Raw genomic sequence first — 57,671 nt, 5'->3', positions numbered from 1 at the left:
CCCGCCGCCTCCATCAATGCGCCCGCAAGAACAAAGGCTGGCAGTGCCATGAGCGGGAAGTTACCTACAGAGGTAAATGCGATTTGTACTAAAGCGATGGGATTTTTGTCGAGCAACATATAGGCCGCCATTGAAGCGCCGGCCAGTGATACTGTGATTGGTGCACCCAGAATTAACAGGGTTAAGAAGCCACCAAATAAAATTAGAGTTAAATAGGATTCCATTATTACATCTCTCTATTACGACTATTCTCTGTGATGACTATTGCGCTGACTTTTGTGCCGTCATTTTTCGCAGCTCTTTGACTTCTGGATCTTCGTTGGTTGCGCCTTTGCATAAACGCTCATAGTTGTTCCAGATAATTCGAATCATCATTAGGGAAAACGCGATAGGTAAAATCATGTAGAAGTACTTCATCGGGATACCTGTAGTCTGAGACTTCCAAAACAGGTTCATTTTGTTAAACACGAAGTCATAACTGAGATAGACAAAGTAACCGTTAAAGCAAAGCCATAAGAAATCAGCGATAGTTTCACTGACGGTTTGCACAATGGGCGGAAAGAATTTGAAGTGAAAGCTCACTCGGTTGTGTGCTGACATCTTGGCCGCCACAACTGCCCCTAGATAAGCGAACCAAACGAACATATAAGTAGCGACTTCATCTCCCCACGGGATAGAGTAGTCGAATAGCTGACGCGTCAGGATTTGTGTAAACAGCAATAGGACAAAGCTTGCAAGCAACAAACAACATGTATATTCCTCAATGTTGTTCAGGTGTTTTTTTATTGTTTTAGCGACTGACATATAACCTCCAATGTTGATTTTCACATGACAACCAGTCGCTCACGGTCCTAAAAGATCAGGTACAGAACAGCTCAACGAGTACAGCCATGTAAATGCCCTATCTCACTGTTCTATCGCTAGGTGATTAAGTCGCGGAGAACAGCAGATAGGGCGAATCTAATCGTTACTTTCTACCTAGTAACTCAAGAACGTCGTCTAGCTTGTCTTTGCCTCCGATGCTTGAGTAGAACTTAGGCCAAACTGATTTAGTCACCTTGCTGATCCACTCTTGCTCGTTGTCTGCTGGGTCTGTGAATACCATGCCTTTCGCTTGTAGCTCTTCGCGAATTTGATTTTCCGTGTTTTCTAAATAAGCGAAGCTGTGCTCTGTCGCTTCCTGACCAGCTTCAAGAATGATCTTCTGCATTTCAGGTGTCTGTTGTTGGAAGACCGTTTCACTCACGATGAGAGGTTCTAAAGAGAAAATGTAGCGAATGTTGGTCACGTACTTTTGTACTTCGTTAAACTTCATCGCATGCACTGTGATGTAAGGGTTATCTTGACCATCTACCACGCCCTGTTGCAGGCCAGTAAAGGTTTCAGACCAAGCCATTGGCGTTGGGTTTACGCCCCATGCTTGGTAAGAAGCAATCATGATTTCGTTACGAGGAACACGAATCACGAGCCCTTTAAGATCTTCTGGGGAAGCGACAGGCTTTTTCGAGTTAGTCAAAACCCTAAAGCCAGAATAAGCCCAACCGACAATACGAACACCAGCATCACGAATCGTGTTATCGACTAAGTCTTGGCCTACTTGACCTTGAGTCAGTAGCACAGCTTCTTCTGCGCTTTGAATCACGTAAGGCATGGTCAATAGACCAACGGTTGGAGAGAAAGGCGTCACGTTGTTGATCGCCAGTACAGAGAAGTCGAGAAGACCGATTGCCGCATCATTTACGGTGTCTTGCTCATTACCTAATTGGCCGTTCGGGAACAGATCGATTTTCACTTTACCGTCTGTTTTTTGCTCCATGAGTTCATAGAACGATGTCGCTAATTCCCACTGCGTACCACCAGCAGCATCGCCGATGGCCATTTTAAAATTCGCTGCTGCCGCGGTATGAGATAGCACCGCTGTTGCTACAATGGTGACACCAGCAATAATTTTATTTTTAATAAATTTCATAGTCTTAACCTTTCCTTTCATACAGACTTCCTGCCTGTACTTTGCTCACAAGGTGACCTGGTACAACTTTCCTGGTCGTAGTTCTATTTCCCTATTTTGGAAACAATGTTCGGGTAGTTACAGCCTTTCATCCTTTAACGAATACCACTGATAAAGGAACCGCTGCCCCATTCTTCGAAACGGCGCAAACATCTCTGATTCCACCACTTCCCTCACGTTGGGGAACGGAAGTTTTGATTCAAATATTGGTAGTTCGAGCGTGTGACCTTCGCCTGCAATCCACTGAGCAAGACGCTTACCCGCTTGAGCGGAATACATCACGCCATTACCGCCATAGCCAAGGGCGTAGAAGATGGATTGTTTTGGATTCGGTTGATAGATCCTCGGCATCATGTCGTGGCTGACGTCCACCCAACCCCACCATGAATAATCGATTTTGATCTGATCGAGAGACGGGAATTTCCGAGTCAGGTCCGCTCTCAACATGTCTTCATATTTCTTTTCAGGTGCGTTCTTGCCACTGATAGCACTGCGTGTACCTATCTGTACCCGGTTATCCGGTAACAAACGGTAGTAGTGGCGCAGAATTCGAGTATCAGTAATCACCTGATTAGTTTTGAAGTTACACGCGACGATTTCGTCTTGAGTTAGCGGACGTGTGACCATTGAGTTAGACAGTACTGGCAACAGGCGATTCTTAAGTTCTGAATGCAAGCCTTGGCTGGTATACCCACCCGTACAAACACCGACAGAACGCGCCTTCACAACACCACCTGGCGTCTTCAGGTAATGCACACCGCCACGAGTCTCCCAGCCCATAACGGGACTCGATGGGTGAACTTTAACACCGAGTGCTCGCGCCTTTCTTAAGTAACCAAACGCCAGCTTCCCAGCATGAATGCCAATCCCTTCTGGCTCATGCATCGCACCTGCCGCTTCTTGATCACCAACGTAATCACGCTTTACGGTTTCTGCATCTAAGATCTGCGCATCGTAGTCAAACGTGTCGCGCAACAATTTGGCTTCTTTCTCGAGTGTTGCCATCACTTTTGGACGGTGAGCAACATATAAATGACCGCCAGGTTGTGGGTCACAATCGATGTCTTTGATCAGTGACTTGAAGGTTTCCATGCCATCGACACATTCGCGGTGCATCTTTAGCGCCGTTTCGAGGCCCCAGCGTTCAATCCATTGTGAACGCTTCAAACGCCCTGAGGCACACTGCGCTTGACCACCGTTTCGAGTGCTGCATCCCCAGCTTGAACGGTTCGCTTCAATCACTGTCGCTTTAATGCCATACATCTCAGCAAGGTGTATCGCAGTGCTTAGGCCGGTAAAGCCTGAACCGATAATCGCCACATCGACATCCATGTCCGATGTGATTGGGCCATCGTCTTCAGGTGGGGAACCTGCAGTATCTACCCAATACGTTGGGGCGTATTCTTTACCATGACCTGGCGTTTTATCCTTCAATGGATCGTACTTTGGATCGTATCTATCTTTTGCTTGTGTACTTTCTTTTGCTTGGGTGTTTTTCACCTTTGGCTGCACATCGGCAGCCGGTTGTTCCATTACTAAACTCATAATTCGACTCTCCTAGTCATAACACGTGAACGGGTTGCGATTTCGTGTCTAGCTTTTGGGAGTCAAAAGAGGTCGTGTTTTACGGAAGGCATTTTTTACGCTGATTTTTCCACCTTTCAGAGTAAACACATCGACCATGCGAGCTTCGATAATGCTGCCATCTGGGTTCGTAGCAGAAAACGTTGATTCACTCACAGCGCGATCACCGCACACAAAGTGGACAGGGTCACTCCAAGCAGCGTCTGGAAAATTCTGCCAAACCAATTCAAAGCTATTTCGAACCGCTTCGTACCCTTCGATAGTGTTTCCAACTAAGCCTTCACCAGCCACAGTATGGAACACACAATCTTCAGTCATGAACGACATTAACGCTTCGATATCATGGTTATTCCAAGCATCACTGAATGACTGTAAAAAGGCGGTGTCGACTTGGTTTTCCAGCACGAACGTCTTTGCATTGGTTTGCATATTCATATTCCAGAATCCTTTATGTTTACGTTATTGGTTTAAATTTCAGTAGCTTTGCGCCACTTTTTTATTAGAGTTTTTAAACTAGAAACCTGATTAATTTAACAACTTGATAACAAGTCGCACAACTCTAACTTCGAGTAGTGTTATATACAATCTCTAAGCTCACAGATTTCGTATTTTTATAAATTTAATTAGTGTTCTAAGTTTATTTAAACAAGACTTCACTCTATTTAAATAATTAAAATCAGACTTGAGCGAAGCCTTAATTCTCAATAAAGATATTAGTCGTTAGTCGAAGTCAAAATCTTGATGGTACTTTCGACCATATTGTTCCAAAGTTCTATTATGAGTATTAACTTGTAATTCGATATTACTTCCATCTTTACCCATAACCTTATTTCCATCGACGTGTGATTCACTTTTCAAATCAACCAGTGTCTCTTCGTTATACTCTGTAGGTTCATTTAACACATTCATGGATATTAACTCCTTTATCAGATTTACTTTGGCTGACGGAAGAACATGAACGGATACTAGACCGTTTGAATATCCTTGCTCGTCGTACAAAGGTTGAATGGCATCATTGCAACCTTCCTTAAACGGATGAATGGAATACCATTTGTCCTTACGTTGTTCTTGCTTATCACAATCAACAACATGAAATATCTGAGTTTTCTCAACACCACATGGTGTGAAGAAATCACTAACTCTTTCAAAATCAATTGCTTTAGTAATATTAATGCAGCCTTTACTCTGGCTATGACACAAAGCCCACAGCGCACTAACCAGGTTATCGCTCCATTCAAGTAAACGAGTGGGAAATCCCTGCTTCTTTGCTAAGCACATCAGCAACCAATCATTTATGTCGTGAGAGTGCAATGAATGCCCACCATAGATACGAACCGTTAAAAGCAAATCTTGTTCGACTCGGCGTAAGTTCTTACGATTAGAACGACCCAAGCTAGGCATTAAGTTATTGTTTTCGTAATCACAAACGTTATAAATCAACCCACAAGGCTCATTGCACTCGCTAATAAAAGAATCGATTATTTGATAAAGTTCTTTGAGTGAGCTTATATAACGTTTATTGTTCATGTTTATTTTCTACCACTCACCCATATAAATAATCATTCTTAGCTAAAAAATAAAGGTTAATGACTCTTCGAATACTCATACTAAAGTCGAATAAATCCAGTGACTCATCAATAATTACTATCTTAACATTCGGTTAATAATAATTATTGATAAAACCTCAGTTTAGATAAAATATTGTGTGGAGTAATCGCTATTTGGTTAGTGCTCTAATATTAAGAGCAATGAACGTGAAAAATATCACTTAATGCAAAAGAGTTTTCTTTCACGTTCAATTTAATATCAAAAACCACCACTTAATTTGCTTGCCCGGCCCCGACCTCGATGGCATTCTCCTTAACACTTTCGATAATACGGTGCCGGACAAACTTCCTATTGGTTATACGTAATCTTTGTATTTATCTAGGAAACGAACCGGTTTAGACAATGCGTCTCGACGGAACGGGTCACCCAGTTCTTGAGTACACATGATCTCTATGATGGTTGTTTTACCTTCATTCATTTGCATGTCGATGGCTTTTTGTAGAGTTGGGCCAACATCTTCTAGCTTATCAACCGTGATACCTTCAGCGCCCATTGCTCGAGCGATCTCTGCAAAGCTTTGGTTATCCAGTTCACCTGCCACAAAGCGTCGGTTGTAAAAGTCGACTTGGTTCTTCTTCTCTGCGCCCCATTGACGGTTGTGGAATACCACCGCAGTCACAGGAATGTTATGACGAACACACGTCATGGTCTCCATCAGGCTCATGCCCCAGGCACCGTCGCCAGCATAAGAGATAGCAGGGCGATGAGGTGCAGCCGCTTTCGCACCAATAATGGTCGGGAACGCGTAGCCACAGTTACCGAAACTCATTGCCGCAAAGAAACTACGCGGTTTTTCAAAACGTAGGTAGCTGTTTGCAACCGAGTTGATGTTACCGATATCCGTTGAGACCATTACATCTTCTGGCATCGCCTTTTCGAGTTCACGAAGTACTTGGCGTGGGTGAAGGTATTCACCACCAGAGAAAGGAGTCTCATGCGAGTTTTCTTCAATCATGTCCAAGCTGAACGAGTCACGTTCGTGCGTCCACTCATCAAGCTCTTTTTCCCACAGCGCTTTTTCTGTTGCGACTGTGTCTTGGCGAGCGCCTTTGTTGTCATCACATAAGAGAGCACGACCTTCCAATCTCTCGGTTAGTGCCACTGCAGCCGCTTTCGCATCACCACAAATACCGACAGAGATTTTCTTAACCAAGCCAAGCATCTTGTTGTCTGCATCAATCTGAATGATTTTCGCGTTCTTCGGCCAGTAATCCATACCGTGTTGAGGCAATGTGCCAAATGGACCAAGACGTGTACCGAGAGCAATAACCACATCCGCTTGAGCCATCAACTTCATTGCTGCTTTCGAACCTTGATAGCCTAGAGGGCCACACCATAATGGGTGACTAGCAGGGAACGAGTCATTGTGTAGGTAGCTGTTTACTACGGGGGCGCCTAGTCGTTCTGCCAGTGCCGCACACTCTTGAACGGCATCAGCCATTACCACGCCGCCACCAGAAATGATGACTGGGAATTTCGCTTCAGCAATCAAGTCTGCCGCTTCGTTCAGAGATTTTTCACCACCTGGGCCACGGTCTAAGCGTGCTGGTTGAGGGATCTCGGTTTGAGTCTCACCGTAAAAGTAGTCACGTGGAATATTAAGTTGAGTAGGTCCCATCTCGCTCATTGCACGCTCAAAGCATCGACCCGTGTATTCCGCCATACGGTCAGGGTGCGTCACATGCCCTTGATACTTAGTAAACTCTTGGAACATTGGAAGTTGGTTACACTCCTGGAAACCACCTAAGCCCATTGTTTTAGTGCCGGTCTCTGGCGTCACAATAACAACAGGGCTGTGTGCCCAATACGCTGCTGCAATTGCTGTTACACAGTTACTGATACCCGGGCCATTCTGGCCGATAACGACACCGTGGCGACCGGAGACTCGAGAGTAACCATCTGCCATGTGAGCAGCACCTTGCTCGTGTACCACTGGGACCAATCGAATGCCAGCCGGAGCAAAGATATCCATTGCATCCATAAATGCCGAACCCATGATGCCGAACATATCGGTGACATCATTGGCGACCATAGTTTCAACGAACGCTTCTGATGGTGTCATTGTTACTGTGCCGGAAACAACCGTACGTTTTTCTTGCTCACTCATTCTTCCATTCTCCTTGAGTTAACCTAAATTTCATTTTTCGGAATGAATTGTCTCTTTTTCGAATTCAAATTCACCTTAGTAGTAGATTTTTTGCGCGTCAACTTTTTACGTTAAAATGGAACAATTCATTCTAATTAATAAAACTGGATCACATTGTTGGTAGTTTTTCGTACAAAAAGTGCCGTTAACTCCAAGAGAGAGGTTAATAATCGATAGCAGTTCAAAAATCACAGCAGTCATGGAAGCGATAATGGGGAATAAAGAATGAACAATGAGGAATTGCGATCAACGCAACAGGTAAGTGTAAGAGAGCATTTCGGCATCGATAGCGACTTAACGGTATTGGCCTTTGAGAAAGCGGGAGAGTACGTACCGAAGATCGATCCCAACTACTGTTTTGATCCTGAAGTCACGCTCGCAATATTAGCGGGCTTCACATCTAACCGTCGCACGTTGATACAAGGCACACACGGAACCGGCAAGTCTTCTCATATAGAGCAAGTGGCAGCACGATTAAATTGGCCATGTTTGAGGATCAACCTAGATGGGCACTTAAGCCGATTGGATTTCATTGGCAAAGATAGCATCGTCATTAAAGATGGAATGCAGGTAACGGAATTTAAGGAAGGCATTCTTCCACAAAGCATCCAGCAGCCTATCGCATTGGTATTGGACGAATACGACGCGGGCCGACCTGATGTGATGTTTGTGATTCAGCAACTCTTAGAGCAAGACGGCAAATACACTTCTCTCGAGCAAAACCGAGTGATCACTCCCCACCCTTCTTTCCGCCTGTTTGCTACTTGCAATACACTCGGTTTAGGTAACTTTTCCGGTTTGTACTCCGGTACTCAAGTGCTTAACCATAGCCAACTTGACCGATGGAACATCATCGCGACACTTAACTATTTAGACCCACAACATGAAACTAAGATCGTGTTGTCAAAGCGCCCTGAGCTAAACGATGAAAGCGGTCAACAGTTAGTAGAGAAAATGATCGCCACCGCTGGTTTAACGCGAAATGGATTTAGAGCGGGCGACTTATCGACGGTTATGTCGCCAAGAACAGTAATTACATGGGCTGAGAATATTCGAATATTCAACAATGTAGCCACAGCCTTTAGGCTGTCGTTCCTCAACCGTTGTGAAGATGAAGAGAAGGAGCTGGTTCGCGAATATTACTTCCGCTGCTTTGGTGAAGCTCTAGAGGATCATGCTCAGAGCTATGCTCAGTCGGAGTCTTAATCGATGGCTAATATTTCCTCCCAACAGAAAAAGATCCTCGATATTGGCGTGTCAGTTGCCAGAGCGATCAGCGGTGAGTTGAACCTGAATTACCGAGGAGCGCGCCTCTACAACGGTAGTCGTCCTTGTTATCACTTATCGGCACACACCAACGATCTCACCTTTGTGTCACGCCATGAGCTCATCAACAGTAAATTATCGATGAACGGTAAAATTGACTCCTCCGCATTGAGGTTGCTGCTTTCTGATGCTGAACTTCACTATTCATTGCGCCCCAAAAATGAAGTTGAGCGTTTACTGTTCGATTTTTGCGAACAGGTACGAATCGAGTCACAAGTCCCAGCTTACCTAAAAGGCGTCTCTAAAAGCATTCAGTTCAACTTTGCGTATTGGAGCGATCAATATCATCAAAATGGCTTTACTGAATCCCGCATTGGTATTTTGTTATTCACATTAATGCAGGTCATCCACACGCGTTTAACGGGTGTCCCAGTCTCGGAGCCCATCGCTGAAACCATTGAATCTACTCGAGCAGGCATCGTGCCTATATTCGGCAGCAGTCTAAAGCAATTAAAAGTGCATCGAGCCGATCAACATCGGTTTGCGCACTATGTCAACGAGCTCGCGTCTCTGGCACATGACCTTATCAGCGAAGAACAAGAGAGTGAAAGCTCAAGCACACCGACGATCGAAGAAGACATTAAAATCCTCGCGCAACTTGCTTTAATCGTTGATGGTGACATAGAAGATGAAGAGATTGATGCGGACATCACTGGCAGTAGTAAGGTCTTCGAATTGTCAGGCGCTAATTATCAAATATTCAATTCAGAATTTGACCAAGTGATCGCCGCAGATAAGCTCGTCCGGCGTGCCCTATTATTCGAACTGAGGCAAAAACTCACTGATGACTTGATGACGAGACAAGTGAATACCCGACGCTTAGCCGCCATGCTGTCTGGTTTTGTCGCCACACCACAACGAGTTCGACACCAAGAACACCTAGAAGAAGGTATCGTCAACGCCACCTCCATCACTAAGCTCATCACATCTCCTTCAGACCGTACGGTTTTTTATCAACCTGAAATTGGCCCGTCTCATCAATGTGCCATCACGTTTTTGATGGATTGTTCGGGATCGATGCAGAAACACAGCCACAAGCTAAGCCTACTAATGGATACGATTCTCAAATCCGTTGGACTCGCCAATATCCCCTTTGAAATTATCGGCTTCACCACCAACAACTGGAACGGTGGCAAGGTCTATCGTCAATGGCTGAAACAAAACCAACCGAAACATCCCGGGCGTTTAAACGAGGTTCGACATATCGTGTTTAAGGATTTTGATACGCATTGGAGACGCTCTCGCCTTGGCATTGCTAGCCTTCGAAAAGCGGACATCTTCAAAGAAGGAGTTGATGGAGAAGCGGTTCAGTTTGCTAGCCAGCGATTGCAGCAGCACAGTGCACAACGAAAGATCTTGTTTGTGTTTTCGGACGGATGCCCAATGGATACCGCCACCAGCACAGCCAATGATCAATTCTATTTAGACAACCACCTCAAACAGGTGATTGATCGCGAGACGACCAAGAATAATATTGAAATCCACGGCGTCGGTATGGGGGTAGATTTAAGCCCCTACTATCGCAGCAACATCACGTTGGATGCGCAAGAGAGCTGCTTGTTTGGACTATGTAGAGGGATCTTTGAGATGCTACAGCGTGTTTGAACCTATGAAGCTTTGGCTAGCAACTCGCTAGCCTCACTGATAGAGCTGGTTTATGAAGAGCCCAACAATGACCATGCCGACACGGCCATCAAATACCCACCAATCAACATCAACACCATAAATACTAACTTTCTGAGTTGGTCATTCGACAAGGGAGGCGGAAAGCGGCGCGCGAACATGGTGACAAGCGCCACCAAAGGAATAGCAATCGCAGATAGCCACAATATGCTTGCTTCCATATCGCCTGCAGCGTAAACATTCACGGTACGTGACATCGACGTGCAAGCGAACACCATCAGCAGTGTGCTTCGTACTAAATCAAGCGTAAAAGGTTGCCTGTAGAGATGATAAACAATCGGTGGACCCGCCATACCAAATAGCCCGCCCGCGAGACCAGAACTAAACCCTGACACAAAGAATGATAGGGTTGCTGAGCGCTCTGTTCTAGTTTTAGGTTTGAACATAAAACTCAAGCCTGCGAATAGCACCATAGCGCCCAACAAAGCTCGTAGAAAATGTGTTGCATATTCGCTCAATTCGCCCAGTAAGAACACCCCAAGTGACACGCCGGGGATAATACCGATCACTAACACCACAAGAATTTTGAGCTCACCAAGCAACGGCTTGCCCATTAAAGCAACCAAGCAATTGAACAAGGTCACGATACTCACCACCGCGGCAATAACATTTAGGGAAACAAGATTAAGGCTGACCGTCAAACCAATCACAATGATGCCTAATCCAAAGCCCGTGACGGTTTGAAAATAGGTGCCTAACGCAATGGTGACCAAAATGGCGAGTAAAACCGGTAACTCCATTAGCAATCCTAATTCGATACTTGTTATTTAGTGTGAGGGCGAGATCTAGGTATTCAGCTATGACCAATTAAGGCTTAATACCTAAACTCAAATCCTGATTCTTCTTTCTCTTCAACATTAGCTTCGGTATCAAAAGTTGAGTTTGCTGCTTTACCTTGCTGCGCTTGAACTGCTGTCACCGCAATCACGTTAAAAATGTCTTCCGCGCTACAGCCTCTCGACAGATCATTAGCCGGTTGATTCAACCCTTGGAGCAAAGGACCAATGGCGACCGCACCACCTAACCTTTCTGCCAACTTGTAACCTATATTGCCCGCTTCAAGGTTGGGGAAGATCAACACATTGGATTGACCTTTCACTTGGGAATCAGGCAACTTTTTAGCCGCGATTTCGGTGACAATTGCGGCATCAAGCTGAACATCTTGGTCAACCGCAATACCAGGGCAACGCTGTTTCACGATCTGCGCAGCACTGCGCACCTTGTCCACCGACTCATGTTTCGCACTACCGTTGGTGGAGAATGAAAGCATCGCCAACTTAGGCTCTTCCATTAGCAATGCCTGAGCACTTTGAGAAGCGGCTACCGCGATTGATGCCAGCTCCGTCTCATTGGGGTTAATCACCAAACCACAATCACTGAAAATCAGCCCCCCTTTTAGATTATGGAAAGGTTCACATAACATCATAAGGAAGAAACTCGATACCAACTCGCTATCGGGAGCAGGGCCGATGATCTGTAGTGCAGCTCGCACCACATCAGAAGTGGTATACACCGCACCATTTACCGTGCCGTCTACTAACCCTTCCCTCACCATCAAGTTGGCAAAAATAAGTGGGTCTTTAACCTTCTCCAAAGCATCTTCATACGTCATGCCTTTGGCTTTTCTTAACTCATATAGGCGCTCAGCTAATACGACTTTCAGAGCCGACGTTTGAGGTGAAACAATGTGAATGCCTGCAAGATTAATATGATGCAACTGCGCGGCTTCAATAATCGCCTTCTCATCCCCCACTAGCGTGATATGGGCGAGCTGTTTGTCTATCGCTAATCGTGCTGCGGCGAGCACTCGAGGATCTTCCGCTTCGCTCAACACCACGCGCTTACGATCTAAGTGAGCCTTATCAATAATCCGTTCAATTGCCTTCATGATAAAATTCCATTTATTGAGATTAATCGTTCCATAATTTAACTTTATATTATTGAAATAATAAAAAAGGTCAAATATTATTCAGATAATTGAAGGAAATTGATTTGCTATGTACACTCTTACACATAGACATATCGCAAGGATGAATCACTGTATGCAAACAGAAACACCACAAGTTCAAGGAGATACGCCAACTCTTCGACTTTTTGCTCTATTAGAGGTAATCGCACAGAAAGACGAGTTCATTTCTCTTCAAGGATTAGTCGAAGAAACCGGGCTACCGAAACCGACGTTACACCGTATGCTGCAACAACTGGAATCAGCAGGCATCATTCAAAGAGATGGTGACGATAAGCACTACAGCTCAGGTATTCGACTCAGAAAACTGGCTGAGAACCTACTGTTCAATAGCACTATGCACAGTGCAAGACGCACGATTCTTGAAAACCTGCGTGCAGAAGTTGGCGAAAGCTGCAACCTGACAGCGCTATCAAGCGGCGAGATCATCTACCTTGACCGTGCAGAAACGGAAGCCCCACTTCGTTTCCACCTCCAACCAGGATCCCGCGTTCCTGTGCATTGCTCGGCTACCGGCAAACTGTTTTTGGCTCACATGTCGAAATCACAGCGCAGACGACTGATCGAGAATGTGCCTCTGACGCAGTACACAGTGAAAACCATTACCGACTATTCCGTTCTAGAACAAGATATCGAAGAAGCGAAGATCCAAGGCTATGCGATTGACGATGAAGAGTTTCTTCCAGGTTTGGTGTGTATTGCGGTACTCATCCCATCACCAACCGGTCAATCCAACCTTGGTTTAGCAATTCAAGCACCTGTGATTCGAGTGAAGCCAGATGAAGCGATTAAGTTTTTGCCTGCACTGCAAAAAGCGGCGAAAGCACTAGCGAAAATCGAAGCAGACAACTGGGGCCAACAATAAAGCGTTAGAGGCTATCTGGCTCCTGGTCAGCGGTAAGTTCACTCACAAGGTCAACACGTGTTAAGTAATCATCAATAAGGAACCACAATGCTCAAAATCAACAACAAGCAATTACTCTCTTTTATGGTGACAGAAGCAGACAGCGCGGTTGCGGTCACCAACCCAGCAACCGGTGAGGTTATTGGCTATGCGCCAATCTCTACCGAAGTGGAATTAGATAACGCCATCAAGCGTGCACATAAAGCACAGAAAGAGTGGGCACAAGTGCCAGCTAAAACTCGCGCTGCGCTTTTGAATAATTGGTATAAGTTGATCCTTGAAAACAAAGATGATCTTGCTCGCTTAATGACTATGGAACAAGGTAAACCATTGGCTGAAGCCACTGGCGAAGTGGTTTACGGCGCAAGTTTTATTGAGTGGTTCGCCGAAGAAGCTAAACGTACCTACGGCGACTCGATCCCTAGTACGGCGGCAGATAAACGCTTAGTCACCATCAAACAGCCGATTGGAGTGGCCTGTGCCATTACGCCATGGAATTTTCCAGTTGCGATGATCACCCGTAAAGCAGCGCCTGCATTAGCGGCTGGCTGTAGCTTCATTGTGAAGCCTTCTGACGAAACACCACTTTCTGCGTTTGCGGTCGTTAAACTGGCTTACCAAGCTGGAATCCCTGAAGACCTTATTCAAGTGGTTTTAGGTAATAGTCCGGAACAAATCGGCGAACTGTTTACCTCACATCCATTAATCAAAAAGATCTCATTTACCGGCTCTACCCGTGTTGGCAGCATCTTGATGGCACAAGCCGCCAAAGGCATCAAACGTACCTCAATGGAACTTGGCGGCAACGCACCCTTTATTGTGTTTGACGACGCAGGCATCGACGCTGCCGTGCAAGGAGCAATGGCATCTAAGTTCCGTAATGCAGGGCAAACCTGTGTTTGTGCTAACCGGTTCTATATCCACAGCAAGGTACACGACGAGTTTGTGGCTAAGTTCGACCAAGCAGTACAACAGCTTAAGGTCGGCAATGGCTTAGATGAAGGCGTCAACATTGGCCCAGTCATCAGTGAAAGAGCAAAGCAAAATATCCAAGGCTTAATTGACCGAGCGATTGAACAAGGTGCACAGCCAGTGACACCAACTCAATTACTCGATGGCCAATTTATTCAACCCGTCATTCTTAAAGACGTGAAACATGACATGGACATCGTTCAGCAAGAGATTTTTGGCCCTGTCGCTCCAGTTATGAAGTTCGACAATGATGAAGAACTCATCGAGATGGCGAACGATACGATTTATGGTTTAGCGTCTTACTTCTACAGCCAGAATATTCACCGTGTGTGGAAGGTAGCAGAAGCGCTGGAATACGGTATGGTTGGCATCAATGACGGCTTGATCTCTACTGAAGTAGCACCATTTGGTGGGGTGAAACAGTCGGGTATTGGTCGTGAAGGGGCAAAAGAAGGCATCGATGAGTACATGGATATTAAGTATCTATGTTTTGGGGGAAATTAAGGTTTTGGTGGAACTTAAGGCTTCGGTGGAAACTAGACTTTTCTCTTCGCTCCTCTAACCCTCTAAAAACGAAAGCTAAAAAAAAGCCGCGCTATTATTGCGCGGCACCTTGGGCTCGGTTAAGGGGTGTTTCTTTTTTTAGTATTTTACATTCTCTGTTTTTATTATTCGTTCACTCCGCTATTTCAGCGGATTTGGCTTTTTGTGCTTTCGCTTATCTGCGATTCAACACTTTCCGACTCAAGCACTCTGCGCTTTCAACTTTAGACGCATCGCGTGTAACACTGGCTCGGTATAACCGCTTGGCTGAGCACAGCCTTCAAACACCAACTGACACGCTGCAGAAAACGCAATGCTGTTTTCAAAATTAGGCGCCATATTCTGGTAGCTTGGATCCCCAGCGTTTTGCTCATCAACAACAGCAGCCATGCGCTTCATTGTTTTCATAACTTGGGCTTCATCGCAAATGCCATGGCGTAACCAGTTTGCAATGTGCTGGCTTGAAATACGCAGCGTGGCACGGTCTTCCATGAGTCCTACGTTATTAATATCAGGAACTTTCGAACAACCTACACCTTGGTCAATCCAACGCACCACGTAACCTAGAATACCTTGCGTGTTGTTATCCAATTCATTTTGAATATCTTGTGCAGTCAGCTTTTGATTACCCAGTAGAGGAATAGTAAGGATATCGTCAACGTTCGCTCTCACACGCTCGCGCAGCTCTTTTTGGCGACTCGGAACACTGACCTTGTGGTAGTGTAAGGCATGCAAAGTAGCCGCGGTTGGCGAAGGAACCCAAGCGGTATTAGCACCCGCTTGTGGGTGACCAATTTTGGCATCCATCATCTTCGCCATGTTATCTGGTTCTGGCCACATACCCTTACCAATTTGGGCTTTACCTTGCAGGCCACAAGCTAAGCCCAGATCAACGTTTTGATCTTCGTAAGCGCCAATCCATGTCATGGTTTTCAATTGTGTTTTAGGTGCAAATGGACCCGCTTCCATACTCGTATGAATCTCGTCACCCGTTCGGTCCAAGAAACCAGTGTTGATAAAAACAACTCGATCTTTAGCGGCGCGGATACACTCTTTCAAGTTCACAGAGGTACGGCGCTCTTCATCCATAATGCCAACTTTGATAGTAAAGCGCTCTAACCCTAATGCATCTTCAATGCGACCAAAAAGTTCATTGGTAAATGCTACTTCTTCAGGGCCATGCATCTTAGGTTTTACGATATTGATGCTGTTAGCTGTCGAGTTTTGATAAGCACTGTTGCCTTTCAAATCGTGCATTGCGATCAGTGAAGTGATCATGCCATCCATGATGCCTTCAGGTACTTCATTCCCTTCATCATCAATGATCGCTGGGTTCGTCATTAAATGACCAACATTGCGAACAAACAACATGCTTCGGCCTTTAAGCGAGATCTCACCACCCGTTACGCTGGTGTACTGACGATCTGGATTCAAGCTACGAACAATAGTCTTGCCATTTTTTTCTAATGACTCTTGTAGATCACCTTTCATCAAACCTAACCAGTTACGGTAAGCCAGTGCTTTATCTTCACCATCGACAGCGGCTACTGAGTCTTCACAATCCATAATGGTAGTCAGTGCAGATTCCACCAGCACATCTTTAATACCGGCTGCATCAACGCTGCCGATTGGTGCACTAGGATCGATTTGAATTTCAATATGAAGGTTATTGTGTTTAAGCAGGATACAAGAAGGCGCACTAGCGTCCCCCTGATAACCAATAAATTGATTGCGGTCGATTAGCGTGACTTCTTCGCCGTTATCTAGAGTCGCGGTAAGCGTGTTGCCGATACTCACGTTACTGATGCTGTATTTAGTCACGTCTTTATGAGAAACGCCATTGAGCGGTGCGGCATCATCAAGGAAACCACGAGCATAACTCACCACTTTGGCACCACGTACCGGGTTAAAGCTGCCGCCTTTCTCGGCGCCATCACTCTCGCTGATCACGTCTGTGCCGTAGAGCGCATCATATAGACTGCCCCAGCGCGCGTTTGCTGCGTTAAGTGCAAAGCGCGCGTTCATGATAGGCACTACAAGCTGCGGCCCAGCTTGTGTTGCGATTTCAGGCTCAACATTGGCAGTCGTTACTTGGAAGTCATCGCCTTCAGGTACTAGGTAGCCGATCTGCTGTAGGAACTGTTTATATTCTGCAGCATCCAGTATTTGACCCGCACGCTCTTGGTGCCACACATCGATTTGATGTTGGAGATCTTCACGCTTGATAAGCAATGCTCGGTTCTTTGGTGCCAGATCTTTAAGGATGGTTGCAAAAGACTGCCAGAAGTCTTCTGCAAGAATACCCGTGCCAGGGATGACCTGTTCATTAACTAATTGGTAGAGGGTGCTATCTATGCTCAAGCTTCCCTGTTGAATACGACTGCTCATAAAATCTCTCTCAAGTTAATCACTGACTACTCACTTAAATTTACGTAACTGACGAAAATTTAGCTAATTTATGCAGCTTATAATGGACATTCACAAAAGAAATACCATAAAAATAGGGTTATTCTGTCACACCACTTTCGATTTCATTGGCGACACTTTTTATCAAGCGACGCATCCACTGGTGGTCTGGATTGGTTTGTAACAATGGGCTCCACGCCATCTTCACTTCAAAAGGTTCGATGGCAAAGGGAGCGGGTTTGATCAATAACTTAGGGTTGTTACGTTGCAGCTGTGCCGCTTTGGTTGGGATGGTAAGGATCAGGTTTTTCTGTTGCGCGAATAGAATCGCTGACAGGTAATGTCGAGTGAACACAGTAATGTTTCGGGTCTTACCAATACGCATTAGCGCTTCATCGATCCACCCTAACTTCTGCGCCTCACTTGGGTTAATCCCGACCCCCGTACCCATACCGGTTTTACTCACCCAAATGTGTTGCGCTTTTAAATAAGAAAGAATATCGAAATTGTCAGCTATCGGATTATCGCAGCTAAATAGGCAAGAAAAACCGTCGTGCCAAAGGCTCATCTGGTGAAAGGATTGAGGAATATCGTCGAAGCGGTTAATGATGATATCAACGGTCCCCTGCTCTACATCCTGATAACTCACGTCACTTGGCGTCATAATATCGAGTCGTATTTTCGGCGCTATCTCACTCAACCTTCTTAATAGCGGCTGGATAATGGTGGATTCAGCATAATCACTCGCCATGATACGGAACACGCGTTCACTGTCTTCTGCATTAAATTCCGTCGTCGGCTGCAAGGTCTTCTCTACATTCGCCAAGATGTTGCGAATCAAAGGTTGCAACTTTTGCGCTCTCTCGGTTGGCACCATTCCTTCACTGGTTCTCACCAACAATGGATCCTCAAATAGATCGCGTAATCGGCGCAGTCCATTACTCATTGCAGGCTGAGTAATACCTAACTGATTCGCTGCACGTGTAACGTTTCTTTCACGTAGCAACATGTCTAAATACACAAGTAAATTAAGGTCTATACGAGCAATATTCATATAAAAAATACCGAATATAATAACTATAAATTAACAAAATTATCACATGTGTGATTATTCTTTGTCCATAGCAAAGTTTTAATCCAAGCCAATTTGGCAACCATACCCCACGTGAAACTAAGGAATAGTTATGTCGCAAATTACACAAGATATCGAAATGATAGAAGTTGCAAAAAGCGCTGCAGGTGCTCCATGGGATGCAATCAATGCTGAATCTGCTGCTCGTATGCGAGCTCAAAACAAATTCAAAACAGGTCTAGATATCGCGCAATACACGGCAGATATTATGCGTGCGGATATGGAGGCTTACGATAAAGACAGCTCTCAATACACTCAGTCTCTAGGTTGCTGGCACGGTTTTATCGGCCAACAAAAGCTGATTTCTATTAAAAAGCACTTTGATGGTAAAACAGATCGCCGCTACCTATACCTTTCTGGTTGGATGGTTGCAGCACTTCGTTCAGAATTCGGCCCACTTCCAGACCAATCAATGCATGAGAAAACGTCAGTTGCAGGCCTAGTTGAAGAGCTATACACCTTCCTACGTCAAGCAGATGCTCGTGAATTAGGTGGTTTATTCCGTGAACTAGATGCAGCTCGTGAAGCTGGCGATGTCGACCTACAAGACCGCATTCAAGACAAAATCGACAACCACGTAACACACGTAGTGCCAATCATCGCCGATATCGATGCAGGCTTTGGTAACGCAGAAGCGACATACCTAATGGCTAAGCAGATGATTGAAGCAGGTGCATGTTGTCTACAAATCGAAAACCAAGTTGCCGATGAAAAGCAATGTGGTCACCAAGATGGCAAAGTAACCGTACCTCACGCTGATTTCCACGCGAAACTTCGTGCACTTCGTTACGCTTTCCTTGAGCTAGGCATCGACAACGGCATCATCGTTGCTCGTACCGATTCACAAGGTGCAGGCCTAACCAAAGAAATCGCAGTAGTGAAAGAGCCAGGTGACCAAGGTGACATCTACAACTCTTACCTAGATGTTGAAGAGATCGATGTAGCTGACATGAAACAAGGCGACGTTTGCTTCAACCGTGAAGGCAAGCTGGTACGTCCTAAGCGTCTACCATCTGGCTTGTACCAATTCCGTCAAGGTACTGGTGAAGACCGCTGTGTATTTGACTGTATTGAAGCAATTAACGCTGGTGCCGACCTACTTTGGATTGAAACAGAGAAGCCTCACATCGGCCAAATCAAAGAGATGATGGATGGCGTTCGTGAAGTACACCCTAATGCGAAACTGGTATACAACAACTCTCCATCGTTCAACTGGACACTAAACTTCCGTCAACAAGCATACGACGCAATGGTTGAAGCTGGTGAAGACGTTTCTGCCTACGACCGTGCTAGCCTAATGAGTGCTGAATATGACGAAACTGAATTGTCTAAACGAGCTGATGACAAGATTCGCACATTCCAAGCAGATGCGTCTCGTGAAGCAGGTATCTTCCACCACCTAATTACTCTACCTACTTACCACACTGCAGCGCTGTCTACCGACAACCTTGCGAAAGAGTACTTCGGTGACCAAGGCATGCTGGGCTACGTTGCTAACGTTCAACGTAAAGAGATCCGCCAAGGTATCGCATGTGTTAAACACCAAAACATGTCTGGTTCAGATATGGGTGATGACCATAAAGAGTACTTCGCTGGTGAAAACGCACTAAAAGCAGCGGGTGAACTGAATACATCGAACCAATTTGATTAATCGCTAGCACTTTTTTGATTAATCGCTAACGCTAAAGCCTCCCCCGCCCTTCTCTCTTACTTAGGTAAGATCCGGGGGAAGGCTTTGAGATAAAGCTTGTATGGCCGGCTTTATCTCAAAGTCTCAGATTTGTGCCCTAACCCACGGTCAGCTAAGCAACATCTGTTTAAGCTAACCGTATTCATGTTTTATTAGATTCCTGTTTGTTGAAATTTCTTTTGATTGAGAGTGCCTATGACTTCAATACCTAAACACCTACAAGATGCAAAAACACTGCTATCAGAAAATGGTTTCGCAACAGGTGATACTTGGTATCACGGAACCTCTTCAGCATTAATCGCTTCCATTAAAGGCCAAGGGCTAAAGCGCTCGGGCGATAAAGCACTCAACCAAGCCGCCGTAAAAACCATGGCAACCATCGGCAATAACTACACCGAATCTGTAGAGCCGGTCTTCTTAACTCAGAGCAAAGAGCTTGCGTACTACTGGGCACAACAAACGGTGAGAGAGCGCAGCGTTCGTTTTGAAGGTGAGGAACAACCTGTTGTATTAGAGGTGAATTTATCTGAAAAACAACGCGCTAAAGTAAGACCAGACGTTGGCGCAATGAGCTTGCTGATGATGAGTGTGGGCGAGCAGTTCATGGCTCATCTCGCTAAGGTTTACCAAGATAACAAGATTGCAGGCCCTGATATCGATCTTCGTACTGCAGACCGCATGGATTACCTAAACAAACTGGGTATGGCATACATCGATGAAGATATCAGCCGAGCTTGCGTTGTTGAGTTATCTGAAAGCGAAGTATCAGAACCTGAATTATCCGAGGCGGAATAAACCGTTACGAGCTTACGATAAAGCGCTAATCAGAATAAAAATGGCTCCCAATCGGGAGCCATTTTTGTGCGAGACGTTATATTTGATAGCTAGCTTAGACTACTGACACAAACGGCCTTGCTGCGCGGCCTGAACCATTTCGATATCGCCTTGTAGAGAGCGGTATACAATCGTATTCCACACTTCACCATTATCCATTTCAAACTCAATCGCGTAATTCAAACCAGCCACCACTTGAGTTCGAACGCTCAAGATTTGTTGAAGCTTTGCAGACGTGTTCATTTGGCTAAGCACGGCGTCTAGCGCTTGCTCTGCTTGTGGTGTAACTTCACTTTTCGACCAACCACCAGTTAGATTTTTAGTACTACAGATCGGATTCGTATTCTCTTGTGATTGACTCATCACTTCACCATTCTGACTGCATCCAGCCAGAGCAACCACGCCAACTAAAGTCGCTACTCCAAGTAGTGATGTTAATCGTGCTTTCTTCATAGATCCTCACTAAATAAATCATTCAGTTTTAACAAGTGACCACACCGTTATCTCGGTGTTTCATATACTTACAAGCTTAAACCGCCAATGTCATCACTTCATCAGAGATTATGGTGCAAATACTCTATAAACACAGAAAACTGTCAGAAAACAAAGCCGAGTGTTTATACTCGGCTTGTTATCTATATATTCGAGATTTGCGCCTTAATGAAAATAGACCAACATCTCGACATCATCACCTTGCTGTTCTGCACTTAACAAGAAATGTAAGTACCCTTCCTCGGTCACAGGTATTTGTAGATACTCATTGCTGCCACGATAATCCGACGCATAGTCATGCTGCCCAACGGTTGGCCAATATGCACCGCTTGCAAACAGATCAACATTACCTTTCTCTGCTGGATCATTATTTTGATCGATTAGCCATACGCGAACTTCTTGTACTCCCTCTGGAACATAAACGGCAGCGTAACGTTGTTGATGAACAGTAAACAGATGAGCTTTACCAGATTCTAATACCACAGGTGTTAGGTCATCTTGCTCTGGAGACGGTGGAACGGGTTGTTCTGTTTCTAACGATGCAAGCAATGTAACACCACTAAAACCGGTACGCCCAGTCACGCTCATGTAGTAACGGCCTGGCTTAATATATCCCGTTGTCTCTGGCTCAAACGTCACCAACTCATTACTGCCATTACCATACTGGCTGAACTCAAAGTCATAGTAATGCGCAGCGCGGTTGTAGCTCATGTAGAGATCAGCATCCCCTTGAGGTTTCCCTTGAATTGACACCTCAAAGTGTATGGTGTTCTCAGGGACGTCTACATAGAATAGCTGCTCACTGTATGCTTCACCGCTCAACACTAGGTTTTGGTTGGCAATAAGAGTCTTGATTTGATCACTTGGTTCTGTCGGATCCGTGGGTTCTCCAGGCTCAGGTTTATCTTCACTTGTTACCGTATCTAGCCAACGTTCAAATTCACCGTCGTACTGTTGGCCAAGCACTTTTACCTGCTTTGCCCATTCAGCAAACTGACCAGAACGAGACAGCGCCAGTAAGCTTTCCACTTCATTTGGATGCTCTTCTAGCATAAAGCGGGTCGCCAAATACCCCCATCGGTAAATACGGTTTGAATCATGAGAGTAAGTGGTCGCAAGTACATCCGATAGGCGCATCTTTCCACTATCAATTAAGCGAATTGCGGCATCATAGCCTTGCTTGTAATGCATATACTCGGCGAACCCTTCCAACCACCACACCACATAACCATGAGCCAAGTTATCATTAAATGAACCATGTAGATTGAAGCGCGCATCTAGGTAGTGCGTGTATTCATGTTCAAAATTCAGAATGGAGAGCTCATCCCCATTGTCGTAACGGTAAGCCACGAAACGCGCTACATTCTCCAAGTCGGCCGGATTGCCTTCTAAGTACTGACCACCGTTATCCGTCGTATTACCAAACAGGAATGAAGAGTAGTCAACATAACTGCCTTTACTACCAAACACCGCGATCTCAACATTATGATTGTTGTCATCAGCCACCGGTTGCTGCCCTGTATTGGCAACTTGGTGAAAGTCTGCCTCTTTAGCTGCCAATACATCACACGCCTTTGCAGCTTGTAACTCAGTTAAATCTTGAGAGCGAAGAATTGCAGGGCCTGGGCACTCGTAGCGGTTAGGTAAGATACGTTGAGCAACGTCGCGTTTCGCCTGTTCAAGATCGAGTCCGTTCAACCCCTCTGGTGCAAAATATCCCAGCATTTCTACCGCCGCTAGCCATAGTTTATCGTGCTCACTACCCAGAGGATTTTGCACTATTACATCTTGCATCACCTGCAACGCTTTATCTTTAGTCGCTTTATCTGGGCTTGCTAGCAATCTTCCCGTCTCGCGCACCGCGTTATAAACCAAAAAGCTCGCATCTGTATCCAAAGCCCAGCGATTGTCACGAGCAAACCTCGCTAGTGTATCTATATGTTGAGTGTTGTTTGCTAGGTAATTGTAGAAGTCATCTCGAGCAGCATGCCCGGCCATCGCTCTAAATAGATTATTGAGCCCATCAACCCAATGTGAGTCTTGCGCAGTTTGACGGTTGAAGTGGCTAAGTGCCGCAAGTTGTGCATCCATAGTGAGTGGAAGTTGCTTCACGTTGTCGACCATAAGCGTCAGGCTCTTCAGCGCACCAACTTGTTCTCGCCCTTGATTTAGCGAATTAGGATTAGCAAGAAATGCATTGGTTGAATGCGCAAAGCGTTCACTTAAAGCCTCAGAGAAATCTTCTTCTCGCGCGTTATAACGAACGTAATAAGCTGCACGAACAAATTCACCTAAGTTTTCAAGTTTGCGTGCTTGCTCAGCTTCGCCTCGGTAACGGGCTATCTCTAAGTTAAGTAGATTACTGATTTGGTTCAGACTAGCTTCGCTGTAGATATTGGCTAACGAATTCTTCGATGCTGAGAACCAAGATCTATAGCAACTGTTGTCTGCTAGTGAAACGGCATGAGCGAGATCAGATGACAACTGAAGCTCAGGCACCTCACACTGATTTTCAGCGAAAGAGAAAGTAGATGCACTAGAAAGTAAGCAAGCTAGCGCCAAACGGTGACGTGGGAATAAAAGAGTTTGAGACATAATTATATTTATCAATTGTATGCTTGGCTCGTCGTTATATTCCCTACAATTATAAATGTGAATTTAGTTGCGTATTAATTATGAGATTGCTTCAAAAAATAGATATTTGGTATCAGTTTATAAAACCAAAGGTTTATGCTCGCTAGCTAAATGTTAGGCTAGATCTATGAATAGCACCTAAGTTATTGAGAAAAAACTAATTTAGCACTTCATAAACTAGAAAAAGTTCGGTTGTTAAGAAAATACGCAAGTAGTAGACTTGCGCTCGATTATGCAACTTGTTTTCATTTCATAGACACAAGCAACGTCATTTATACACAACGAAAATAACGTTACTTCAAGGCTTACATAATATAAGTGTCAGGAAATAAGTGCAGATCGAATAAAAATAATTATATAAACCTAGGCTAGATTCACACCATGAAATTACTGACGTCTTTAGACTCGCTGTTGGCTAGCGATGAGTCTATTGAAAAGAAACAACGAGTATTGATCGATCTCGTTATCAATACTTATCAGCCACAACAACGCACTACTCTTTTCCAAACCGTTACTGATTATCGCCGTAACCTCCTAGATTCTTTGTACCCAGAGCACCAACACAAAAGTCTTTCAGTATTATTTGAGTTGATGGATTATCGGGACCTGGTTCAACGGTATCCGAGTACTTTAGCTCCTGATATGGTTCTGTTAGAAAGAGCGGCCAGCCAATTCTATATGTCTTGGTTGGACTTTTGGTGTGAATGTGAAATTGCCGCAATAAAGACAAAATCGCCGCTCAACGATAGAGCTATCTCACGTATCGAGCTACCGATTAAAGATTGCGCGTACTACGGCGCGATCATTGAACACATCGAATCCGACTCACTCATGGTACAGACACCGTGCCACCCACAAGCGATGCCAATCAGTGATGCTATTGCTTTGAGTAACCTAGAAACCTTCATAAAGGGTGAGAAATGGTTTGAGATGCTGCCTCTGCTGCACCTTTCACAATCTGGGAAGCACTTTATCTTACTTAAGCACCCTGTTGATGAAGCCTTTCCAACGCTGGTCTCTTCAGCGCTGATTCAAGACTGGGCAAAAAATGATACTTGGTTAAGCTATGCCCCCCCCTTCAGCAACGAAAACTGGCAATACTGCTTGCCCGAGCACGGCTACCAGCAACTCTCAGAGTTACAGATTTTTACACCTTCAATACTTTCAAAGTGTTGCTCTCTGCCAGAGTTCGACAGTACCTTCCACTTACAGCTGTCGGATACTAAAGCCATATGTGAAGTATTACGCCTAACCGTCAGCGGCAATACTCAGCAAAAACTCTACTTCCTCTACCTTGCTCAAAAAGAACTCATGAGTGTACTGCATCAAGTAGGTTACAAGGCTGGCTTCACTATCATCGAGCAACCTTTCATGCTCCAGTTTTATCAAGCTATCGATCCTAAAGCCTATTTCCACTCTGGGTTCTGTGAGCTAAATAACGACGGTACCACTATTTATCGTGGCTTTTGGAATTTTGAAAAGATGGTTAACGTATTCAATGACACTGATTTTCGTGGCTACAAACACGCCGTGCGTAGCAGTAGAAAACTAAGAGTTAGAACAACGTCAAGCTCGGAAAAAAAAGATGAACATGTTTGATTTCGGCTTGGAGGCGATTGTCTACGCTAAGGCGATAACGCTTCTCGCAACCGTTGCCATCGTAGTCATGTGGTTAATCTACTATTGCTATTGTCTTAAGCAAAAAGGTAAAACCATTGCAGGGACTCACCACGTCCCGTACATCGCTTATTCGGTTTGTATTGTTGCTTGGATAAGCAGCAATGCCTACTTCCATACCGATTTATTGCTGGAACTTGGTTCGTCCGTAGCCGTGTTCGCTGCTAAATTTGCCAACCTCGCCTCTTGCTTTGCCTTTGCTTTTGCATATTTTTTCTCGTGCCAGCTTGCAGCTGAACAACGTAATGGCAAGGTACACCTATGGCAACAAGCCATCTTCGTCAGTTTTAGCGTCTATTCCTTGTTTATCAACCTTAGCCCGAACTTAACTGTTGAAGACGTCACCATTTTTGGTCCAAGTCTGTTTGTCATCGAGTTCGGCCCGCATACGCCTTACTTCTTCACTGGAATGATCAGCTTAGTGGTGTTAACCCTTTGCAATCTGGTAGCGATGCGCGCCAACAGCAGCAAACTGGTACTCGCCAAAACCAGCTATATGATCGCTGGTATCTTGGTATTCATGCTGTCTACTGCAACCATTCACCTCGGCATGACGTACTTCTTAAGAGATTTCTCACTGACTTGGTTACCACCAGCACTATCAATCAGTGAAATGCTGTTTGTAGGCTACGCGCTTTTAACCTCTCGCTTCTACAGTGTGAAATATCTTGCTTACATGAGCCTTAATGCGTTGTTGGTCTGTGCAATACTGGTAATACCCTTCGGCGCGATCTTCATCCCTCTGACTGACGATAATCAGTGGCTAATCGCTATCCCAATCTGTGCGATAATCGGCATCACTTGGCACGTACTCTATAAGCGAGTCAGCCGCTATGCCTCTTTCTTCATTTATGGGAACAAGAAAACTCCAGTACAGCAAATCCTAGCGTTAGAAGAAGACTTTAAACTGTCGATTGATGATGCAATGCGCCGTTTAGGTCAGCTGTTGCAAATCCCTGAAGACAAACTTCGCCTTGTTAATAGCAACTACAACGAAACCTTCTACGAAGACTATCTTTCAACCAACAAGTCAGTTCTAGTGTTCGACGAGTTATCGCAAGAACTTGATTACACAGCGCCTTCCAAACTTTCGCTCAAAGCTCTCTATGACAAAATGAGCTCAAACAACACCGCTTTGGTTATGCCGCTGTTTGGACAGGGAGAATCGGTCACACATCTGCTGGTGTCGTCCCACAAGAGCAACGATCAAATGTTCTCTAATGAAGAGATCTCAGCGCTGCAAACCCTGCTTACCCGCGTTCAAAGTACTATCGAAGCTGATAGGCGCATTCGTCAAAGTAGAGCGCTCGCCAACTCCATAGCCCATGAAATGCGTAACCCACTTGCTCAAGTACAATTGCATTTCGAGGTCTTGAAACAGCACATCGAAAACCAAGCCTCAGCAAAGCAGATCCAACTTGATATTGAGAACGGACAAGCCGCAATTCAACGTGGGCGACAGCTCATAGATATCATCCTAAGAGAGGTAAGCGACAGTTCTTCTGAGCAAGGTCCTATCCTGATGACTTCTATCCACAAAGCCGTAGATCAAGCCGTCAGCCACTACGGGTTTGAGAATGAAAAGATCATCGAAAGGATTCGTTTACCACAACATGCTGACTTTGTTGCGAAACTAAACGAAACCTTATTCAATTTCGTGATTTTCAATCTGATCCGTAACGCGATTTACTATTTTGATTCGTACCCAGATAGCCAAATCGAAATCAGCACCCAGGTCGGTTCTTACGAAAATGTCCTCACTTTCAGAGATACAGGACCAGGTATTGATGAGACGATCACACACAAGATCTTCGACGACTTCTTCTCTTACCAGAAAAGCGGTGGTAGCGGCTTAGGGTTAGGCTACTGTCAACGTGTTATGCGCTCGTTTGGCGGCAGAGTCGAGTGTAAGTCGAAGCTTGGTGAATTTACTGAATTCCACCTGTATTTCCCGGTTGTGCCCAATGCACCAAAAGCTGATGCGTTACGTACGCCTTATTTCAACGACTGGAAGCAAGGCCAAGTAAATATCGAAGAGACTAGCGAAGAGAACAGCGAAGCCAGCCCGCAAGTTCAGAGCACTCAAACGGAACAACACAGCGCGGACTCACTGGCAACACCAGTGACAACCAACGGGATAGCGCCAACCGTGCTCATCGTTGATGATAAAGAGGTACAACGCACCCTTGTTCAGATGTACTTGAGCAGGCTCGGTGTAAATAGCTTACAAGCTAAGAATGGTGAGAATGCAGTTGAACTGTTTAGAACCCATCAAGTCGATTTGATTCTCATGGATGTACAAATGCCAGTCATGAACGGCTTTGACGCAAGCCAGATCATCAAGGCACGCTCACCTAATACGCCAATCATCGCGCTTTCTGGTGAGTCAGGGCAACGTGAGTTAGACATGATCAATCAGTTAATGGATGGTCGATTAGAGAAACCAACATCACTAGATGCACTGCAAGTTGTACTTGATAAATGGCTGTACAAAGGTACGGCAACAGAGGCTTCCAAAGAGGCTGAAAGTGAATAATGAAACGCTATCGTGCTACTAATAATGATCTTTTAACTTATCCATAAACGCAAAATGTCCCCCTCAAGAAAGGTTCTTGAGGGGATTTTTATTATGGGGTGAACTCGTGAAATTCAGCGAGTTATATTTCATTAATATTGTTGTTCGATCAGCCGAACAAAGTAACCCCCGTTTCTTGGTTAATTGAAATAGACTGTGCCACTCCATTTCTGACCAAGCTTAAATTAATAACGTTCGATCGCCATTCGATATCAGAAACTCGAACCTCATCGTTTTGCGTCAAGTTATATACCGTGGCAACTTTAAGAACCGCTTCTTGGCTACGCAAAATAGTGTAAGCTAAATCACTAGTTGCAGGGTTGTCCGGCGCATACCCCAACAACAGAGTTGCTGAACTATCCGTTATCAGCTGCTGATTAAATTCGGTTTGTCCATCAATCGAATAACGTAAATTAGTGGACGCTTTAAGAGCCATCTCATGGCAGCCCGTCATTCTTGCTAAAGGCCCATCTAGTGGATTGTCGCAACCTTGTGCCTCTGCCAAAGCGCAGTGTTGTCCTCTGACATGCCAGACCAAATCTAGTTGTTGTTGGTGAGGATTTTCCGCGGTATTGAATTCAATCGCCACATCCCCTAACCACAGAATTTGACGGCGAAACATCACATCTTTGTACGCGGCCAAATCCCACTGAACAATAGTATGGCTATCGACCGTCGGTAACTCACCACACCAATCTGTTTGTGTGTCTAACCATGTGTAGGACTGTTCTTTTACAAACGTATTCACTTGAGGGTTGGCTGGCGGTTGATTCTCCTGATTCACCGCCAAGGTGTTGTGCGTCACCGTATTTTTATAGTACCCATAATGCAGTTCAGCACCGTACCCTGTTGTTCCCAAGTCAGGCAAAATTTCTTTACCATTTCGAGTAATGATCACCCCTAGTCGATCATAGTGATCGTGCTCACCACCATACGGAGAGTGCTTAATTAATAGCATGTTATCGTGCTCTCGATCGTGCATGATCGTAACGCCTGATTGTTCTGCATGAATAGACTGGCACATAAGCGGCTCTGCCACAGGTAATGCATCAACACCGTACAACAGCGCGTCGATATTGTTGCGTGGCGAATCTTGATAGATGCTCTGTAACGCCGATGCAAATAAAGGGTCTCTGAACTCACGATACCCGAATTCGAAGAGGTGGCTATGAGTTAACTTCTCTTGACCCGCAATACAATCGTTCAGACGTGGAAAGTCACCCGTATTGATGAGTAGTTTGAGCGGGAACGCCAACATGGTATGGAAGTTTGGCACCGATTGTAGTGAGTACTCTGTTTTACATGCCATTTTTTCGAAATTCAGAAGTGCTTGTAAAGCGTAGTAATGATAATGGATAGAACCTTCAAACCATAAGCCCTCCCCCTTTACACCATGCTCTAACTGATACTTCAAGCCATAAGGGGTGCTCACCACAAAGTCGATGAATTTTCGGTCACTAAGTATCAAGCCTATTACGCCAATCGTCGCGGAAATCTTCATTTCATGGTTATGCAATTGATCAGCTCGATGTTGCATCAGGAACTCAGCACCCTCGCGTAACAAGCGCTGTTCAATAAACAATTGATCTTCGGTATTCAACTGCTCTTTAACGAAATCATAGCCTCGAGCAAAATCAATATTGCAATTCGCTTCACAGAGAGTCTGCGCATTTGCTTTGCCTGGACCGTTATATGGAATTCCGCCGTGTTCTTCGTAATTCGGGTAGTATTCAGCGTAACCCAATAAGATCTCACGAACTTTTTCGAAGTATTTGCGATCTTGAGTAATGTGCCAAAGCAAACCCAGGTCATTACACGCTTTCGAATTGAGCCCATTAAGCCAACGCCACCATGCTCCGTCATAAGGCTCCCCAGTAAGCACCTCGCCATCAACAGGGCATACATGTTCAGTAGGTCGATCTCTATCCCAACTTAAGCGAACCCCATGCGTGGGGCAAAAATAATATAAATTCCATGTTGCGCGGGCATCAGGTGGAACGAGAGTGTCTGAAGTAAGCACAACCTGATTATCTTGAATAATTTGTTCGATGATCTCTTGGCTGGCATTTTGGCGAATGACCGCCATTTCCGGAGAGGTAAACTGCAGCATAATGGATACCTATACTAAATCTTTAGATGAATGAAAATTGAAGTATTGTTTGGCGTTTTGATAACAGATGTTCTCGACACTCTGTTTAAGCAAAGGCTCATCATTCGGTAATTCCCCGTCATCGACCCACTTACCGAGTAAGTTACATAGAATGCGACGAAAATAGTCATGACGAGAGAGTGACAATACGCTGCGAGAGTCGGTTAACATTCCGACAAACCGTCCTAGAGCCCCTAAATTTGCTAGATCTTGAAGTTGTTTTTCCATACCCGCCTTATGATCGTTAAACCACCACGCAGAACCAAGCTGCACTTTACCTGGCTGCGCATCACTATCTTGAAAGGCACCTATGATTGACCCAAGCACCGGGCTATCTTTCGGGTTAAGGCTATATACGATGGTCTGAGGGAGTTGACGGTCTTGATCTAACAAACTCAATAAATGACTAAGGTTTTCTGCAATTGGGTTGTCACTGATAACACTGAACCCCGTACCGCCACCTATATCATCAAAGCGGCGCTTATTCACATTAGTTAACACTCCAATATGAATTTGCATCGACCAACCATGCTTATGATAAGCCTTGCCAAGCACTTCAAAAACGGCCGTCTTAAACTGCCAAATTTCTTCACTATTCAGCGTATCACCACGTTTGACCTTTGCTATAGCTTGATCAAGTACGTCAGGGTGATAGTATGAAAAATCCACAACTTTTAACCCTAGGTCAGATAATCGGCAGTTATGCTGCGCAAAATAGTCCACACGAGACGTGATTGCTTGAGCGTAGCTTGCAAAATCGACGATATTAATGTCAGTGATAAACGCCAGTGAATCGAGTGTCTTTTGAAAACTACTTTGATTCTCTATTTCAATCAGGCTGTCAGCGCGAAATGTCGGCAAGACTTGTACAGCAAATTCTGAACGATTCAGTTTATCGTGATAGCTCAAATCGCTAAGTGGATCATCGGTAGTGCACAAGGTATCGACTCGACTCTCTTTAAGCAGACTTTGGAATCGGTGAGACTCTTGGCTGAGTTTTTGATTACAGTGTTGCCAGATAACCGCGCAATTCTCTGAGTTGAGTAGTAAATCGAGGCCGAAGTATTTCTTAAGCTCCAAATGACACCAGTGATACAGCGGGTTGCCGATAAGATACGGCATGGTCTCACACCACTTTTGAAACTTTTCATAATCACTCGCATCACCTGTGATGTAATACTCATCGACTCCGTTACTTCGTAATGCACGCCACAAGTAGTGATCGCAACTCAACCAAGCCTGAGCAATATTGTCGTATTGATGGTTGTCATGAATCTCTTTGGCATCTAAGTGGTTGTGATAATCAATAATGGGAAGCCCTGCCGCGTAATCGTGATATAAATGCTTGGCAGTGTCCCCCTGCAATAGAAAATCTTTATGTATGTATGAAGGCATAATTCAAACTCTTGTAGAAAACTGTATTGATAAACTTTAGGGAAAAATTCAATCATGAAATTGTTCCCTAAAGCCCCTCTACGAGGTGGTTCATATAAGCCAGAGAGACAGCCCCTCTGGCCTATGCTCGTGTTACTTTTACCTAACTAGTTGTTGAAAATTAGTTAGATGTAGACACTTCTAACCGAGGCGTTTTCTTCGCACTCTTCAATAACAGAGAACCCACAGTAACAATCACTGCGCCGCAGAAGACAAAGGCCATACGACCCCAGAACGGGTTCGGGATTAGTACCATCGCCGTTACAAGCGCACCGAAAACCAAAATGAGCTTGCCCAACATGTCACGTTGTTGGCGATCCATTTCATCTTGTCCTTCCTCTTCGATAACAGGGGTTGCAACATCACTCCAAAACTCTTTAAGTTCGGTGTTTCGTTTACCGACTGGCTCTTTGTAGAACTTGGTTGTTAGACAGAAGAAACCACCAGTAATCACAAGGTGACCAATAACTCCAAGCAGAACTTTTAGGTCACTTGCTTCGCGTCCTGTGAAAGGAACCTCTAGATTGAATAAATTGGCAACGACGTCTGCTGTAAGCACAAAACTCACGACATAAGATACAATCATACCCACCACTAATGTCGCCCAAGCTGCCCAGTCAGGTGTTCTCTTAATAAACATACCGAAGAACAATGGCACTAGAATTGGCATTTGTAATAGCGTACTTACGTACATCATTGCGTCGAAAAGGCTCAGACCACGCAGAGAGTTAATGAACAGAGCCACCATGATGATCAATATGCCAAAGACCATGGTCATAAACTGACTCACTCGCATCAACTTCTTGTCATCCGCGTTTTTGTTCATGATTGGCGCATAAAAGTTACGCACAAACACACCAGAATTTCGGTTTAAGCCTGAGTCCATGGAAGACATCGTTGCCGCAAACACAGCAGACATAAGCAGTCCCACCATACCAACAGGCATAACGTTTTCGACAAACACTAGGTAGACCGCATCAGCTGCTTTACTACCAAGTTCAGCCGCGTGCACAGTTGCCGCTTCAGGATAGATAATTGCCGTTACCCAAGGTGGTAAGAACCAAATTGCCGGTCCTATCAACATCAATGCAAACGCTAGGAGTGCTGCTTTACGTGCGTTAACTGAATCTTTCGCTGTTAAGAAACGATATGAATCTTGCATGTTGTTGATGTTTTGCAGCTGCTTAACGAACATGAAGATAAACCAAGATATGAACAGCAATGGATAGTTCATATCAGAACCCATGACACTATCGGCAGGGAACTGTTCAATAAGATTCGTTGGGCCACCAATTTTTGCCAATGCAGCCACAGCACAAACCACCGTCACCGCCATGATCACAACCATTTGCACAAAGTCTGAAGCAACCACCCCCCATGCTCCGCCCAGTACAGAAATAAAGAGAACAATCAAACCAGTGACAATAATCGTGGTTTCGATATCAACTTTAAACACAGCACTAACGAAGAGTGCGAGACCATTTAGCCAAATACCGGTGTAAACCACACTTGTCGGCATTGTCGCCCACGTAAACACTTGTTCATTCGTTGCACCGAAGCGACGACGCACACCTTCAATAGGTGTAACAACACGCATTTGTCGAAAGCGGTATGAAAAGAACAACCACGAAAGTAGAAAGCCAAATGCGTTCGCCATGAAAATAACCATGATTGGGAACCCATCGGTAAAAGCTTTACCCGCAGCGCCAGTAAATGTCCAAGCACTAAACTGCGTCATGAATGCGGTAGAGCCAACCATCCACCACAACATCTTGCCTCCTCCACGAAAGTAATCACTGGTAGAGCTGCCTGCAAAACGTTTGAAGATGACGCCAATCGCTATCATAAAGATAAAGTAGACACCAACAACGAGCATGTCGATATTCATTAAGAACCCCTTTTCATTATTGTTCCGCTAAAATGGTTTAATTTTTAAAATACCGTTTCATTATTGCATTAACGACATTTTATTTAAGGGTAACCTGTGATTTTTGTGATCCAAATAATGCAAAAGTCATACAAATGAGATCGAGGTTGGATTATTGAGATCGGCGCTTTTTAGGTTGAAAAGATCATTGATGGATATTTAGATACATCGTGGCGAGAAGGAGCAAAAATAGATCAAGTAACCTAGGGATATAGCGACCAAATTACGAGCCTAGGAGGTATACCAAGCCATGACTCAGGCGCCTATCGCTTGGTATTTACTGAATATCAGCCACTAATTATCCAAACACCGGATATAAAAAAGCCAGCCTCATTGGGCTGGCTCTCTGAAATCAAACGTTTGAATTAGTCCAAAAGCGAACGAACATAATCAGTAATTTCTTGGTTTTGGCAGTTATCAAAGAAACACTGTTGGAAACGAGGGCTACCCACAGCAGTCTTCACTAGATCTTGATCGATAGCGCGCAGTGAATCAATAAAGTTATCCTTCACTACCGCTGCTTTTACCTCATTAAGAAGCGCGGCATTGCGTTGTTGTGGCTCTGCTCGCTCTAACGGGTAACCTTGACCACGCTCACCTGTAAAAGCTTTTTCAAAGATGTAACGAACGTTCAGTTCACCAGCCCAACCAAAACCTTTCGCAAAAGCGAGCGCGATAGCGTTGCCGTTGTTGATTTGGTTAAACAAGAACGCATCAGAAGGCTCTAAACAGTAACCACAAACCACGCCTGGATGTAAGTTCAGCGACATCAAAGCACCTTGGCCAGTGCCACATCCTGTCACAACAAAATCAACAGCCTTTGAGTTAATCAGAATGCTCGCCATAATACCTAGATGAATATACGTTAAGTGGTGATCGTTCTCGTCTGTCATTCCTAGGTTGAAAACATCGTGACCAAAACCACCAGCAACTGAATCTAGTTCAGCTGATACCATTGCATTTTTGCCTGCTTGACTGTTTTCCATCATTAGTGCGATTTTCATTTACTTTCTCCCGCAGCATTGCTGCAAATTTAAAAATTAGTGCTCAAATGTTCGTTCTAAAAAATTTAGAGCTTAAACAAAGTCTTTACGCATTGGCGTAAAGTTATCAATTAATACGCCGGCTTCTAGGCAAACACAGCCATGTTCGATACCCGGCTCTTTGTACATAGTGTCGCCTGCGCGCACCACTTGCGTTACATCGCCAATAGTGAACTCAAAGGCTCCCGACAAAACGTATGTGAGCTGCTCATGAGGATGGGTATGCAACGCACCAACAGCGCCGGTTTCGAAATGAACTTCTACAGCCATCACGTTCTCGCTATGAGCAAGCACCTTGCGAGAAACTCCCGCGCCAAGATCTTCCATTTTCACGTCTTCGTTATACACAAACATGTCGTTTTTATTCCTGTTGTTGCGGCGTAATTTTGCACTTGGCGTTATCTTGGTATAGACGAAAAATAGTAACGAGGTTAATACCTATCACTGATATTTCCATCAGCGAGCCACCAATTGAACCAATAATCAGATTATTAGTTAGCCAGCATGCAGCTCCCAATAAAAAGCCGACTCTTAGTGCAATGCCGTTCAATCTAAATATTGAGTACGTTCCGATAATCGTTCCCGCTAAAGGCAGAAGTTGATACCAATGCTGGGCAAAACCGATTCCACTGCCAACCGCAAGGGCAATAAATAACCCTGCAGCCCACAGCGATTTGGTATACATCGAGGTGCCAGTTCTTAATGCTGAAATCAAAGCACCGATTGCCGATGTAATGGAACCCAATAATACAAAGTGAATAAGATGGTTAACGTTCAACATCAACATAACCACTTTGAGCTTTTTGTCGTCCTTCTGGTAAAAGGTCGAAAGGCCCAGAAGGAAACTTACTAGCCCTATAGCTTGTGCAACGCTCTCATTAACCATCTTATATTACAAAAATCGTTATCGTGCTAACCATCCACCATCAACAGCAATGGTATAGCCATTAATGTAATCCGATGCAGGTGATGCTAAGAACACACATGGGCCAGCGACATCTTTTGGTGTACCCCAGCGATTAGCAGGAATGCGCTCAAGAATAGCTTGGTTACGATCAGCATCTTCACGCAGTGCTTGAGTATTGTTGGTTGCCATATATCCAGGTGCAATAGCATTAACATTAATGTTATCACTCGCCCATTCGTTCGCCATTGCACGGGTGATGCCCATTACAGCACTCTTAGACGCAGTATACGAAGGAACACGAATACCACCTTGGAAAGAGAGCATTGATGCGATATTAATGATCTTTCCGCCAGTACCCTGCGCTTTAAACTGCTTCGCAACCGACTGAGACATAAAGAAAACGGTCTTAGTATTGATGTTCATTACGTCATCCCAGTTTTGCTCAGAAAACTCAATCGCATCTTCTCGGCGAATAATGCCAGCATTATTAACAAGGATGTTGATGTGGCCAAACTCAGTCAGCGCTTTATCTATAATTCCAGGAATATCTTCCTGCTTTAGAAGGTCAGCACGTACGTCTAAAAACGTATGACCCGCTGCATTCATTTTTTCGATGGTATCTGTTGGCTCAACACGATTTACGCCAACCACTTTACATCCAGCTTCAGCTAAACCAATTGCCATACCTTGACCAAGACCGGTATCACAACCCGTCACTATCGCTACTTTACCTTCCAGATTGAATGACTCTAACATCATGTTCGCTTCCTCAATTACGTTTAGTGTTGTGGCATTTCTGTAATGTCGCCCACTCGATTTGGTCATACAATAAAACATAAAATCGTTACTGACAATTATTTTTGAAACGACATTTCAAAAATAATTTCTAATTAAGTTAAAACTTTGAAGTTGATCGTTCTCGTTTTTTATTTTTTTGAAAAGGCTTTTTAGAAATTACGAAAAGTGGTATTTTGTCTTGATATTAGATAGCCCAAAGGAAGAAAAATGGAGAAGTCCACCCAACCAGAAGCCGTTTCATCGGTATTAAAAGTTTTTAATATTCTTGAATCTCTGGGGGAACAGAAGGAAATAGGCGTATCAGACCTTTCGCAACGTCTAATGATGTCTAAAGCCACTACCTACCGCTTTCTACAAACAATGAAAATGCTTGGCTATGTGTCTCAACAAGGCGAAGCTGACCGATACTCACTCACATTAAAGATGTTCGAACTTGGTTCAAAATCACTCGAGTGGGTTGATATGATCACAATTGCAGAGAAAGAGATGCGTGTGATTTCAGAAGAGACTAATGAAACCATTCACTTAGGTGCGTTGGACCATGGCTCTATCATCTACATACACAAGATCGATTCTAGCTTCGCGCTGCGCATGCACTCGCGCGTTGGTCGAAGAAATCCTCTGCATACGACTGCGATTGGTAAGGTTTTATTGGCAGAACGTGACGAAGAATTCGTTCGCACTCAGTTGGCAGACGCCGAGTTTGTGAAAAGCACAAAAAATACCCTTGAAAACGTCGACCAACTTATCGACGAACTTAAAGCGGTTAAGCTACAGCACTTTGGCGAAGATAATGAAGAACAAGAGCCAGGCTTACGTTGTATCGCAGCTCCAGTTTACGACCGTTTTGGTACCGTAATTGCTGGCGTCTCAATTTCATTTCCTACCATTCGATTTGATGAAGAGAAAAAAGCTCACTATGTGGCGTTACTGCACAACGCAGGTAGAAATATATCCAAGCAACTAGGGTTTAATGATTACCCAATCAAATAATGAAAAGGCAGCAATTATTGCTGCCTTTTTTATTGCAACTTGTCCCATCGATTACCTACCCAAGAATCATCGACAAGTCATGCCGTGCGTAAATTGAACAACATAAAGCTCAGATAGATCACTCCCCCTTCCTCAAATCATGTGAAGACCATCAAGCCTATAACCCACCATAAACCGTGATCTCGAAGATCACCTAAACCAGATATTTTAGGGATTTGACAACAATTCCATGATTTATAAGGCAAAAAGGTTTATACATAATAATGTGTTATCTAATCGACTAATTCATCATGACGCTCAAAGAAATCCTAAAAATTCCCAATGTCCGCTACTTCTTGATGTTCAGAAGCAGCTACTTTGCGCGTTTTTACTACCCTATATTCACCTTACTTTATTTAGATTACGGCTTGACCCTGTCTCAATTCGCCATGCTCAACGTAGTTTGGGCGGCGACAATCGTGCTTGCAGAAGTGCCATCAGGGGCGTTCGCCGATACCTTAGGTCGCAAAAAACTTGTAGTGCTGTCTTCGATTGTGATGTTCATTGAGATCGCCATGATCGCACTTGTGCCAACCGGAGACGCTAACTTGGTGTTCATGGTATTTTTGGTCAACCGGATACTCAGCGGGTTAGCCATGGCATTGGCAAGTGGTGCTGATGAAGCACTGGCGTATGACACTTTAAAGGAACAAGGCAATGAAGAGTTGTGGCCTCGTGTGTTGCAAATCCAGCTTCGTGTCGCCTCAAGTGTAGGCATATTTGTCACCTTAATTGGTGCGGCGATGTACGATGTGAATTTCATGGCGAACATCTTTCATGCTCTTGGATTAGCAGAGCCAGAAAGCACCAAAGACCTGATGCGTATTCCTGTATTTGCCACGCTATTGGTCGCGCTACTCGCGATTTATGCTGCGGTAAACATGCGTGAAGAGAAGAAAGTGATACCAAATGGTCAAACGAAGTTAGCAACGACCATCGCCAGCCTCAAGTTAACCGCTGATACAGGTAAGTGGGTACTCGCTACGCCCTACGTGCTTTTCATACTGCTCTACTACAGCCTGTTCGAACACACATCGCGCATGTTCCTCACTATGAACAGCCAATACTATCTTGCCATCGATATTCCAATTATTTACTTCGGTTTTATTGGCGCGGGAATCAGTCTATTGAAAATCATTTTAGCGGGTCAAAGCCGTAGACTGGCAGAAAGTATCGAGCCGAAAACCTTTATTATCGTCATGGGCTTAGCAAGTATCGCTACCTACTATTGGATCAGTTTGGGTTGGTCAATCTATGGGGTAATTCCTGCACTGGTGCTTATCTTTATCATCATGACGATGAACATTTTTATCAGTTACCACCTGAACAAAAAGACCGAGTCGCATAACCGTGCCACCGTTCTTAGCTTTAAAGGTTTGATGTTTAACCTCGGTTATGGGCTGATCGGTATTTTGTATGCTTACTACTACAAATTGGTTTCTAATAATTACTCCGAGCAAGAGATAGAGCAAAACCTCGCGTTCTTGGCGTCGCTATCTTCGTTCTGCTATTACTTCGCCTTTCTGTTCGTAATAATCAGCGGGTGGTTCTACTGTAAAAACAAGAAGACACCGATCTTTTAAGTTTCAGTGCCATGCCAAATCGGAGCAAAGGTGAAGCTCTGCTCATAAAAAGACCGCTTTCACTTTTTAACAGGTAATTTTTTGTTAACATAATCATTAAATTACCTCACACACGGAAGCGCCATGTCTTTTAGTTGGATCGCCTTTACCCTGCTTGCTGCCTTTAGCCAATCTTGGCGTAATGCCTTTCAAAGCAAATTAAGTGGCACCATGAGCGTGGCTGGTGTGACGCTAGCAAGATTTATATGGGCAGGTCCGATCGCCCTGCTCTACCTCTACGCTTTATATCAATGGCAGCCAGTCTCCGCACCGAACTTTTCCGGTGAGTTTATTTTCTATATCGTTGCCGCAGCAATCATGCAGATCCTCGCGACCGGCTTGATGGTGATGCTATTTAAGCTCGAAAACTACGCCATAGGTGCAGGGCTTGCCAAATGTGAAGCTCCTGTTTCTGCTGTACTTTCCGTGTTGTTCTTTGGTACAGCGTTGAGTGTTACAGGTTGGATAGGCGTATTGATCGGCACATTGGGCGTGCTCATCATGAGTAGCGCTTCTGGTTGGCGAAGCCTCTCTCCTAAAGTCTTTTGCTTGGGTATGGCATGTAGCACCGCCTTTGCCTTGACCTCGCTTTGGGTACGTGAAGCGAGCCTAAGTATTGGACTCCCCTTCTCTCATAGCGCTGCTTGGGTGCTGTTTTTGGTCATTAGCCTGCAGACATTAATTATCTGCACATTTCTCCTGATTAAAGAGCCAGATACATTGCGCCTGATATTCAAAAAATCAAAACTGGTTGTGATGACAAGCCTAGCGAGTGTGATTGGTTCTCTTGGCTGGTTTAGCGCGATGTCTCTTCAAGCCGTGCCATACGTGAAAACATTAGGCCAAGTCGAAGTGGTCTTTATGGTAATAATCTCCTACTTCTGGTTAGGGCAGAGCATTGCCCGCAAAGACATCCTTGCGCTGATATTGCTTTCCGTCGCTGCAATCCTTGTGATGTGGCAATAAAAGCTATTGTTGCAATAGAAAGCTTCGTGGGAATCAAGAGTTATTTGCTAATAAAGAGCTACGTGGGGCAATAAACAGTAAGGTTTATGCCCACTTTTCAGTTACTCTCTCCAAACCTTTACGCCGTCTAAAAATCATACGATGGCGTAAAATGATAAGAACCACCTTCCCATAATTTTTATAGTGCGCCTATCAGCTATCCACATATAACTTTAGCCAATAGGAAAACAATCTATGAAAACATTTGTTCAAATCACTCTAGCCACGATCCTTGCGACAACGTCAATGATGACACTGGCAGAAACAACAAACGGCGCTCACTCTCAAGCCGAAGCTACAACCGTAAAACATGAATCGATGACAGTAACGCTTAACGATAAACACTTTGCGGCTACGGCAGCTACAGTCAATGCAATAAGTACTACACAGACAGCCACACAAGCGTCAAACAACAAAACAAAGTCAGCACAAGAATCCGACATATAGTCTCAAAATCAGTGACACGAAAATGAGTTACTTGGTTGAACAGCACCAGTCTGGCATTATGAAACAGCATTGATGGGAATAACTTACCAGTTCCCAGCAATGCATATCCTATTGCCAACACCAGACTGCTTGTGAACGCGCTATCTAGAAAGCGAATACGTTCACTTAACCCAACTTAAGTAATCGACTCATGACAGATACCAAAAGAAACACCCGAATTAGCCAGTTCCGATTCGGGCAGCCGAAAGAATCTCTCAAGATCGAGCATGTCACTTTAGGGGCACTCGATATAGATAAGGTTCGAGTACAAATTGAAGCGACCAACATCAACCCTAGTGACCTATTGTCGATTTACGGTGTTGGGCAATACAAACACAGCCACCAGCCGCCCAGAGTGCCAGGGTTTGAAGCAGTAGGTACGGTTGTAGAGTCTAGCCACTCTGAGTTTACTGTGGGCCAGCGAGTGCTGGTGGCAACAAGTGGAACATGGCAGAAATACGTCGATGTTTCACCTGACAACCTTTTCCACCTGCCTCAACATCTAGATAACGGATACGCGTGTCAGTTGTACATTAATGCACTCACCGCATGGATACTGGCCACTGAAGTAGCAAAGTTGACCCAAGAAGATGTGTTAATCATCAACGCTGGCAACTCAGCCATTGGTAAGATTTTCTCCCAATTATCACAATCGCTTGGCTTTCAAATCATCGTTGTGACGTCACAACCCAAACGCGCTCTTACGACTTCAAAACATGTGTTGGATGCCAAAAATGACTTAGTTGCACAGATCCAGCAACTAGGACTACCGCAACCAACAGTTGCATTTGATGCGATTGGCGGTTCTCCAGGAACCGAGCTTATTCATACGCTGGGCAAACAAGGGCGTTTCATCAACTATGGTACGCTTTCTCTGGATTTTTATGAGCCGCGTTTCTTCGAGTATGCTAAAAACCAAGCTATCGAGTTCAGCACCTTCTTCTTGAGGTATTGGGAAGAAGCTGAAGGAAAAAAAGCACGCCGTGACCAATTCGAGTCCATGCTCGATCACTTCATCAAGAACGAGATTCAACTCGATGTCGACCGTTGCTTTCCTTTAGAACAAGTTCAGACCGCGATTGATCTTATCGAATCTAAAACCACACGATTGGATGGCAAGATCATCTTGCTGCCTGCTTAAGTTGAAGAGATTTAGAAATGCACTTTCAACCACCAGAGTGATGGTCGAAAGTGCCAGTGTGAAAATAGTGGTTAGAATTCCATAGGCTCTATGGTTAGTGAATTTTCCAGATTAAACCAACAAGCTACTTGCGCCAGACAAGATACAAAACAAACAACCCACCCAGCGCCGCAGTTACAATCCCGACAGGAAGTTCTTGTGGTGCCAATATCGTCCTACTTACCACATCCCCAAAAAGCAAAAGCACCGCCCCCCAAAGTGCGATCAAAGGAATGGCTCGTTTATGGGTTACCCCAGAAAACGGTCGAACAAGATGAGGGACCATCAAACCAATGAAGCCAACCACGCCTGTCATTGCCACGATCGATGCGGTGCAAAACGCGCAGCAGAGAAAAATCTCACTTTGTAGGCGATGAACGTTGATGCCCAATGAGCTAGTCGTTTGCTCACTCACTAATAAAGTGTCGAGTTCGCGATAACGCTTAACCACTAAGGCAACCAGACACAGCACACCCACCAGAGCAAAAATCAAATTATCCCAACGAGCAAGCCCTAGACCTCCCATCGTCCAGAACAAAATTGAGCTCGCCGCTCTTTGATCGCCGGAATAGATTAAAAAGCTGGTGATTGCTCCAAATAGGAATGAAATCGCCAAACCACACAAGATCAGGTTGTCGTTACCCTTTTTCTTCTGCATAGAGAACAGAATCAAAACTGCTGTGGCTGAAACAATACCTCCTGAGAACGCCGCCACCGGCAATGACCAAATGCCCAAGGCATCACCCAATTGAGTGATCACCAATACTGCACCAGCAGACGCACCTGATGACAAGCCAAACAGAAATGGATCCGCTAAGTCATTGCGTGTCGACGTCTGGAGTAAGGCTCCTACCATCGCCAGCCCCGCACCAGCAATAACAGCCAATAACGCCCTAGGTAACCTAAGGTCGAACAGTATTCTGCTTGTCATATCAGGGCTTGGATCATTAAAAGAGATCAATCCAACCATCACCTCTTTAAAAGAAAGAGGGACAGAGCCAAATTGTAAGCTCATCATAAAGGCGAGCAACATTGCGCCGATACCCATCAACCAAGCTACTCGATATTTATCAAATAAAATCAAAAGACTACTACTCTTTTCGATCATAACCTTGCCTGCTATTCAGAAACAAACGCGGCTGCAAGTTTCTCAATAGCATCAATATTGGCTGGCCCAGGGGTTAGCTGCTCATAACGCAATTTGACATAGCGACCAGCAGTCACCGCATTGGTGTATTTCATTAACGGATGAGCTTCTAGAAAACGTTGCAACGAATCGGCGCCACTTGCAGTTTGGTAGTCAAGAAGAATGATGACATCCGGGTTGGCGCTAGCCACATTTTCCCAAGAAGTTCGTGCCCAGCTGGCTTCCATATCACCTGTAATATTTTGTCCACCGGCTGCTTCAATCATTGCATTAGGCATTCCGTACTTACCTGAAGTAAAAGGCTTGTCTTCACCGGAATCAAACAGAAAGACTTTTGGACTAGGTTTTCCTGACGCTTTTTGTTGTTCAGCGACTTTTGCAATTCTCTCTTTCCAACTATTCACTAAAGCCTCGGCCTCTGACTGTTTATCGAAAATAACGCCTAGCTTTTCCATATCATCATAAAGTAAGTCCATGGTAGCGCCTTGCTTTTGGCTCTGAGTATGAATACAGCTTTCCGACAACACTAAAGTATCAATTCCATAGGGTTTCAGCGTTTGAGGCGTCACTTCTCCCCCTACTTTCATCCCGTAATTCCAGCCAGCAAAAAAGAAATCGGCATCCGAGGCAATCAATGTTTCTAATGACGGGTACTTAGGGGCAAGCTCTGGAATATCGCCTAAGCGTTGTTTGAATGAACCAGACATCTTGTACCAACCAGTAATGCCCGTCACACCCACCATGTCCTCCTGAAGGCCAAGAGCAAATGCCATATCAGCCATGTTTATGTCATGCACGACCGCACGCGAAGGGTGCTTCTCAATCGTTAGTGGGCTCCCGCAATTATCTACCGTAACCGGATATTGAGTGCTTGTTGCATGGGCAATAGATAAAGGTAAAAGACACAAAAGACTAGAAATTACAGGCCACTTCATTGGGCTGCTCCTATTAGAGATAAATTAGAGTGATTGGATGCAGCTTCAAAATGATGGATGGTGCTGCACATATTGGGGTGATTGAACGACAAAACTCGCAATCCAAAAACGGGAACCATATAGCGGTCTTGGATGACCGTATCTGGCGATGCAAATGTGACCATTTTTTGGTCAGACATAAGAAGAACTTTATCGGCAAATGGGGCGACTAAGGGCAAATCATGCAGAACGACAACTGATGCAATGCCGCGTTGTTTAATAAGGCTCAGAAGTTCAAGGCGAGCCAGAGGATCAAGGTGATTCGTCGGCTCGTCTAGCAATAAAAGCCTAGGCTCTTGTGCAAATGCTCGCGCAATACTTGCACGTTGTTGTTCACCACCCGATAACTCACCAAAGCTATGTTGGCTTTTATGTAATAGCCCAACATCTTCCATTGCCTGTTTAACTGCTCGCTTGTGCTCTTTCGCACTGCAGCAAAAAGTATGCGGCGTACGGCCCAAGCCAACATATTCAGAGACACTCAAACGGGGATCCACATGCTCATGTTGCGTAACCACCGCGACCTTTTTCGCTACTTGCTGCCTTGCTAGACTTTCAAGTTCGATACCAGACAACAACATCTCACCGGCAACGGCTTTGTACTCGCCTGTAATTCCTTTTAGTAAGCTAGACTTTCCACTTCCATTCGGCCCAATGATGGCAATACACTCCCCATCATTCACGTCAAATGTCACATCCGAGACCGCCCTCCAGTTTGCTAAACCATTGGCGCAGAGCCCCTTCACTGACAATACAGGTTTATTCAATTTCCCCACCGAGTATCAAAAAACAACTTTTGGTTATGTTATAACATAACAATAAATTAAAAATATAGTTATTAATAAATAATCTTAGGAGGTGCCAATCAACGCGAGAAACCCCAAGTACCCTAACCGAGCCTAGAGAATAACAACCTATTTAGGGGGTACTTATCCAGCTACCAACTGATCCATTCCTTCAACAATCAAGTACAAGTTACTAATAATTCGATATAAATCGCTCTAATTACTGAAATTGTCGTCTACAGTTTGAGAGAGTCTATCGTGATAGCAATCGCCAACACATAACACCTTTGGTGATCGTTTTTTGATTACAAGGAGAGGAAATGGAAAGCCCAGTTGTCACACTGCAACAGGCCAGTAAGAGCTTTATTGATGGCAAAGAGAGCCATCAAGTACTGGACAATATCGACTTCAATCTAGGGACTGGTGTCAGCGTTGCTTTGACTGGAGCAAGTGGCAGTGGGAAGAGTACTCTACTCAATTTAATTGCGGGCTTTGAACCACTTTCAAAAGGCGAGTTGTGGCTCGATGGTGAAAATACATCAGCGTGGAAAGACCAACATTGGAGCCGTTTCCGCCACCAAAAGCTCGGCGTTATCTTTCAGCAGTTCAACCTGCTCACCCCACTCAACGTAAAACAAAACATCGCCTTTCCATTGCATTTAAACCAACAGAAATGGGGAGCTTGGTGTGATTACTTAGTCGACGCATTAGGTATCAGTGAACTACTTAATAGACACGTATCAGCCCTATCTGGTGGACAACAACAGCGTGTCGCTATCGCTCGAGCGTTGGCTCATAAACCTAAACTTTTGCTTGCAGATGAGCCCACAGGCAACCTAGATCATAAAGCAGGGTTGGAGGTGATGAGATTACTAAGTGAGATCACAACACAAGGCAACACCGCTGTATTATTGGTGACACACAGCCCTGAATGCGCCGATTTTATGCAGAGACAGCTGGTCTTGGACAATGGAAGTCTCAAGCATATAGACCAAAACCAAGCCAGTGAGATGACTCATGCTCAAGGCTAATGCTACTAACGCGCCTACTCGCTTAAAGGTTGCGCACACCAAACTGACGCTAAACCTATTCGCGGCGCACTATCGTCAGTCACAATTGCAAGCCGCGGCGATCTTGATTGGCATTGTGCTAGCGGTCACCTTGTTTGTCGCAGTACAAGCCATCAACTTGAATGCCAAACGCAGCTATGCAGAATCCACCGAACAACTGAGCGCTCAGGCTCAGAACCTAATCATTCCACCAGCAGGACAAAACTACCTACCTGAGTCGCTCTACTTCAAGCTAAGACAAAACGGACTCAGCGCGGTACTACCTGTGATTGAAGGGCGTGTGAGAGACGAGCAAGGACGTCGTTGGTCAATCCAAGGTAGTGAGCTCATCGCCGCTCTTACCTCAAGAGCTCGCTACTCCAAAGAGAACGAACAAAGCATATCTCTTTTTGATAATGCACTTCCCCTACCTCAACTCTTAGCAGGCAAGCCCATAGTAATGATGAGCCAGTCGCAGCATCAAAGCTTAGACGAAGTGGAAACGCTGATCCTCGATGACATCGTTACCCAAGTGGTTGTGCTGCCTGATGAGTGGCAACTGGGGAGTCGAATGCTGATGGACATAGGATTCGCTCAACAACTGCTCAACAAACAAGGTCAACTGAGCTATATCGCCGTTTTTAATGTCGAGAACCAACCACAAGATAACTGGCAGAGTCTCATCGCAGAACAAGGGCAATGGATCACTAACAACCAAAGTACCGATCTCGGCTCAATTACCGACAGCTTTCACCTCAACTTAACTGCCATGAGCTTGCTGGCGTTCTTGGTAGGTTTGTTTATCGCTTATAACGGTGTGAAATACAGTTTACTGAAACGTAATCGACTACTGGTTCAAATTCAGCAAGCCGGTGTGGCACCAAGCATGGTATTTTCAGCTTTGCTTATTGAGCTTACCGTTCTGGTAACCCTAGGTGCTTCACTCGGTTTCATTTTGGGGATTCAATTGAGCCACTGGCTCCACCCCACCGTGGCGATCACGCTAGAACAACTTTACGGTGCAACACTTCTGCCTGGCACATGGCAGTGGTCATGGTTAGTTCAGGCCTTATTACTCACCTTAGCTTCCACGCTTGTTGCCTGTTGGCAGCACTTTAAACAACGCATTCAACAACCGCTCTCTTCTCATGGAGGCTTTTATCAAGCGCCAGAAGCTTCAAACGAAAACCAACTGTTTATCATCGGAATAACACTCACGGGTATCGCATTAGCTGGCTTGTGGTTTAGTGAACACCACCGCTTCACCATGGCGTGGCTTGGCGTGTTAGTGGTATCTATTCCTCTGTACCTACCTAAAACGCTCAGCGTATTAGCAAATTGGAGTGAACAGCGCACTCAGTCGGGGTTGATGCAGTACCTGTTTGCTGAATTGAGAGAGCTCATCTCTCCACTATCCCTTGCCATGATGGCGCTGCTTCTTGCTGTAACGGCTAACATGGGAATGAATACCTTGGTAGGCAGCTTTGAATCCACTCTAAAGCAATGGTTAGAACAGCGACTGCATGCCGACATTTATGTTAGCCCAGCTCAAGGTGAAATCGCCAACGTAGAACGTGCATTAGAGCAGTTTGAAAACGTTGAAACCGTCTATAAGCAATACTATGTCGACGATAACTTGCAAGGCTTACCCACATTACTCGGCACCAAAGACGAAGATACATTAGCGCAGACCATGGTGTTCCAATCTCAGCTTGATAACTTTTGGCAACGCTTCTATCAGGGTGAATTAGTAGCGATCAGCGAACCCACGGCGGTGAAGCTTGGTTTGTCTTTGAATAGCGAACTTAAGCTCGACTCTATTCCAAACAAATCACTAGTCGTCGGTGCTATTTTCCACGACTACGGCTCACCCAATGGCGAGGTATTGCTTGCCCCTAATTTATGGCTTGAAAGCGGTTTTACTACCTTGCCGACTAGCCTAGGGGTTAAAGTCTCTGGTGACCAACAACAAGTCTACGAACAGCTGCGCCAGCAATTGAACTTGCATCCAAGTCAGCTCTACGACCAAGCTCAGATCAAATCCCTCGCTTTAGACATCTTTTCACAAACCTTCGCCATCACTCGTGCGTTGAATGGCGTCACCTTGATGGTTGCCGTCATTGGCCTATTCTGTGCGTGTTTCATGTTACTCGATGCACGTAAGGCTGCTATCGCAAGGTTGTATGCACTTGGCGTAAGCCGCAAAAAGTTAATGGCGATGGTTCTCGGGCAAATAGTTGTGCTTGTGACCTTTACTTTGGTTATCGCCATCCCACTTGGTGCGATGGTTGGCTACGTGCTAACAGACATCGTCACCCTGCGCGCCTTCGGTTGGAGCTTAAATTACCAGTGGAACTGGATTGATGCGCTCAGCATATCCGTCATCACGATTGTTGTGGCGGTGATTGCAACACTCATTCCTCTATGGCGATTGGTCAGTAAGCCTGTGGTATCCAGTTTGCAAAGTGAGGTGTTGTAATGAACATTGGCTTGAAGAGTAAGTTAATCAGACTATCTGCCATCTCACTGGGTCTGCTATCTCTATGGGGTTGTGACAAGGTCGATCCGAATTCCGCACAAAACATGGGATCAATACTCGGCGGGAACAGCGAACAGCAGAGTGATCAATTCAGTCCCGTCATTAAAGGCGTTGAACTCACCTTCCCTGAAGACCATCAAGCGCACCCGAGTTTCCGTCATGAATGGTGGTACCTAACCGCAAATCTCATCGATGAAGACGGTAATGCTCTAGGCGTACAATGGACACAGTTCCGCTTTGCCGCAGATCCAGAAAACAGCGTCGAGCAAAACAAGTCAACCGCATGGCAAAGCCAACAGATCTACATGGCGCACAGTGCCGTCACCACCGAAGACAAACACTACGCCGATGAAAAATGGTCACGCGATCACGCAGAACTGGCAGGAGTAAACACATCACCATTTCGCGTCTATCTTGATGATTGGCAATGGACATCTTCTACTGATGACTTATTCCCTGCCACATTGGATGCTAACTCAGAGCAGTTTGGCTACTCGTTAACACTGACTAGCGACGCTCCCTACCAAAAACAAGGAGAGCAAGGCTACAGCACTAAAAGCAGCGATGGCAAAGTCGCTTCCTACTACTACAGCCAACCATTCATAGATGTATCAGGCGACGTGACGATTGATGGCGTGACGCATCAGGTTTCAGGCAAAGGTTGGATAGACAGAGAATGGAGCTCGCAGTTCTTACTCGACTCTCAACAAGGCTGGGATTGGTTTGCACTGAGACTCAGTGATGAAACGAGCCTAGTCGTATTCCAACTGCGAAACTCAGCAACAGGCGAAGCCAGTTATGCTCACGCAAGGCTGATGCAGCAAAATGGTTCTGGTACTGCCATTTCGCAGCAAGACATTACTCTCACTGCAACCAAACAAACAGTAATTGATGGGCGCGATTATCCAACAGAGTGGCTGGTTTCAATTCCAAGCCAGCAAATAGAACTGACAGTCTCGGCACTCAACCCAAACGCAAAAATGCCACTATCGGTTCCCTATTGGGAGGGTCCAATCTTAATTAAAGGAACACACTCAGGTACAGGGTATATGGAGTTGACCGGGTATTAGGTATGTCTGAGCAGTCATAAAGCAATGACAATAAAAAGACATGAATTAACCAGCCACCTATTCAAATCGAACGCTCTTGTCACAGCGTAAAGTCATATTCGCTACAACATCAAATAATTAAGTACAACCAAGTCAATAAGTTAAATCCACACCTAACAACGCAACCACTCAATAGTGAGATTCCGTTTTGTGAAGCGATCATGCATCGACGTCTGTTTAATAAATACTAACAAGTATAAGTTTTATATATATTACCAAGAGTAAAAACAACAAAAGCTAATAGCTTAATATTTGGCTACGCGGTTCATTCTTTACAGGCAACACCATCACGATTTTCAGGGTCATCATCCAAATTAATTGACCCTGTATGTTAGAGAGTATCGGTCCAAGGAGGTCACAGCGCGCTAAAACATAGCTAGGTGGACCTGACATTATCAAGCAACTCAAATATCCAATTCATATAAAGGGAAAAAGTGAAAAACAATAATGACAGTGTAATTACAGCGCATAAGCTAGCAAGCCCAGGGCGTCGTTATGTAGGGGAGCTCATCGATACTTTCATTAGTGCTATCATATTCATGCTCTTTCTTTCGTTAGGTAATTCAATCGGCTTATCTCAAGATATAACAGGTTGGTCAGCGAGCTTGATAGCAGCTTCGTACTTCCTACTTTCTGATGGTTTGCCGAGAGGTCAAAGTCTTGGCAAGAAACTACTGGGAATTTCGGTTATAGATTCGGTTACAGGAGAAAGTTGTAGTTTAACACAATCACTCTTTCGTAATTTGCTATCACCATTGCTTGGCATTATCGACGCATTTTTTATTCTTGGTAAAAAGAGGCAGAGAATAGGTGACAAGTTGGCGAAAACGGCCGTCATCATTAACTAGCTACAAACAGTGGCAGCTCGAGAGGATACTATGGAACAAGAAGAACAGGAGTTATATCACGCTGCCGTTGACCTGATTAAAAAACGGTATCCGCGAGGCTGGGGCGGGGCTGCGGCTGTAAGAACGGAAACAGGCAAAATTTTAACTAGTATTGCTCCCGATACGAAAAATGATGCACTTTCTCTTTGTATGGAGGTCGGCGCCTTTCTGGAAGCGCATAAATTGAACGAAAAAGTCACGCACTCTCTGTGTATCTGTCGAGAAGACGAGAGTAGTGAGTTTTTGGTGCTATCTCCTTGTGGAGTCTGCCAAGAAAGACTGGTTCATTGGGGAGGCGACGTTAAAGCAGCTATCTCAACAAAAGAGAATAAGCTGGTGTTCAAAACTATCCGTGAATTAATGCCACACCACTGGTCGTTAGTAAATGGAACCACTCTATAACAAAACGCTTATTACCAAGCCTCGAAGCCCCTAAGCACTCTATACAATGCTTCTAGGGATGGTACGTAACATGATAACTGGTAATTTGAAATCTACGCTAGGGAGCTCTATTGGACATTTTAATTCAGCAAGAAATCGATCTTCATCAATATGAAGTTCGACAAAACAACAATGATATTAAGCGTTTAATACATCCCGATTTTTCTGAAGTCGGTCGCAGTGGCGATAGCTATGACTTTATGTCTATCGTCAAAATGATGAGAGCAGAGGAACCTTCCACCTCAAAAATTCACTCACAAAACTACGAATGCCTTTTACTAAGCCCTTCGGTACACTTACTAAAATATCAGACTGCTTTGGTAAGTGAACTTGGTGATGTGAGTAACTATGCCAAACGTTGCTCTATATGGGTTTTGACTGAGGCTGGTTGGCAGCTTAAATATCACCAAGGCACACCATGTTTACCTTTCGATCTAACCTACAGTTAAGACATCGCATCTACCCCTTGAATCTCGATTTTATTTAAGTACATAGTAAGGAGATACATGATTAAACTTAGAGAAATGCGCCATGAAGAGTACCCCGCTTACTGCGACTATTTTATTGACGATTACAGCAGTGAAATAGCGAAAAACTATGGCCACTCTATGGAGCGATCCGTTGAGCTAGCTAAAAAAGATCTACATCGTTGCTTCCCGAATGGCCTTGAAGGAAACGAGCATTCGCTTCTTTGTATTGAAGCTCAGTTAAATGGACAAGCATGTCTCGTCGGCTACCTTTGGCACTCCATTAATACAGAAGATAAATCTACCTTCATCTACGACTTCTACGTATCTAATTTGTACCGAGGTGCTGGCTATGGAAAGCAAGCTCTGAGCCTATTAGAGCAGCAGCTTAAGGAGCATGGTATTGAACAAATAAAGTTGAGAGTTGCATACCATAATGAAAGAGCACTGAAGCTCTACCAAGCAGTGGGCTTCTCTATTACTGGTTTTAATATGTCTAAGAAAATAGGAGCTGTTGAAGCCTAAACCCACACAACCGAGTAATAGAACAGCTAAACATAATATTTGAGTGAGGATGAATTTAATCCACTCATCTCTATGGACTAAGTTCTGTACTTACCTGTTGTCTCAATAAGTATCGAAGGAAACCTGTGAGCGAAGATATTTACAGCAAGATGTGGCAACGCTTTAAAGTTGCATCTGAAACCGACCAATATGAACTAGATTCACATCTATTAGATCTCCCCAACGACACTCGAAGAGGGATCACTGCTCTAGCCTATCTAAAACAAGGCAACAATGCTCTTCTCGATGAAATAATGAGATTTCAAGAAGCTGTACACATACTCGAACCCGACCAATATTATCATCCTAGGGAGGAGTTGCATTTAACCATTCTTTCCATCATTTCATGCGTTGCTAACTTTGAAATAACTCAGGTTAATGCTCAATCCTACATTGAGGTTTTCAATAAAGTTGTAGGTTCAATTGCACCTATTGAGATTGAATATAAAGGCATAAGTGCTTCTGAAAACTGTATCATCCTCCAAGGCTTTCCTATAGGTAATGGACTTGAACAGTTCCGAAACAAGTTGCGTGAAGCGTTAGTAGAAGAAGGGCTACGAGTCACTTTCGATAGTCGATACAAACAGGTCACTGCTCACAGCTCTTTGATTCGCTTTAGATCACCAATCAATAATGCTCAGCGACTTTTTAACCTCTGTGAACAATATCGAAATCATACGTTTGGTCGGATTATTCTTAATGACTTCGAACTGGTTTTCAATAACTGGTACCAACACTTGGATATCACTCAATCGTTATCTAGAACCTGCATATCACTCAACACAAACACGAAGAGCATGGCTGAAGCTTAACGATGTTGCTTATCGATACACTAAGTGTTCTCTACTGCAAATAGCACTCACTAATAAAGTTTCCGCTAGATAAAAAGCCATCACTAGGATGGCTTCTTTGCATTGGCTTCAGTTTATATATCAACCGTTACAGCGGCTGTCATATATGTCATTTACCCAGCTTGGGTTATCAATGAACGGGTTACGGTTGCCTTGCCATTTAACGGCTTTTTCATGGCGATTACGTTCCCAATCATCGACAGGATCTGCGTTATGCCATTGTAGTAATGTGCACAGTTTTCCAACCTTAGGTTGCCCTGAAGAGCTCGACGTGTCGTCGACTAAGTACAAGTCAGGCATTTTTGCGTTATTTCCTTCATAGCGTACGGCCATGTAGAAAAGCGAACGGGCGGTATCCCCTTTCACTGCATCGCGAGGTTCAAAGCTGTCGTAATCCGTCTTGTTAAGCGGTGATTTTTTCAATGGCGCTCCACCAAAGTCGAAGTCTTTGTTCGAACGAATTGAGTTAATCTCTGCGTCGGTTGGTTGTAGGTGATGAATGTCAGTGTAACCCCACTGATCTTTGCGCTTGAAACCAAAAGATTTTGGCCAAAGGTGTTCACGGTTCCAAGCATTCTTGTCGTTGTTGCCTGATGATGTAAAGTCTTTGGATTGTGAACGACCGCTATAATACAAAATCACATTGTTCGGGTTATTCGGATCTTCGTTGGTGTCTTTCAATGCAGACCACACCTGAGTGTAAGTGAGTTGCTTTTGCCCGCGAGCAGCAATCACACCGAGCATATCTTTTAAGGCATTCCCACTTAGCCCCTCTGCTTCAAGGTAGTAACCATCAGGGTAGCTAGTATTAGCAAGCGCAACTGGACTAAGAGCCGTCGAAATCAGCAAGAGGCTTAGATTTAAACGCATTTTCATTGTTTTTATTATCCTTGTTATTGTTGTTATTCACCCACCATTTATGAGTGCCCCCATACTCTACAAAACACAATTTATATGCAATCGGTTTGTTTTGAAAATAATATGGGTGGTGCAATAAAATAGCCGAACGCATTCTTCATTTGCGTTCGGCTAATACTCATTTGATTAGGTTGTGGGGCAAAGTGCGACAGTAAACCTACTGCGTCAAGTCAGCTTTAATCTGGTCAACTTGATTCACCAGAGAAGTATCCTGGAAATATTCACGGTGTGTTTTTCCTAAGTACAGCTTCTTGTTTTTAACGCGTTGATCCAACTTATCTTTAATAACGGTGCCTTGTACCAACTTGTTGTTTAGCTCGTCGGCGATAGCAGAGCTGTCTGATACTTTGTTTCCTTTCGTATCATAATAACGAACTTTGCCGATATTCTTATCAAATGGGTCGCAATACGCAGCACCTAAGTCACCGTCACCAATAATGCGTTTGTATTGAGCTTCGCTGATTGGCTTCTCTTGATTTGAGACCAGCTGGCTTCCTCGAACACACCAGTTAATTCGAGTACCTACATCTGGGAAATACGCAGAAATTAAGTTAATGGCATAATATGTATCAGGGTCTGACGATTTTGACTTCCCATATCTATCAATCACCTTACCGCCCACAACTTGGTACTCAACTTTCCCATTGTCATAAGACTCCAAAAAGTAGCTGTTTCTAAACATCTTGCTGAAACTGACGTTATCAACAGAACGCCCGCTATCAGATTTAAAGCTTTTCAGTTGTTGTTTATGCTGAATACTACCCGTTGTAATGTTGGTCACGAGACCAATCACTGTGTTTTTCGCAGAATCAGTTTGCCAAGCGGTGTAGTTACTTATGTTTTGTTGAGGTGTGTTTGTAGTAGCATCGGCGTCAACACTGTACTTATAACGAAGCTCAGTAATGTCTTCGCCAACTTTGCTTTCTTTAGCATACGATTTGTAGCGGCGAGCTTCGCAATCTTGAAAATTTGCATCATAGTAAAAATAGCTGATCCAATCTTTTGCTTCGATCGTTTGCTTGGTGTTAACGATATTCTCTACTCTACCGTCTGCGAGATAAATGCCACGGAAGTCTTTAAGATCTTTTCGTTGCTTAGCCGATAGCCCCTTGTTGAATTCATCTTCCCAACCAATACTATAAATATTGAACAGGTTCAGGGACTTTTCGCACTGTTTGATATCAGTGCTACCAATGGTATTTTCCGAATACATAGCAGGTCTGCTAGCGAATTTCTTTGCTGCATCATCTTTGGGATCAGCCACGCTACCTTTGGCGGGAGTGACCGACATTTGAGGCACTACGGTTTGTTTCTTTTGAGTCGGGGGTGTCGAACCGCCGCCGCCACCTCCGCATGCAGTAAGTGTGGCAACTAACACTGATATGATTGAGATTTGGAACTTCAAGGTTTTCCTCGATACGTTGAGCAAGTGGTAAATAAATCATCACCGAATTACCGAAAGAAAACTAAACGCTTATATAACCAAATTAAAACCATAAAAGAATCAGGTCTAGAATCAAGCTAAAATCAATTGAGTTTAGCCAAATAAAACAATGGTTTAGATATAAAAATCATAACCTCCACACTGTTAATCGAAGGAATTAACTAAACCTATTACAACAAACGGTTCTTATACTGCTCTGGTGTTTGTCCTGAATACTTCTTAAACATACTGATGAAAGGGCTGGCTTGGTTGTAGCCTAACGTAAGCGCAACTTCTTTAACCGACTGCCCATTTCTTAGCAGATCCATTGAGTATAAATAACGAACGCGCAAGCGCCACTCGGTAAAGCTCATACCCAGTTCGCTTTGGCAGTGACGCGACAAAGTACGCTCGGTAGCATGTACTTTCTCCGCCCAATCTTTCAACGAAATCTCATCCGTTGGGTTCTCTTCTATCGCCGCTAAAATAGGCGCAAGGTACTTGTTGTCAGTAGACGGTAGGAAGTGGTGTTCAACTTGGCGCTCTGCGAGTTGATCCAATAAGACCTGGACCAATCTCTTGTCTGGTTCGGTTTGTGCGACGTTGATATCACGTTGACGAAAGTCATCAATAATCGAAGAGACTATCGGCGTGATCTTAATGAGGCTGGTCTTTTCTGGTAGGTGCTGAGTTAACTCTGGTGCGATATTCAGTGAACAGTAGTCCAAAGGTTTACGGTTATAGCTGCAATGCCTGACCCCTGCAGGTACCCAAATCGCAAGGTGTGGTGGTGCTAGGAAGCGCGTATCCTCTGCTTCCATTTCAAGAATCCCACCACTGATCAGTTGAACTTGTCCCCAAGGGTGACTGTGGACACGAGTTTCGGTATTCGATAAGAACGCTTCGAAATTCATAAATACGTTGGATGGTGCCTTATCAATTGATAAGGATGGGTGCAGGTTTCTTGAGTGTTTTTTCAATCTTGTCTTCCTATCGCGCCTGATGTCTTTTTAAAGATATCTGTAAGTATAACGACCTGTCAAACTAGCCGCATCAACTCATTTTGCGATGGAATTCACATGCATTATCTTTTACCTTTTTTCACAGTCTGTATCTGGGGTGCCAATGCGATTGTCAACAAGCTCGCTGCAAGCACCATCGAACCGAGCGCGATGAGTTTTTACCGTTGGTTTATTGCGATGTTAATTCTGACTCCTTTCTGCATTCGCTCGGTTATCAAACAGTGGCCAATCATCAAACCAAACTTATCCAAGCTGGCTTTCCTTGGCTTTCTAGGCATGGTGTTGAACCAATCTTTAGGTTACTACGCTGGCTTAACCACTTCCGCTTCGAACATGGCTTTGATTACATCATTAGTGCCATTGATCAGCGTATTTCTTAGCGTTCCACTACTTAACAAGTCGATTTCAAGTTTGAGTATTGTAGGCGGTGTGTTGTCTCTATCAGGCTTAGCGTTAATGCTTGGTAAAGGCGATCCCCTATTCTTCATCCATCAAGAGTTAACGCAAGGCGATGGCTACATGTTAATCGCAGCTTGTGTGTACGCTTCTTACTGCGTGTTGCTAAAACGTTGGAAAATGCCGATCAGCAACTGGGTAGTCATCTACATGCAAGGGATATTCGCGGTCGCGATGTTGGCACCACTTTGGTTAACGAGCGAACAACTCGTCCCTTCACAACAAGCTATTCCTTTGATTGCTTACGCAGCTATAGCGGCTTCCATTTTGGCACCTTGGATGTGGGTTAAAGCAATTGACACGATTGGCGCTGATTCAAGTGCGATGTTCATGAACCTAATGCCTGTCGTCGCGATTGTATTAGCATCGACATGGTTAGGCGAAGAGATTAACCAGTTCCATATCATTGGCGGTATCATGGTCGTTTCTGGTGTTATCCTTGCTCAAGTAAAAAGAAAACCGAGACTGGAAGCGCCACTACCTCAACAAAGTTAGGCAAAATTCCCATGCTTTAAGCTTCCTACACACGAACAAGTTTCACTTAAGAATGCCTGCGTTACTCCGCAGGCATTTTCGTTTTTTCATACCGCTTTCAAATTCCATTAATGCACACTTGCTGTATTGCAACCTTTGCCCGAGTCATGTTTAATGCATTGAGTACTGTTTAAGTTGTAAAAGGAATTACAATGACTCAACCAAAGCTACCTCTGATTATCTCATCACTTCTCGCACTCTCTTCCACTTCAGCTATTGCCGCTTCTGTGCCCTCTGGTACTTCACTCGCCAAAGAACAGCATTTTGTTCGTGGTAATGGTGCAGAGCCAAATACGCTAGACCCTAGCTTCGTCAACTCTGGCATGCCAGGAGACATTATCGTCAACGATATGTTCGAAGGCTTTGTTATCGAGAACAGCGATGGACAAATTATTCCAGGACAAGCTGAAAGTTGGACATTCAGCAACGGTGGAAAAACGGTCACATTCGTTTTAAAAGACGACCTTAAATGGTCAAATAGTGATCCTGTGACCGCAGCAGACTTTGTGTTTGGTTGGCAACGTGCCGTGTCTCCTAAAACGGGCAATAACACCGGTTTTGTTTTCTCGACGGCAAATATCGTCAACGCCAGTGAAATTCTAGCTGGAGACAAAGATCCCTCAGAGCTAGGGATTAAAGCACTCGACGATCGCACGGTAGAAATATCCTTATCGAAACCTACTCCCTACTTCATGAGTTTAATGAGTATTAAAACCTTCTTCCCTCTGCCAACTAAATTAGT

At 44.5% G+C, this 57,671-nt stretch carries 49 protein-coding genes (2 of these 49 cut by a window edge); 23 read left to right on the top strand and 26 right to left on the bottom strand.

Translation table 11 applies throughout. The features are described 5' to 3' along the window. The 7 genes from F0251_RS05510 to xsc all read right to left on the bottom strand — a co-directional run. Positions 1-224, bottom strand: partial view of a TRAP transporter large permease gene (locus F0251_RS05510; protein WP_017064290.1) — the start only. It extends 1,117 nt beyond the left edge of the window; the window shows 224 of its 1,341 coding nt (coding positions 1-224); its start codon is at positions 222-224; its stop codon lies beyond the left edge, outside the window. 37 nt (positions 225-261) lie between these two features. Next, a complete protein-coding gene (locus F0251_RS05505; protein ID WP_171730535.1) occupies positions 262-804 on the bottom strand; it encodes a TRAP transporter small permease in 543 nt (180 codons plus the stop codon). Positions 805-967: 163 nt separating this feature from the next. Then, positions 968-1,969 carry a TRAP transporter substrate-binding protein gene (locus F0251_RS05500; protein WP_171730534.1) on the bottom strand — a complete coding sequence of 334 codons (1,002 nt, stop codon included), beginning with the start codon at positions 1,967-1,969 and terminating at the stop codon, positions 968-970. A 117-nt stretch (positions 1,970-2,086) separates the two neighbouring features. Beyond that, positions 2,087-3,553: an FAD-binding oxidoreductase gene (locus F0251_RS05495; protein WP_105058424.1), complete on the bottom strand. Its 1,467-nt coding sequence runs from the start codon at positions 3,551-3,553 to the stop codon at positions 2,087-2,089. A 48-nt stretch (positions 3,554-3,601) separates the two neighbouring features. Beyond that, positions 3,602-4,027: a nuclear transport factor 2 family protein gene (locus F0251_RS05490; protein WP_171730533.1), complete on the bottom strand. Its 426-nt coding sequence runs from the start codon at positions 4,025-4,027 to the stop codon at positions 3,602-3,604. Between the two features lie 285 nt (positions 4,028-4,312). Further along, positions 4,313-5,119, bottom strand: coding sequence for an FRG domain-containing protein (locus tag F0251_RS05485; RefSeq protein ID WP_171730532.1), 807 nt, complete (start codon positions 5,117-5,119; stop codon positions 4,313-4,315). Positions 5,120-5,495: 376 nt separating this feature from the next. After that, positions 5,496-7,307: a sulfoacetaldehyde acetyltransferase gene (gene xsc, locus F0251_RS05480; RefSeq protein WP_171730531.1), complete on the bottom strand. Its 1,812-nt coding sequence runs from the start codon at positions 7,305-7,307 to the stop codon at positions 5,496-5,498. Positions 7,308-7,571: 264 nt separating this feature from the next. Here xsc and F0251_RS05475 point away from each other — a divergent pair, with 264 nt between their 5' ends. Further along, a complete protein-coding gene (locus F0251_RS05475) occupies positions 7,572-8,552 on the top strand; it encodes a MoxR family ATPase (RefSeq protein ID WP_171730530.1) in 981 nt (326 codons plus the stop codon). A 3-nt stretch (positions 8,553-8,555) separates the two neighbouring features. After that, positions 8,556-10,277, top strand: a complete 1,722-nt coding sequence (locus F0251_RS05470; protein WP_171730529.1) for a cobalamin biosynthesis protein CobT — start codon at positions 8,556-8,558, stop codon at positions 10,275-10,277. Between the two features lie 50 nt (positions 10,278-10,327). On the opposite strand, the gene F0251_RS05465 is transcribed toward F0251_RS05470, so the two are convergent. After that, positions 10,328-11,095: a sulfite exporter TauE/SafE family protein gene (locus F0251_RS05465; RefSeq protein WP_171730528.1), complete on the bottom strand. Its 768-nt coding sequence runs from the start codon at positions 11,093-11,095 to the stop codon at positions 10,328-10,330. A gap of 74 nt (positions 11,096-11,169) precedes the next feature. Beyond that, on the bottom strand, positions 11,170-12,243 hold the full coding sequence (gene pta / locus F0251_RS05460) for a phosphate acetyltransferase (RefSeq protein WP_171730527.1): 1,074 nt from the start codon (positions 12,241-12,243) through the stop codon (positions 11,170-11,172). A gap of 154 nt (positions 12,244-12,397) precedes the next feature. Here pta and F0251_RS05455 point away from each other — a divergent pair, with 154 nt between their 5' ends. Together F0251_RS05455 and F0251_RS05450 are read left to right on the top strand one after the other, a co-directional pair. Next, complete coding sequence (locus F0251_RS05455; protein WP_008215739.1) at positions 12,398-13,186, top strand: IclR family transcriptional regulator; 789 nt, start codon at positions 12,398-12,400, stop codon at positions 13,184-13,186. 87 nt (positions 13,187-13,273) lie between these two features. Next, complete coding sequence (locus tag F0251_RS05450; protein WP_171730526.1) at positions 13,274-14,701, top strand: NAD-dependent succinate-semialdehyde dehydrogenase; 1,428 nt, start codon at positions 13,274-13,276, stop codon at positions 14,699-14,701. A 240-nt stretch (positions 14,702-14,941) separates the two neighbouring features. Here F0251_RS05450 and F0251_RS05445 read toward each other — a convergent pair whose 3' ends face one another. Next, on the bottom strand, positions 14,942-17,128 hold the full coding sequence (locus tag F0251_RS05445; protein ID WP_171730525.1) for a malate synthase G: 2,187 nt from the start codon (positions 17,126-17,128) through the stop codon (positions 14,942-14,944). A gap of 118 nt (positions 17,129-17,246) precedes the next feature. Next, positions 17,247-18,200 (bottom strand): LysR family transcriptional regulator, encoded by a 954-nt coding sequence (locus F0251_RS05440; protein ID WP_061032182.1) that lies wholly within the window; start codon positions 18,198-18,200, stop codon positions 17,247-17,249. A 130-nt stretch (positions 18,201-18,330) separates the two neighbouring features. Between F0251_RS05440 and F0251_RS05435 the strand changes: the two genes are divergently transcribed. Further along, entirely contained in the window at positions 18,331-19,929 is a 1,599-nt protein-coding gene (locus F0251_RS05435; protein ID WP_061032181.1) for an isocitrate lyase, read from the top strand. A gap of 234 nt (positions 19,930-20,163) precedes the next feature. After that, positions 20,164-20,763, top strand: coding sequence for a hypothetical protein (locus F0251_RS05430; RefSeq protein ID WP_061032180.1), 600 nt, complete (start codon positions 20,164-20,166; stop codon positions 20,761-20,763). A gap of 99 nt (positions 20,764-20,862) precedes the next feature. Here the strand turns inward: F0251_RS05430 and F0251_RS05425 are convergent, their stop codons facing one another. Both F0251_RS05425 and F0251_RS05420 read right to left on the bottom strand, forming a co-directional pair. Further along, positions 20,863-21,255: a cystatin domain-containing protein gene (locus F0251_RS05425; RefSeq protein WP_102425312.1), complete on the bottom strand. Its 393-nt coding sequence runs from the start codon at positions 21,253-21,255 to the stop codon at positions 20,863-20,865. A 204-nt stretch (positions 21,256-21,459) separates the two neighbouring features. Further along, positions 21,460-23,889, bottom strand: coding sequence for a M9 family metallopeptidase (locus F0251_RS05420; RefSeq protein WP_105058434.1), 2,430 nt, complete (start codon positions 23,887-23,889; stop codon positions 21,460-21,462). A 420-nt stretch (positions 23,890-24,309) separates the two neighbouring features. On the opposite strand from F0251_RS05420, the gene F0251_RS05415 reads away from it, so the two are divergent. Beyond that, positions 24,310-25,527, top strand: a complete 1,218-nt coding sequence (locus F0251_RS05415) for an acyl-homoserine-lactone synthase (RefSeq protein WP_171730524.1) — start codon at positions 24,310-24,312, stop codon at positions 25,525-25,527. Further along, positions 25,520-28,141, top strand: a complete 2,622-nt coding sequence (locus tag F0251_RS05410; RefSeq protein WP_171730564.1) for a hybrid sensor histidine kinase/response regulator — start codon at positions 25,520-25,522, stop codon at positions 28,139-28,141. Before F0251_RS05415 ends, F0251_RS05410 begins: the two co-directional genes overlap by 8 nt. Positions 28,142-28,289: 148 nt before the next feature. Here F0251_RS05410 and F0251_RS05405 read toward each other — a convergent pair whose 3' ends face one another. From F0251_RS05405 to kduD, 7 genes are all read right to left on the bottom strand, one after another. Continuing rightward, positions 28,290-30,290 carry a heparinase II/III family protein gene (locus F0251_RS05405; RefSeq protein ID WP_171730523.1) on the bottom strand — a complete coding sequence of 667 codons (2,001 nt, stop codon included), beginning with the start codon at positions 30,288-30,290 and terminating at the stop codon, positions 28,290-28,292. 9 nt (positions 30,291-30,299) lie between these two features. Then, complete coding sequence (uxaC, locus tag F0251_RS05400) at positions 30,300-31,724, bottom strand: glucuronate isomerase (protein ID WP_171730522.1); 1,425 nt, start codon at positions 31,722-31,724, stop codon at positions 30,300-30,302. 160 nt (positions 31,725-31,884) lie between these two features. Continuing rightward, positions 31,885-33,651 (bottom strand): transporter, encoded by a 1,767-nt coding sequence (locus F0251_RS05395; RefSeq protein WP_105058438.1) that lies wholly within the window; start codon positions 33,649-33,651, stop codon positions 31,885-31,887. A 404-nt stretch (positions 33,652-34,055) separates the two neighbouring features. Then, complete coding sequence (locus tag F0251_RS05390; protein WP_171730521.1) at positions 34,056-34,694, bottom strand: RpiB/LacA/LacB family sugar-phosphate isomerase; 639 nt, start codon at positions 34,692-34,694, stop codon at positions 34,056-34,058. Positions 34,695-34,766: 72 nt separating this feature from the next. Further along, complete coding sequence (locus F0251_RS05385; protein ID WP_050650946.1) at positions 34,767-35,087, bottom strand: cupin domain-containing protein; 321 nt, start codon at positions 35,085-35,087, stop codon at positions 34,767-34,769. Positions 35,088-35,094: 7 nt separating this feature from the next. After that, positions 35,095-35,619 carry a YgjV family protein gene (locus F0251_RS05380; protein ID WP_171730520.1) on the bottom strand — a complete coding sequence of 175 codons (525 nt, stop codon included), beginning with the start codon at positions 35,617-35,619 and terminating at the stop codon, positions 35,095-35,097. Positions 35,620-35,637: 18 nt separating this feature from the next. Beyond that, on the bottom strand, positions 35,638-36,399 hold the full coding sequence (gene kduD / locus F0251_RS05375) for a 2-dehydro-3-deoxy-D-gluconate 5-dehydrogenase KduD (RefSeq protein ID WP_171730519.1): 762 nt from the start codon (positions 36,397-36,399) through the stop codon (positions 35,638-35,640). Between the two features lie 246 nt (positions 36,400-36,645). On the opposite strand from kduD, the gene kdgR reads away from it, so the two are divergent. The 5 genes from kdgR (at position 36,646) to F0251_RS05350 (ending at position 41,724) form a co-directional block, all read left to right on the top strand. Beyond that, a complete protein-coding gene (gene kdgR / locus F0251_RS05370; RefSeq protein ID WP_048609766.1) occupies positions 36,646-37,431 on the top strand; it encodes a DNA-binding transcriptional regulator KdgR in 786 nt (261 codons plus the stop codon). Positions 37,432-37,721: 290 nt separating this feature from the next. Next, entirely contained in the window at positions 37,722-39,053 is a 1,332-nt protein-coding gene (locus tag F0251_RS05365) for an MFS transporter (RefSeq protein WP_171730518.1), read from the top strand. Positions 39,054-39,176: 123 nt separating this feature from the next. Further along, a complete protein-coding gene (locus F0251_RS05360; RefSeq protein ID WP_171730517.1) occupies positions 39,177-40,058 on the top strand; it encodes a DMT family transporter in 882 nt (293 codons plus the stop codon). A 234-nt stretch (positions 40,059-40,292) separates the two neighbouring features. After that, entirely contained in the window at positions 40,293-40,544 is a 252-nt protein-coding gene (locus F0251_RS05355; protein WP_105058440.1) for a hypothetical protein, read from the top strand. Positions 40,545-40,734: 190 nt separating this feature from the next. Next, positions 40,735-41,724, top strand: coding sequence for a zinc-dependent alcohol dehydrogenase family protein (locus F0251_RS05350; RefSeq protein WP_171730516.1), 990 nt, complete (start codon positions 40,735-40,737; stop codon positions 41,722-41,724). A gap of 124 nt (positions 41,725-41,848) precedes the next feature. On the opposite strand, the gene F0251_RS05345 is transcribed toward F0251_RS05350, so the two are convergent. From F0251_RS05345 to F0251_RS05335, 3 genes are all read right to left on the bottom strand, one after another. Next, positions 41,849-42,796 carry an iron ABC transporter permease gene (locus tag F0251_RS05345; RefSeq protein WP_102425656.1) on the bottom strand — a complete coding sequence of 316 codons (948 nt, stop codon included), beginning with the start codon at positions 42,794-42,796 and terminating at the stop codon, positions 41,849-41,851. Between the two features lie 86 nt (positions 42,797-42,882). Next, positions 42,883-43,845 (bottom strand): ABC transporter substrate-binding protein, encoded by a 963-nt coding sequence (locus F0251_RS05340; RefSeq protein ID WP_171730515.1) that lies wholly within the window; start codon positions 43,843-43,845, stop codon positions 42,883-42,885. Beyond that, positions 43,842-44,636, bottom strand: coding sequence for an ABC transporter ATP-binding protein (locus F0251_RS05335; RefSeq protein WP_116871548.1), 795 nt, complete (start codon positions 44,634-44,636; stop codon positions 43,842-43,844). Before F0251_RS05335 ends, F0251_RS05340 begins: the two co-directional genes overlap by 4 nt. A gap of 353 nt (positions 44,637-44,989) precedes the next feature. Between F0251_RS05335 and F0251_RS05330 the strand changes: the two genes are divergently transcribed. The 8 genes from F0251_RS05330 (at position 44,990) to F0251_RS05295 (ending at position 52,537) form a co-directional block, all read left to right on the top strand. Continuing rightward, positions 44,990-45,700, top strand: a complete 711-nt coding sequence (locus F0251_RS05330; protein WP_171730514.1) for an ABC transporter ATP-binding protein — start codon at positions 44,990-44,992, stop codon at positions 45,698-45,700. Continuing rightward, positions 45,687-48,197, top strand: coding sequence for an ABC transporter permease (locus tag F0251_RS05325; RefSeq protein WP_171730513.1), 2,511 nt, complete (start codon positions 45,687-45,689; stop codon positions 48,195-48,197). The genes F0251_RS05330 and F0251_RS05325 overlap by 14 nt, the downstream gene beginning before the upstream one ends. Beyond that, positions 48,197-49,327, top strand: a complete 1,131-nt coding sequence (locus F0251_RS05320; RefSeq protein WP_171730512.1) for a lipocalin-like domain-containing protein — start codon at positions 48,197-48,199, stop codon at positions 49,325-49,327. Before F0251_RS05325 ends, F0251_RS05320 begins: the two co-directional genes overlap by 1 nt. Before the next feature lie 473 nt (positions 49,328-49,800). Then, positions 49,801-50,214: an RDD family protein gene (locus tag F0251_RS05315; RefSeq protein WP_105058445.1), complete on the top strand. Its 414-nt coding sequence runs from the start codon at positions 49,801-49,803 to the stop codon at positions 50,212-50,214. Positions 50,215-50,244: 30 nt separating this feature from the next. Continuing rightward, positions 50,245-50,655 (top strand): cytidine deaminase, encoded by a 411-nt coding sequence (locus tag F0251_RS05310; RefSeq protein WP_105058446.1) that lies wholly within the window; start codon positions 50,245-50,247, stop codon positions 50,653-50,655. Positions 50,656-50,765: 110 nt separating this feature from the next. Beyond that, entirely contained in the window at positions 50,766-51,143 is a 378-nt protein-coding gene (locus F0251_RS05305) for a DUF4440 domain-containing protein (protein WP_105058447.1), read from the top strand. 57 nt (positions 51,144-51,200) lie between these two features. Further along, complete coding sequence (locus F0251_RS05300) at positions 51,201-51,686, top strand: GNAT family N-acetyltransferase (RefSeq protein ID WP_105058448.1); 486 nt, start codon at positions 51,201-51,203, stop codon at positions 51,684-51,686. Between the two features lie 125 nt (positions 51,687-51,811). Then, on the top strand, positions 51,812-52,537 hold the full coding sequence (locus F0251_RS05295) for a 2'-5' RNA ligase family protein (RefSeq protein ID WP_105058449.1): 726 nt from the start codon (positions 51,812-51,814) through the stop codon (positions 52,535-52,537). Positions 52,538-52,657: 120 nt separating this feature from the next. Here the strand turns inward: F0251_RS05295 and F0251_RS05290 are convergent, their stop codons facing one another. The 3 genes from F0251_RS05290 to F0251_RS05280 form a co-directional block, all read right to left on the bottom strand. Next, positions 52,658-53,452 (bottom strand): endonuclease I family protein, encoded by a 795-nt coding sequence (locus tag F0251_RS05290; RefSeq protein ID WP_128165012.1) that lies wholly within the window; start codon positions 53,450-53,452, stop codon positions 52,658-52,660. Positions 53,453-53,651: 199 nt separating this feature from the next. Continuing rightward, a complete protein-coding gene (locus F0251_RS05285; RefSeq protein WP_116871277.1) occupies positions 53,652-54,899 on the bottom strand; it encodes a hypothetical protein in 1,248 nt (415 codons plus the stop codon). A gap of 209 nt (positions 54,900-55,108) precedes the next feature. Continuing rightward, positions 55,109-55,897, bottom strand: a complete 789-nt coding sequence (locus F0251_RS05280; protein ID WP_061032159.1) for a helix-turn-helix domain-containing protein — start codon at positions 55,895-55,897, stop codon at positions 55,109-55,111. 99 nt (positions 55,898-55,996) lie between these two features. Here F0251_RS05280 and F0251_RS05275 point away from each other — a divergent pair, with 99 nt between their 5' ends. Both F0251_RS05275 and F0251_RS05270 read left to right on the top strand, forming a co-directional pair. Then, on the top strand, positions 55,997-56,890 hold the full coding sequence (locus F0251_RS05275; RefSeq protein WP_061032158.1) for a DMT family transporter: 894 nt from the start codon (positions 55,997-55,999) through the stop codon (positions 56,888-56,890). A gap of 191 nt (positions 56,891-57,081) precedes the next feature. Continuing rightward, a protein-coding gene (locus F0251_RS05270; protein ID WP_171730511.1) for a peptide ABC transporter substrate-binding protein crosses the window boundary here: on the top strand, positions 57,082-57,671 show its beginning. The gene runs 1,033 nt beyond the window's last position; the window shows 590 of its 1,623 coding nt (coding positions 1-590); the start codon lies at positions 57,082-57,084; its stop codon lies off the right edge, out of view.

Origin of the sequence: Vibrio sp. 070316B (assembly GCF_013114115.1) — a bacterium.
GTDB lineage: Bacteria > Pseudomonadota > Gammaproteobacteria > Enterobacterales > Vibrionaceae > Vibrio > Vibrio chagasii_B.
The sequence above is the reverse complement of the archived record's forward strand: the minus strand, read 5'-3'. Positions and strand labels throughout refer to the sequence as shown.

Excerpts from the sequence above, each read along its gene's own strand:
- kduD (WP_171730519.1), bottom strand. The coding sequence starts at position 36,399 with ATGATGTTAGAGTCATTCAATCTGGAAGGTAAAGTAGCGATAGTGACG.
- F0251_RS05365 (WP_171730518.1), top strand. The coding sequence starts at position 37,722 with ATGACGCTCAAAGAAATCCTAAAAATTCCCAATGTCCGCTACTTCTTG.
- F0251_RS05440 (WP_061032182.1), bottom strand. The coding sequence starts at position 18,200 with ATGAATATTGCTCGTATAGACCTTAATTTACTTGTGTATTTAGACATG.
- F0251_RS05430 (WP_061032180.1), top strand. The coding sequence starts at position 20,164 with ATGACTTCAATACCTAAACACCTACAAGATGCAAAAACACTGCTATCA.
- F0251_RS05495 (WP_105058424.1), bottom strand. The coding sequence starts at position 3,553 with ATGAGTTTAGTAATGGAACAACCGGCTGCCGATGTGCAGCCAAAGGTG.
- F0251_RS05320 (WP_171730512.1), top strand. The coding sequence starts at position 48,197 with ATGAACATTGGCTTGAAGAGTAAGTTAATCAGACTATCTGCCATCTCA.
- F0251_RS05275 (WP_061032158.1), top strand. The coding sequence starts at position 55,997 with ATGCATTATCTTTTACCTTTTTTCACAGTCTGTATCTGGGGTGCCAAT.
- F0251_RS05465 (WP_171730528.1), bottom strand. The coding sequence starts at position 11,095 with ATGGAGTTACCGGTTTTACTCGCCATTTTGGTCACCATTGCGTTAGGC.
- F0251_RS05385 (WP_050650946.1), bottom strand. The coding sequence starts at position 35,087 with ATGTTTGTGTATAACGAAGACGTGAAAATGGAAGATCTTGGCGCGGGA.
- F0251_RS05405 (WP_171730523.1), bottom strand. The coding sequence starts at position 30,290 with ATGCTGCAGTTTACCTCTCCGGAAATGGCGGTCATTCGCCAAAATGCC.
- F0251_RS05410 (WP_171730564.1), top strand. The coding sequence starts at position 25,520 with ATGTTTGATTTCGGCTTGGAGGCGATTGTCTACGCTAAGGCGATAACG.
- F0251_RS05395 (WP_105058438.1), bottom strand. The coding sequence starts at position 33,651 with ATGAATATCGACATGCTCGTTGTTGGTGTCTACTTTATCTTTATGATA.
- F0251_RS05355 (WP_105058440.1), top strand. The coding sequence starts at position 40,293 with ATGAAAACATTTGTTCAAATCACTCTAGCCACGATCCTTGCGACAACG.
- F0251_RS05500 (WP_171730534.1), bottom strand. The coding sequence starts at position 1,969 with ATGAAATTTATTAAAAATAAAATTATTGCTGGTGTCACCATTGTAGCA.
- F0251_RS05310 (WP_105058446.1), top strand. The coding sequence starts at position 50,245 with ATGGAACAAGAAGAACAGGAGTTATATCACGCTGCCGTTGACCTGATT.
- F0251_RS05350 (WP_171730516.1), top strand. The coding sequence starts at position 40,735 with ATGACAGATACCAAAAGAAACACCCGAATTAGCCAGTTCCGATTCGGG.
- F0251_RS05475 (WP_171730530.1), top strand. The coding sequence starts at position 7,572 with ATGAACAATGAGGAATTGCGATCAACGCAACAGGTAAGTGTAAGAGAG.
- pta (WP_171730527.1), bottom strand. The coding sequence starts at position 12,243 with ATGAAGGCAATTGAACGGATTATTGATAAGGCTCACTTAGATCGTAAG.
- F0251_RS05345 (WP_102425656.1), bottom strand. The coding sequence starts at position 42,796 with ATGTTGCTCGCCTTTATGATGAGCTTACAATTTGGCTCTGTCCCTCTT.
- F0251_RS05450 (WP_171730526.1), top strand. The coding sequence starts at position 13,274 with ATGCTCAAAATCAACAACAAGCAATTACTCTCTTTTATGGTGACAGAA.
- F0251_RS05415 (WP_171730524.1), top strand. The coding sequence starts at position 24,310 with ATGAAATTACTGACGTCTTTAGACTCGCTGTTGGCTAGCGATGAGTCT.
- F0251_RS05470 (WP_171730529.1), top strand. The coding sequence starts at position 8,556 with ATGGCTAATATTTCCTCCCAACAGAAAAAGATCCTCGATATTGGCGTG.
- F0251_RS05325 (WP_171730513.1), top strand. The coding sequence starts at position 45,687 with ATGCTCAAGGCTAATGCTACTAACGCGCCTACTCGCTTAAAGGTTGCG.
- F0251_RS05290 (WP_128165012.1), bottom strand. The coding sequence starts at position 53,452 with ATGAAAATGCGTTTAAATCTAAGCCTCTTGCTGATTTCGACGGCTCTT.
- F0251_RS05360 (WP_171730517.1), top strand. The coding sequence starts at position 39,177 with ATGTCTTTTAGTTGGATCGCCTTTACCCTGCTTGCTGCCTTTAGCCAA.
- F0251_RS05455 (WP_008215739.1), top strand. The coding sequence starts at position 12,398 with ATGCAAACAGAAACACCACAAGTTCAAGGAGATACGCCAACTCTTCGA.
- F0251_RS05390 (WP_171730521.1), bottom strand. The coding sequence starts at position 34,694 with ATGAAAATCGCACTAATGATGGAAAACAGTCAAGCAGGCAAAAATGCA.
- xsc (WP_171730531.1), bottom strand. The coding sequence starts at position 7,307 with ATGAGTGAGCAAGAAAAACGTACGGTTGTTTCCGGCACAGTAACAATG.
- F0251_RS05505 (WP_171730535.1), bottom strand. The coding sequence starts at position 804 with ATGTCAGTCGCTAAAACAATAAAAAAACACCTGAACAACATTGAGGAA.
- F0251_RS05485 (WP_171730532.1), bottom strand. The coding sequence starts at position 5,119 with ATGAACAATAAACGTTATATAAGCTCACTCAAAGAACTTTATCAAATA.
- F0251_RS05300 (WP_105058448.1), top strand. The coding sequence starts at position 51,201 with ATGATTAAACTTAGAGAAATGCGCCATGAAGAGTACCCCGCTTACTGC.
- F0251_RS05435 (WP_061032181.1), top strand. The coding sequence starts at position 18,331 with ATGTCGCAAATTACACAAGATATCGAAATGATAGAAGTTGCAAAAAGC.
- F0251_RS05425 (WP_102425312.1), bottom strand. The coding sequence starts at position 21,255 with ATGAAGAAAGCACGATTAACATCACTACTTGGAGTAGCGACTTTAGTT.
- F0251_RS05445 (WP_171730525.1), bottom strand. The coding sequence starts at position 17,128 with ATGAGCAGTCGTATTCAACAGGGAAGCTTGAGCATAGATAGCACCCTC.
- F0251_RS05420 (WP_105058434.1), bottom strand. The coding sequence starts at position 23,889 with ATGTCTCAAACTCTTTTATTCCCACGTCACCGTTTGGCGCTAGCTTGC.
- F0251_RS05380 (WP_171730520.1), bottom strand. The coding sequence starts at position 35,619 with ATGGTTAATGAGAGCGTTGCACAAGCTATAGGGCTAGTAAGTTTCCTT.
- F0251_RS05490 (WP_171730533.1), bottom strand. The coding sequence starts at position 4,027 with ATGAATATGCAAACCAATGCAAAGACGTTCGTGCTGGAAAACCAAGTC.
- uxaC (WP_171730522.1), bottom strand. The coding sequence starts at position 31,724 with ATGCCTTCATACATACATAAAGATTTTCTATTGCAGGGGGACACTGCC.
- F0251_RS05340 (WP_171730515.1), bottom strand. The coding sequence starts at position 43,845 with ATGAAGTGGCCTGTAATTTCTAGTCTTTTGTGTCTTTTACCTTTATCT.
- kdgR (WP_048609766.1), top strand. The coding sequence starts at position 36,646 with ATGGAGAAGTCCACCCAACCAGAAGCCGTTTCATCGGTATTAAAAGTT.
- F0251_RS05330 (WP_171730514.1), top strand. The coding sequence starts at position 44,990 with ATGGAAAGCCCAGTTGTCACACTGCAACAGGCCAGTAAGAGCTTTATT.